Origin of the sequence: Burkholderia sp. SIMBA_051, assembly GCF_046534915.1 — a bacterium.
Classification (GTDB): domain Bacteria; phylum Pseudomonadota; class Gammaproteobacteria; order Burkholderiales; family Burkholderiaceae; genus Burkholderia; species Burkholderia ambifaria.
Genome location: NZ_JAWRXS010000015.1, coordinates 1 through 55,485, shown reverse-complemented (window position 1 = coordinate 55,485; position 55,485 = coordinate 1). Strand labels below are relative to the sequence as shown.

Annotated in this window: 55 protein-coding genes (1 of these 55 only partly in view); 26 read left to right on the top strand and 29 right to left on the bottom strand. The window is 66.7% G+C overall.

Annotation, left to right across the window (positions count from 1 at the left end; translation table 11 throughout):
• A protein-coding gene (locus tag SB771_RS29620; RefSeq protein ID WP_175661921.1) for a phage tail protein crosses the window boundary here: on the top strand, nt 1–280 show its end. The gene continues 692 nt to the left of window position 1, outside the view; the window shows 280 of its 972 coding nt (coding positions 693–972); its start codon lies beyond the left edge, outside the window; the stop codon is at nt 278–280.
• A 213-nt stretch (nt 281–493) separates the two neighbouring features.
• The gene (locus SB771_RS29615; RefSeq protein WP_011655835.1) at nt 494–1,522 is read left to right on the top strand and encodes a transporter; all 1,029 of its coding nucleotides are present in this window, start codon (nt 494–496) and stop codon (nt 1,520–1,522) included.
• A gap of 134 nt (nt 1,523–1,656) precedes the next feature.
• Here the strand turns inward: SB771_RS29615 and SB771_RS29610 are convergent, their stop codons facing one another.
• Nucleotides 1,657–3,825: a M1 family metallopeptidase gene (locus tag SB771_RS29610; RefSeq protein WP_175657406.1), complete on the bottom strand. Its 2,169-nt coding sequence runs from the start codon at nt 3,823–3,825 to the stop codon at nt 1,657–1,659.
• A 645-nt stretch (nt 3,826–4,470) separates the two neighbouring features.
• Between SB771_RS29610 and SB771_RS29605 the strand changes: the two genes are divergently transcribed.
• From SB771_RS29605 to SB771_RS29590, 4 genes are all read left to right on the top strand, one after another.
• Nucleotides 4,471–4,965: an LEA type 2 family protein gene (locus SB771_RS29605; RefSeq protein ID WP_175661922.1), complete on the top strand. Its 495-nt coding sequence runs from the start codon at nt 4,471–4,473 to the stop codon at nt 4,963–4,965.
• Nucleotides 4,966–5,114: 149 nt separating this feature from the next.
• Nucleotides 5,115–5,447, top strand: a complete 333-nt coding sequence (locus SB771_RS29600) for a YegP family protein (protein ID WP_011655839.1) — start codon at nt 5,115–5,117, stop codon at nt 5,445–5,447.
• A 139-nt stretch (nt 5,448–5,586) separates the two neighbouring features.
• Nucleotides 5,587–6,720: a methyltransferase gene (locus tag SB771_RS29595; RefSeq protein WP_175661923.1), complete on the top strand. Its 1,134-nt coding sequence runs from the start codon at nt 5,587–5,589 to the stop codon at nt 6,718–6,720.
• 89 nt (nt 6,721–6,809) lie between these two features.
• Nucleotides 6,810–7,700, top strand: a complete 891-nt coding sequence (locus SB771_RS29590; RefSeq protein WP_175661924.1) for a class I SAM-dependent methyltransferase — start codon at nt 6,810–6,812, stop codon at nt 7,698–7,700.
• Nucleotides 7,701–7,777: 77 nt separating this feature from the next.
• Here the strand turns inward: SB771_RS29590 and SB771_RS29585 are convergent, their stop codons facing one another.
• Nucleotides 7,778–8,350, bottom strand: coding sequence for a DUF1415 domain-containing protein (locus SB771_RS29585; protein ID WP_175661925.1), 573 nt, complete (start codon nt 8,348–8,350; stop codon nt 7,778–7,780).
• Nucleotides 8,351–8,432: 82 nt separating this feature from the next.
• Complete coding sequence (locus SB771_RS29580) at nt 8,433–9,056, bottom strand: TetR/AcrR family transcriptional regulator (RefSeq protein WP_175661952.1); 624 nt, start codon at nt 9,054–9,056, stop codon at nt 8,433–8,435.
• 218 nt (nt 9,057–9,274) lie between these two features.
• Between SB771_RS29580 and SB771_RS29575 the strand changes: the two genes are divergently transcribed.
• The 3 genes from SB771_RS29575 to SB771_RS29565 all read left to right on the top strand — a co-directional run bounded on the left by SB771_RS29575 (nt 9,275) and on the right by SB771_RS29565 (nt 12,861).
• Complete coding sequence (locus tag SB771_RS29575; RefSeq protein ID WP_175661926.1) at nt 9,275–10,558, top strand: MFS transporter; 1,284 nt, start codon at nt 9,275–9,277, stop codon at nt 10,556–10,558.
• A 246-nt stretch (nt 10,559–10,804) separates the two neighbouring features.
• Nucleotides 10,805–11,410, top strand: coding sequence for a nitroreductase family protein (locus SB771_RS29570; protein WP_175661927.1), 606 nt, complete (start codon nt 10,805–10,807; stop codon nt 11,408–11,410).
• Nucleotides 11,411–11,610: 200 nt separating this feature from the next.
• Nucleotides 11,611–12,861: an Hsp70 family protein gene (locus tag SB771_RS29565; protein WP_165750826.1), complete on the top strand. Its 1,251-nt coding sequence runs from the start codon at nt 11,611–11,613 to the stop codon at nt 12,859–12,861.
• A 102-nt stretch (nt 12,862–12,963) separates the two neighbouring features.
• On the opposite strand, the gene SB771_RS29560 is transcribed toward SB771_RS29565, so the two are convergent.
• Nucleotides 12,964–13,167, bottom strand: coding sequence for a cold-shock protein (locus SB771_RS29560; RefSeq protein WP_006477070.1), 204 nt, complete (start codon nt 13,165–13,167; stop codon nt 12,964–12,966).
• Between the two features lie 420 nt (nt 13,168–13,587).
• On the opposite strand from SB771_RS29560, the gene SB771_RS29555 reads away from it, so the two are divergent.
• Nucleotides 13,588–15,186, top strand: a complete 1,599-nt coding sequence (locus SB771_RS29555; RefSeq protein WP_011655847.1) for an APC family permease — start codon at nt 13,588–13,590, stop codon at nt 15,184–15,186.
• A gap of 114 nt (nt 15,187–15,300) precedes the next feature.
• Here SB771_RS29555 and SB771_RS29550 read toward each other — a convergent pair whose 3' ends face one another.
• From SB771_RS29550 to SB771_RS29520, 7 genes are all read right to left on the bottom strand, one after another.
• Nucleotides 15,301–16,092, bottom strand: a complete 792-nt coding sequence (locus SB771_RS29550) for a DODA-type extradiol aromatic ring-opening family dioxygenase (RefSeq protein ID WP_175661928.1) — start codon at nt 16,090–16,092, stop codon at nt 15,301–15,303.
• Between the two features lie 220 nt (nt 16,093–16,312).
• A complete protein-coding gene (locus SB771_RS29545; RefSeq protein WP_175661929.1) occupies nt 16,313–16,909 on the bottom strand; it encodes a UbiX family flavin prenyltransferase in 597 nt (198 codons plus the stop codon).
• Nucleotides 16,910–16,922: 13 nt separating this feature from the next.
• Nucleotides 16,923–17,234 carry a Grx4 family monothiol glutaredoxin gene (gene grxD, locus SB771_RS29540; RefSeq protein WP_006753626.1) on the bottom strand — a complete coding sequence of 104 codons (312 nt, stop codon included), beginning with the start codon at nt 17,232–17,234 and terminating at the stop codon, nt 16,923–16,925.
• A 67-nt stretch (nt 17,235–17,301) separates the two neighbouring features.
• The gene (gene prmC / locus SB771_RS29535) at nt 17,302–18,144 is read right to left on the bottom strand and encodes a peptide chain release factor N(5)-glutamine methyltransferase (RefSeq protein ID WP_175661930.1); all 843 of its coding nucleotides are present in this window, start codon (nt 18,142–18,144) and stop codon (nt 17,302–17,304) included.
• Nucleotides 18,145–18,151: 7 nt separating this feature from the next.
• Complete coding sequence (prfA, locus tag SB771_RS29530; RefSeq protein WP_006755622.1) at nt 18,152–19,234, bottom strand: peptide chain release factor 1; 1,083 nt, start codon at nt 19,232–19,234, stop codon at nt 18,152–18,154.
• An 84-nt stretch (nt 19,235–19,318) separates the two neighbouring features.
• Nucleotides 19,319–20,617, bottom strand: a complete 1,299-nt coding sequence (gene hemA, locus SB771_RS29525) for a glutamyl-tRNA reductase (protein ID WP_012362992.1) — start codon at nt 20,615–20,617, stop codon at nt 19,319–19,321.
• Between the two features lie 26 nt (nt 20,618–20,643).
• A complete protein-coding gene (locus tag SB771_RS29520; RefSeq protein WP_011655852.1) occupies nt 20,644–21,405 on the bottom strand; it encodes a response regulator transcription factor in 762 nt (253 codons plus the stop codon).
• Between the two features lie 171 nt (nt 21,406–21,576).
• On the opposite strand from SB771_RS29520, the gene SB771_RS29515 reads away from it, so the two are divergent.
• The 4 genes from SB771_RS29515 to SB771_RS29500 are packed head-to-tail and all read left to right on the top strand — an operon-like array spanning nt 21,577 to nt 24,890.
• The gene (locus tag SB771_RS29515) at nt 21,577–21,852 is read left to right on the top strand and encodes a hypothetical protein (protein WP_006755625.1); all 276 of its coding nucleotides are present in this window, start codon (nt 21,577–21,579) and stop codon (nt 21,850–21,852) included.
• Entirely contained in the window at nt 21,849–23,663 is a 1,815-nt protein-coding gene (locus SB771_RS29510; RefSeq protein WP_175661931.1) for an aminopeptidase P family protein, read from the top strand. Before SB771_RS29515 ends, SB771_RS29510 begins: the two co-directional genes overlap by 4 nt.
• 55 nt (nt 23,664–23,718) lie before the next feature.
• The gene (locus SB771_RS29505) at nt 23,719–24,270 is read left to right on the top strand and encodes a cysteine hydrolase family protein (RefSeq protein ID WP_175661932.1); all 552 of its coding nucleotides are present in this window, start codon (nt 23,719–23,721) and stop codon (nt 24,268–24,270) included.
• Nucleotides 24,267–24,890 (top strand): HAD family hydrolase, encoded by a 624-nt coding sequence (locus SB771_RS29500; RefSeq protein ID WP_175661933.1) that lies wholly within the window; start codon nt 24,267–24,269, stop codon nt 24,888–24,890. Before SB771_RS29505 ends, SB771_RS29500 begins: the two co-directional genes overlap by 4 nt.
• A gap of 130 nt (nt 24,891–25,020) precedes the next feature.
• Here the strand turns inward: SB771_RS29500 and ettA are convergent, their stop codons facing one another.
• From ettA to gcvA, 3 genes are all read right to left on the bottom strand, one after another.
• Complete coding sequence (ettA, locus tag SB771_RS29495) at nt 25,021–26,688, bottom strand: energy-dependent translational throttle protein EttA (RefSeq protein ID WP_006752677.1); 1,668 nt, start codon at nt 26,686–26,688, stop codon at nt 25,021–25,023.
• A 189-nt stretch (nt 26,689–26,877) separates the two neighbouring features.
• Complete coding sequence (locus tag SB771_RS29490) at nt 26,878–27,186, bottom strand: DUF3761 domain-containing protein (RefSeq protein WP_105834590.1); 309 nt, start codon at nt 27,184–27,186, stop codon at nt 26,878–26,880.
• A gap of 96 nt (nt 27,187–27,282) precedes the next feature.
• Complete coding sequence (gcvA, locus tag SB771_RS29485; protein WP_105834589.1) at nt 27,283–28,200, bottom strand: transcriptional regulator GcvA; 918 nt, start codon at nt 28,198–28,200, stop codon at nt 27,283–27,285.
• Between the two features lie 193 nt (nt 28,201–28,393).
• On the opposite strand from gcvA, the gene SB771_RS29480 reads away from it, so the two are divergent.
• The 5 genes from SB771_RS29480 to SB771_RS29460 all read left to right on the top strand — a co-directional run bounded on the left by SB771_RS29480 (nt 28,394) and on the right by SB771_RS29460 (nt 33,164).
• On the top strand, nt 28,394–29,656 hold the full coding sequence (locus SB771_RS29480; protein ID WP_105834588.1) for an MFS transporter: 1,263 nt from the start codon (nt 28,394–28,396) through the stop codon (nt 29,654–29,656).
• Between the two features lie 103 nt (nt 29,657–29,759).
• A complete protein-coding gene (locus SB771_RS29475) occupies nt 29,760–30,104 on the top strand; it encodes an MmcQ/YjbR family DNA-binding protein (protein ID WP_175661935.1) in 345 nt (114 codons plus the stop codon).
• Between the two features lie 438 nt (nt 30,105–30,542).
• Nucleotides 30,543–31,934: a GABA permease gene (gabP, locus tag SB771_RS29470; RefSeq protein WP_175661936.1), complete on the top strand. Its 1,392-nt coding sequence runs from the start codon at nt 30,543–30,545 to the stop codon at nt 31,932–31,934.
• Nucleotides 31,935–32,241: 307 nt separating this feature from the next.
• A complete protein-coding gene (locus SB771_RS29465) occupies nt 32,242–32,742 on the top strand; it encodes a glycoside hydrolase family protein (protein ID WP_410721837.1) in 501 nt (166 codons plus the stop codon).
• A gap of 8 nt (nt 32,743–32,750) precedes the next feature.
• A complete protein-coding gene (locus SB771_RS29460) occupies nt 32,751–33,164 on the top strand; it encodes a lysozyme inhibitor LprI family protein (protein WP_175661938.1) in 414 nt (137 codons plus the stop codon).
• A gap of 87 nt (nt 33,165–33,251) precedes the next feature.
• On the opposite strand, the gene ychF is transcribed toward SB771_RS29460, so the two are convergent.
• Nucleotides 33,252–34,346: a redox-regulated ATPase YchF gene (gene ychF / locus SB771_RS29455; RefSeq protein WP_011655864.1), complete on the bottom strand. Its 1,095-nt coding sequence runs from the start codon at nt 34,344–34,346 to the stop codon at nt 33,252–33,254.
• Between the two features lie 248 nt (nt 34,347–34,594).
• Here ychF and SB771_RS29450 point away from each other — a divergent pair, with 248 nt between their 5' ends.
• The 4 genes from SB771_RS29450 (at nt 34,595) to SB771_RS29435 (ending at nt 39,251) form a co-directional block, all read left to right on the top strand.
• Nucleotides 34,595–35,773, top strand: coding sequence for a UbiH/UbiF family hydroxylase (locus SB771_RS29450; RefSeq protein WP_011655865.1), 1,179 nt, complete (start codon nt 34,595–34,597; stop codon nt 35,771–35,773).
• A 90-nt stretch (nt 35,774–35,863) separates the two neighbouring features.
• Nucleotides 35,864–36,592, top strand: a complete 729-nt coding sequence (locus SB771_RS29445; protein ID WP_012363004.1) for a DsbC family protein — start codon at nt 35,864–35,866, stop codon at nt 36,590–36,592.
• 115 nt (nt 36,593–36,707) lie between these two features.
• Nucleotides 36,708–38,507: a M61 family metallopeptidase gene (locus tag SB771_RS29440; RefSeq protein ID WP_175661939.1), complete on the top strand. Its 1,800-nt coding sequence runs from the start codon at nt 36,708–36,710 to the stop codon at nt 38,505–38,507.
• A 147-nt stretch (nt 38,508–38,654) separates the two neighbouring features.
• Nucleotides 38,655–39,251: an FMN-dependent NADH-azoreductase gene (locus SB771_RS29435; protein WP_175661940.1), complete on the top strand. Its 597-nt coding sequence runs from the start codon at nt 38,655–38,657 to the stop codon at nt 39,249–39,251.
• Between the two features lie 99 nt (nt 39,252–39,350).
• On the opposite strand, the gene SB771_RS29430 is transcribed toward SB771_RS29435, so the two are convergent.
• From SB771_RS29430 to rpe, 8 genes are all read right to left on the bottom strand, one after another.
• Entirely contained in the window at nt 39,351–40,265 is a 915-nt protein-coding gene (locus SB771_RS29430; protein WP_175661941.1) for a uracil-DNA glycosylase, read from the bottom strand.
• 13 nt (nt 40,266–40,278) lie between these two features.
• Nucleotides 40,279–40,905 (bottom strand): CYTH domain-containing protein, encoded by a 627-nt coding sequence (locus tag SB771_RS29425; RefSeq protein ID WP_175661942.1) that lies wholly within the window; start codon nt 40,903–40,905, stop codon nt 40,279–40,281.
• The gene (gene trpC / locus SB771_RS29420) at nt 40,905–41,690 is read right to left on the bottom strand and encodes an indole-3-glycerol phosphate synthase TrpC (RefSeq protein WP_175661943.1); all 786 of its coding nucleotides are present in this window, start codon (nt 41,688–41,690) and stop codon (nt 40,905–40,907) included. The genes SB771_RS29425 and trpC overlap by 1 nt, the downstream gene beginning before the upstream one ends.
• A 29-nt stretch (nt 41,691–41,719) precedes the next feature.
• Nucleotides 41,720–42,751, bottom strand: coding sequence for an anthranilate phosphoribosyltransferase (gene trpD / locus SB771_RS29415; protein WP_012363010.1), 1,032 nt, complete (start codon nt 42,749–42,751; stop codon nt 41,720–41,722).
• A 13-nt stretch (nt 42,752–42,764) separates the two neighbouring features.
• On the bottom strand, nt 42,765–43,364 hold the full coding sequence (locus SB771_RS29410) for an aminodeoxychorismate/anthranilate synthase component II (RefSeq protein WP_011655872.1): 600 nt from the start codon (nt 43,362–43,364) through the stop codon (nt 42,765–42,767).
• Between the two features lie 13 nt (nt 43,365–43,377).
• Nucleotides 43,378–44,871 carry an anthranilate synthase component I gene (trpE, locus tag SB771_RS29405; RefSeq protein WP_175661944.1) on the bottom strand — a complete coding sequence of 498 codons (1,494 nt, stop codon included), beginning with the start codon at nt 44,869–44,871 and terminating at the stop codon, nt 43,378–43,380.
• Between the two features lie 358 nt (nt 44,872–45,229).
• Nucleotides 45,230–45,985: a phosphoglycolate phosphatase gene (locus SB771_RS29400; protein ID WP_175661945.1), complete on the bottom strand. Its 756-nt coding sequence runs from the start codon at nt 45,983–45,985 to the stop codon at nt 45,230–45,232.
• A 4-nt stretch (nt 45,986–45,989) separates the two neighbouring features.
• Complete coding sequence (rpe, locus tag SB771_RS29395; protein WP_105834578.1) at nt 45,990–46,676, bottom strand: ribulose-phosphate 3-epimerase; 687 nt, start codon at nt 46,674–46,676, stop codon at nt 45,990–45,992.
• Nucleotides 46,677–46,853: 177 nt separating this feature from the next.
• Between rpe and apaG the strand changes: the two genes are divergently transcribed.
• On the top strand, nt 46,854–47,228 hold the full coding sequence (apaG, locus tag SB771_RS29390; protein ID WP_011655875.1) for a Co2+/Mg2+ efflux protein ApaG: 375 nt from the start codon (nt 46,854–46,856) through the stop codon (nt 47,226–47,228).
• Between the two features lie 17 nt (nt 47,229–47,245).
• Here apaG and SB771_RS29385 read toward each other — a convergent pair whose 3' ends face one another.
• A complete protein-coding gene (locus SB771_RS29385) occupies nt 47,246–47,389 on the bottom strand; it encodes a hypothetical protein (RefSeq protein ID WP_006758475.1) in 144 nt (47 codons plus the stop codon).
• A 28-nt stretch (nt 47,390–47,417) separates the two neighbouring features.
• Between SB771_RS29385 and SB771_RS29380 the strand changes: the two genes are divergently transcribed.
• Complete coding sequence (locus tag SB771_RS29380) at nt 47,418–48,542, top strand: murein transglycosylase A (RefSeq protein WP_012363013.1); 1,125 nt, start codon at nt 47,418–47,420, stop codon at nt 48,540–48,542.
• Nucleotides 48,543–48,678: 136 nt separating this feature from the next.
• Here SB771_RS29380 and paaK read toward each other — a convergent pair whose 3' ends face one another.
• The 5 genes from paaK to paaN all read right to left on the bottom strand — a co-directional run bounded on the left by paaK (nt 48,679) and on the right by paaN (nt 54,303).
• A complete protein-coding gene (paaK, locus tag SB771_RS29375; protein ID WP_105834577.1) occupies nt 48,679–49,977 on the bottom strand; it encodes a phenylacetate--CoA ligase PaaK in 1,299 nt (432 codons plus the stop codon).
• 38 nt (nt 49,978–50,015) lie between these two features.
• A complete protein-coding gene (gene paaI, locus SB771_RS29370; protein ID WP_175657425.1) occupies nt 50,016–50,468 on the bottom strand; it encodes a hydroxyphenylacetyl-CoA thioesterase PaaI in 453 nt (150 codons plus the stop codon).
• Between the two features lies 1 nt (nt 50,469).
• Nucleotides 50,470–51,261 carry a 2-(1,2-epoxy-1,2-dihydrophenyl)acetyl-CoA isomerase PaaG gene (gene paaG / locus SB771_RS29365; protein ID WP_175661946.1) on the bottom strand — a complete coding sequence of 264 codons (792 nt, stop codon included), beginning with the start codon at nt 51,259–51,261 and terminating at the stop codon, nt 50,470–50,472.
• Nucleotides 51,262–51,306: 45 nt separating this feature from the next.
• Entirely contained in the window at nt 51,307–52,509 is a 1,203-nt protein-coding gene (pcaF, locus tag SB771_RS29360; RefSeq protein WP_175661947.1) for a 3-oxoadipyl-CoA thiolase, read from the bottom strand.
• 87 nt (nt 52,510–52,596) lie between these two features.
• The gene (gene paaN, locus SB771_RS29355) at nt 52,597–54,303 is read right to left on the bottom strand and encodes a phenylacetic acid degradation protein PaaN (protein WP_175661948.1); all 1,707 of its coding nucleotides are present in this window, start codon (nt 54,301–54,303) and stop codon (nt 52,597–52,599) included.
• A gap of 129 nt (nt 54,304–54,432) precedes the next feature.
• Between paaN and SB771_RS29350 the strand changes: the two genes are divergently transcribed.
• Nucleotides 54,433–55,209: an enoyl-CoA hydratase gene (locus SB771_RS29350; RefSeq protein ID WP_121859163.1), complete on the top strand. Its 777-nt coding sequence runs from the start codon at nt 54,433–54,435 to the stop codon at nt 55,207–55,209.
• Nucleotides 55,210–55,485 lie beyond the last annotated feature (276 nt).

Genomic DNA, 55,485 nt, shown 5'->3' with positions numbered 1-55,485 from the left:
GAGCGCGAAGGCGTCCGGCAAGGACGATCCGGATGCGGATCTGCTCGCCGCGCTCGTCGCACGCACGAAGCCGGCCGACAAGAAGGCCGCCGCACAGAAGGGGCAGGCCGTGCCGACCAAGACGGCCGCCACGACGGGCGGTTCGCTCGCATCGCGCGTGAAGGATTGCTCGGAGCGCGGTTTCTTCGAGGATCAGCTGTGCCGCTGGCGCGTCTGCGACGGCCACTGGGGCAAGGATCCGGCCTGCCCGACCGCCGCGCAGTCGGAGCCGCGGCAGTAATCTTCGGCTTCGCGCCGGCTCGCTTATCGCACATGCGCCGCCCAATGGGCGGCGCATTGCTTTTTGGGATAGGCTGACGAGGCCGGGACGGGGCGTATGTGACAGTGTCACGAGAACGTCACATCCGTCGGGCATACGTTTCGTTTCTTTTCCCGGCGTGGCGCCGCGATGCGCGATGCGCGGCGCGGCGCGCGCCGCACGACCTTCGACACGATGGACCTGATCGTACAGACTTACGGTGCCGATACGTCCGGCATGGTATGCGGATTCCGCTTCGTCCCGGGCGGAGCGGGCGTGATGCTCGACGCCGAAGCGGCCGCTGCATGGCTGCGCACGTGCCGCGCGCGCGATGCGAGCGCATCGGACGATTTCGTCTGGCTGCACTTCAATCTCGCGCACGGCGCGAGCGAGCGCTGGATGCGCACGCACCTCGGATTGCCCGACAGCTTCTTCGAATTCCTGCACGAAGGGTCGCGCTCGACGCGCATCGAGCAGGAGGACGGCGCATTGCGTGCGATCGTCAACGACGTGATGTTCAACCTCGAACTGACGCCGTCGGAAATCGCGACGCTGTTCGTCCACGTCGAACGGCGCATCATGGTCACCGCGCGGCTCAAGCCGCTGCGCTCGGTCGACACGTTGCGCGCGGGTGTGCGCGACGGCGAGCGGTTCCGGTCGCCGGTCGAACTGCTCGTGCACCTGCTGCACGACCAGGCCGACCTGCTGATCCAGATCATGCGGCGCACGAGCGTCGACGTCGATCGCATCGAGGATCGCTTCCTGTCGCAACGGCTCACGTCGAATCGCGTCGAACTCGGCGCAATGCGCCGCACGTTGACGCGCCTGCAGCGCATGCTGGCACCCGAGCCGGGCTCGATCTTCCGGCTGCTCGCGAAACCTCCCGCGTGGCTGCATCCCGAAGACGTGCAGGAGCTGCGCGAGTCGACCGAGGAGTTCTCGCTCGTGCTCGCCGATCTGTCCGGGCTCAACGAGCGGATCAAGCTGTTGCAGGAAGAGATCGGCTCACGCCTCGACGAGCAGAACAACCGGACGCTGTTCACGCTGACGCTCGTCACCGTGATCGCGCTGCCGATCAACATCGTCGCGGGCTTCTTCGGGATGAACGTCGGCGGCGTGCCGTTCTCCGAGAACAAGCACGGCTTCTGGCTGATGGTGCTGCTCGTCGCGGGCTTTACCGCGCTCGCCGCGTGGTGGGCGTTTCGTCGGCGCGACGATCGCTAGTTAGCCCTTGCCGGTGCGGCGCGAACGATACCGATAAAAAAACAGGCCCCGCATTGCGGGGCCTGCCGAAGGACGTGAGGACTTGAACGCCGGCCGGCGCCGCGAACCGCGCGGCACCGGCCGGCCGGACAACGTTACTGAACCAGCGTCTTGCGCGGCTTGAACATGCCTTGATAGCGCAGCGACGGACGTTCCTTCGCCGTCGGCGCGATGCCGCCGAAGCTCGGCGTCTGGCGCAGCTTCATCGCGGCCGGCGAAGCGACCGAGCCGATCGACGTCGAACGCGAAGCCGGCGCGAGGTTGTTCGCGACGAGCAGCGCGGCCTCGCTCTTCAGGTTCGCGAGCAGCACCGGATCGGTCGAGCCGTTGACCTGCGTGAGCAGGCCGCTCCACGCGGCGTCGCTGTAGTTCACGACGTAGTAGTCGAGACCGCTCGGATCCGCGACCACGCCCGTGCAGCCGTCGATCCGCGTCTGCGCCTGCGTATCCTTCAGCGCGAGCGTCGTGTGTTTCGCGAGACCCTGGCCGTACGCGAGCGTGATCGGCACCGTCCATTGCAGGCCCGGATACGCGTTCTTGTTCGGGAACGGCTGCTGTTTCAGCGTGACGATCGTCTGGTTCTTCGTCATGTCGCACTGCGTGTCGAGCGAGATCAGCGGCACGCCCGTCTGGCGCACGTAGCTGTCGCCGATCGGGCCGACCGACTGGCCGCTCGCCTTCGACAGCGCATCCCACAGGCGCTTCGGCGTGCCGTTGCCGAACGAGTAGTCGACCAGATACTGCTGCAGGCCCTGGCGCAACGTCTGCTCGCCGAGATAGTTCTCGAGCGTCTTCAGCACGTGGCCGCCCTTGTCGTACGTGAACGCGCTCGCGCTCAGCACGAAGTCGTTCGATGCCCAGTCGTTGAAGTTCGGCGCGACCGGGAACGCGTTCGGGCCGATGTCGCGATTGATCACGCGGTACTTGTTCTTCACCTGGTCGAGCCAGCTGAACTCGTCGGGGAAGAACTGGATCGTGGTCTTCGTCTCGAAGAACGTCGCGAACGACTCGTTGAGCCAGACGTTGTCCCACCAATCGGTCGTGACGAGGTCGCCGAACCACTGGTGCGCGACTTCGTGCGTCAGCACCTCGTTACCGTAACGCGACATCGGCTGGCCCGGCTGCGGCAGGATGTCGTCGGCGAACTCGAGGATCGACCCCCAGTTCTCCATCCCGCCGAAGTTCAGGTCCTTCTGCTCCTTGAACGCGTCGTTCGCGGCGACCGTATCGAACTTCGTCAGCGGCAGCGGGATGCCCGTGTAGCGGTAGTAGTAGTCGAGCGCCTGCTTGGTGCGGTCCATCGCGGGCTTCGCCCAGTCGCTCATGCCCGGCGGCGTGAACACGCGCAGGTGCAGGCCGCCCTTGCCGCCCGGCAGCGGGCTCGAGAAATCGTCCTCGTAGGTGTCGAACATGCCGCCGCCGAAGAACAGCAGGTACGACGGCATCGGCGGGGTCTTCTCGAACTGCACGAGCTTGTAGCCGCCGCCGACGTTGGTCGCCGGCTTCTCGGCCGCGTTCGACACGACGCGCCAGCTTTGCGGCACTTCGGCCGTCACTTCATAGGTCGGACGGAACGCCGGCTCGTCCCAGCCCGGGAACCATTGGCGCGACAGGTTGGTTTCGCCTTGCGTGAGGATCGCGCCGCTCGTCTTGCCGTCGGTGCCCTTCAGGTCGACGCGGAACACGCCTTCGGCGGCCGAGCAGCCCGGATATGGATCGTCGCCGCAACTGCCGCCCGTCTGCGTGGCCGGATCGTCGTACGACTTGAAGTTGATGATGCCCGACCACTCCATGTGCAGCGAATAGTTGCCCGGCGCGATCGTGCCGGCGGCGGGGCGCAGCTGGTAGAAGTCGCCCTTGTCCTGCGGCGTCGCGATCAGCTGGATGTTGCCCGGCTGCAGCGTGATGCGGCCGTTCGTGAACTTGATCCGGTGGCCGGCGATCACAATGTTGTTGACCGGCTTCAGCACCTTGATTTCGACGTCGGCGCGCCCGTCGAACGCGTCCAGCGCGTCGTTCGGGCGGAACCACAGCCGGTAGTTGACCGGTACCACGGTGTCCGGCAGCTCGACAGGCGACACGCTCTTGTCGACATTGGACGCGCTCGGCGGCGTGTTGGCGGCGGGCGCCGAGCCCGAGTGCGGCGCGCCGGCCGAGCTGAGTGCGGAAGCCGAGCCCACGCCGCCGTCGTCGCCGCCGCAACCGGCGAGTACGAGTGCGGCGACCAGCGGTAGATAACGCATCTTGTGAATGTTGATCGACATGACTGAAACCTCGATTGTTGAAAGAATCGTTCAGTGCTGCGAAAACGCCGGCAAAGACAATCCCTCGCCGTTAATCAGCGGCGATGAGAAATGCCAATGACGGATTATTCGAAAAGACGGTCAGTCGACTACGTGAAGGTAATCATCGTTTACTGCCCCCTCTGTGTTTCCGGATGTCGGTTAACTTGCCGGTTCAAAATGGCCGTGCGCGTGTTGTACTGAATTGATTTCGCGCGCACGAGACGCGGCCGCCCGCCCTGCATGGGCGTGCATTCCCTTTGAACCAACGACCCACGGGGCCGGCCGTACCAGGCCGCCGGACGGAAGGACGGCGTGTCGCCGTTCCGTAAAATCGCCGTCATGCGGCATCAAGGTTTGTCGGCCTGCTCGAAGGATGCGTAAATATACTTGATGGTTTTGGGTTAGGGAAACGAAAAAATTAGAAAGTGACTCAATTGAATTTTCCATGTGCCATTGAATGCCGGCGGGCATTAATTCACTTTCCGTTTAGTCGCCGCTTTCCGTAGTTTTAATCTATTAACGATCGCGGCGCTACGCGAAAACTACGAAGTCCGGGGCGGCGGGGGCGCGCTCGGTACAATGCATCGACGACCTGTCGATCGATTGCCGCAAGGAGGCCAGCCGATGCCACGAGCCCTGTTCCTTACCGCGCCGCTGCGCGCCGTGCTGCTGCTGTTCGCCGCCGCGTTCGTGCTCGGCGGTTGCGCGGGCTTCACGCGCGAGCCCGTAAGCGTGTCCGTCGCCGGGCTCGACCCGCTGATCGGGCAGGGCCTCGAGATGCGCTTCAGCCTGAAGCTGCGCGTGCAGAACCCGAACGACGCGCCGATCGAGTACGACGGCATTTCGGTCGCGCTCGACCTGAACGGCACGCCGTTCGCGAGCGGCGTCAGCGATCGCTCGGGCGTCGTGCCGCGTTTCGGCGAGGCGGTGATCGATGTGCCGGTTTCGGTGTCGGCGTTCGCCGCCGCGCGGCAGGCGTGGAACCTGCCCGGCGCGGCGGCCAGCGGCGAGCTGCCCTACGCGCTGCGCGGGCGGCTCGCGGGCGGTGTGCTCGGCAGCGTGCATTTCCGGGACGCGGGCACGTTGCGCATGCCGACGACGCCGGGATGGGGCGGGTAGACGTGCCGGCAACGTCGGCCAAATGTCACGAAAAGTTGACGAATTGACAGTCTTCAACAGTCTGCTTGGCGGAAGTTGGATTGTGGTGGTTACGGCTCCTACACTGGTCAATGTCCGAGGGTCGGACGTTCTTTTAGGAGAGTAACCACATGGCTGCAAAGTTCGAGATCAAAAAGGCGACGAACGGTCAGTACTTCTTCCATTTGAAGTCGGCGAATGGCGAGATCATCCTCGCGAGCGAGCGGTACGAGGAGAAGCGCGGCGCGCAAACCGGCATCGCTTCCGTCCGCGAGAATGCGCCGCTGGACGAACGTTATGAGCGGAAGGTCGCGCACAACGGCGAGTACATGTTCAATCTGAAGGCCGCAAACCGCCAGGTTATCGGTACGAGTGAAACGTACAAGAGCACGCAAGGCCGCGACAACGGGATTGCTGCCGTCAAGCGCGACGCGCCTGTCGCAGAGACTTTCGATCTCGCCTGATAGACGATCGTGCCGCGGCAAACGCCTTCGGGCGGGCGCCGCGGCCCCTGTTTTTGCGAGGCCGGACAAAGCGCGGTATGGTGTCGTCCGCGCGGTGAATTCTCGCCGCCTGTCTGAAGCCAACCGTAGCCGAGCTCGCGTGACCGATTTCCCCGTTTTCCACTGGACCGACGCCGACGGCGCCGAACAGGCCGTGCGCTGGCGCTCCGAAGCCGGCGTGCAGCCGCCGAAGCGCGCCGTGCCGGCCGACGATCGCCTTACCGCCGATGCCGCGTACCGCCTCGCATGCGAGGGCACCGCGCTCGTCTGGCAGGGCGACTTCCAGAATGCGCGCCAGCTCGTGCAGGCGATGGCCCGCCGCGTCGAACGCAAGCCGAAGAAGGCGAAGGCCGCGGCCGGCGCCGACGCATTCAACCTGCACCGGCTCGCGCAATCGCAGCGCGCCCGCACGCTCGGGATGCTGCTGATCCCGCTCGATGCCGACTACACGATCCCGCTGCGCCGCGCGCCCGACGTGCGCGCCGCGTGCGAGGAAGCGTACGGGCCGGGCGGCGCGCCGTCGGTCGTGTCGCTGCGCGAACTGCTCGGTCTCGTCGGCGCGCACGAATGGCGCAAGAAGGGCGTGCCGATTCCGGCGCTCGGCGGCGCGCCGATCCATCCGCATTACGGCGTGTTCTCGCCGGTGCGCGGCGAATACGTCGAACTCGTCGCGCGCGCGCCGCTGCCGGCGACGTCGCTCGCGTTCGACATCGGCACCGGCACCGGCGTGCTCGCGGCCGTGCTCGCATCGCGCGGCGTCGAGCGTATCGTCGCGACCGACCAGGATCCGCGCGCGCTTGCGTGTGCACGCGAGAACATCGCGCGGCTCGGCCACGCCGATCGCGTCGAGGTCGTCGAAGCCGATCTCTTTCCGGTCGGCCGCGCGCCGCTCGTCGTGTGCAACCCGCCGTGGGTGCCGGCCCGCCCGAGCGCGCCGATCGAATATGCGGTCTACGATCCCGACAGCCGCATGCTGCGCGGTTTCCTCGCCGGGCTCGCCGAGCATCTCGAACCGGGCGGCGAAGGCTGGCTGATCCTGTCCGATTTCGCCGAGCATCTCGGCCTGCGGCCGCGTGAAACGTTGCTGCAATGGATAGACCAAGCCGGTCTCGTCGTGCTCGGCCGCGAAGACATCCGCCCCGCGCATCCGAAGTCGACCGACGCGGACGATCCGCTGCACGCGGCACGCCGCGCCGAGCTCACGTCGCTCTGGCGGCTCGGCGCGCGGGCCTGATCGCGCATTTTCGGTAAACTGTCGCCATTCCTCACGAATTCACGCCGCCGGGCCGTGGTCACCCGACCATGGCCCGGCGCCGCTTCACGATGTCGAACAAGACCCACGAAATCCGTCCGGAGCAGTCCGTCGAGCTGTTGAAGGAACTGCACATCCTGACCCGCGACGGCAAGCTGAACCAGGACAGCCGCCGCAAGCTGAAGCAGGTCTATCACCTGTTCCAGTTCATCGAGCCGTTGCTCGCGAGCGTGCAGGCCGACAAGGGCGCCGTCACGCTCGTCGATCACGGTGCTGGCAAGTCGTATCTCGGCTTCATCCTGTACGACCTGTTCTTCAAGCAGCAGCCGGGGCACGGCACGCCGGCGTTCGCGTCGCACGTGTACGGTATCGAGACGCGCGAAGAGCTCGTCACGCGTTCTGCGGAACTCGCCGCGCGACTCGGGTTCGGCGGGATGTCGTTCCTGAACCTGTCGGTCGCCGATTCGATCACGTCGCCGAAGCTGCCCGAAACGGTCGATGTCGTGACCGCGCTGCATGCATGCGACACGGCGACCGACGACGCGATCCGTTTCGCGCTCGCGAAGCGCGCGCGGCACATCGTGCTGGTGCCGTGCTGCCAGGCGGAGGTCGCGGGCGTGCTGCGCAGGCACAAGGGCAAGTCGCTCGCGAATGCGCTGACGGAAGTGTGGCGGCATCCGCTGCATACGCGCGAATTCGGCAGCCAGATCACCAACGTGCTGCGCTGTCTGCAGCTCGAGGCGCACGGCTACCAGGTCAGCGTGACCGAGCTGGTCGGCTGGGAGCATTCGATGAAGAACGAGCTGATCATCGCGCAGTACAAGAATCTGCCGCGCCGCAAGCCCGGCGAGCGGCTGAACGAGATCCTCGGCATGTTCGGGCTCGCCGAACTGAACGAGCGCTTCTTCGTGCCGGCGCCCGCGGCGGCGGAAGGCGAGGCCGTCGAGCCGGCCGCGGACTGAGGCCGACTGAGGCCGACTGCGGTCGACTGACGCGCGCGGCCCGTCGGCCGCGCGGTGGCCGGCCGTCGCGCGACGCGTCAGACGTCGTCGCCCGGCCGGCGCATCCATTCACGCCAGCCGTCGTGACCGAGGCGGCGCAATGTTTCCTGGTTTTTCTCGTAGATCGCGGACGCGTCCGGAAACGCGTCGACCGCGCGCGCGATGCTGTCCTCGCGCAGCAGGTGCAGGATCGGATACGGTGCGCGGTTCGTGTAGTTCTCGATGTCGTCGGCTTCGCTGCCTTCGAACCGGTACTCGGGATGGAAGCTCGCGATCTGCAGCACGCCGTCGAGCCGCAACTGCCGCACGAGCCGCTCGGCGAAGAACAGCGCATCGTTGTAGTCGACGAAATCCGCGAACGCGCGCGGATAGATCACGAGCGTCGTGTCGACCTGCTGCGGATCCGCCGCCTCGAGCGCGCGCAGCTCGGTTTCGAGGTCGGCGAGTGCGTCCTCGAGCGTCGTCGCTTCGCTGATCGCATAGCGCACCTGTTCCTTCACATAGACGCTCTTCGCGAACGGGCACAGATTGAGCCCGATTACCGCGCGCGCGAGCCAGTGCCGCGTGGCGGCGAGGATGTCGTCGTGCGAGTCGGGGCGGGCGTCTGTCATGGCGAAGGCAATCGGGCGAAGCGGCAGCGAGGGCCGCATTGTAGCTGGAGCGGACCGGAGGGGTTCGGGCGTGCGCCGCCCGTCACGCGCAGCCGGCTTCGATCAGCTGCGTGACCAGCGCGGGCGCGGTGCCGATCGGCGTTTCGCCGTGCCGATACGTCTGGCTGGCCGCGTAGATGCCTTCGACCACCAGCGCGAGCGCATCGGCGAGCGCTTGCGGCTGCCGTGCGCCGGCGCTTTCGCACAATGCGACGAGCCGCTTCATCAGCTGTTCCTTGTTCTGCGCGACCCGCTCGCGCGCCGGGTGCGACGCATCGGGGAATTCGGCCGCGACGTTGACGAACGGGCAGCCGCGATAGTCCTTCTGCGTCGCGCGCGCCGCGAGATCGACGAAATACTGGATCAACTGCGCCTTCGGCTGGCCCGGATGCTTCGCGATGCTCGAATCGAAGCGCTCGAAGAAGCACGCATCCATCCGCTCCAGATACGCGAGGATCAGCTCGTCCTTCGACGAGAACTGGCGGTACAGGCTCATCTTGTTGACGCCCGCGAGTTCCACGACCGCCTCGACACCGACCGCGCGCACCCCTTCCTTGTAAAACAGCTCCTCGGCGGCGCGCAGCAGATGTTCGTGCGCCGCGGCCGCGGCGATCGGCCGGCGCGTGCGGCGTGCCGGCGGCTTGTTGACGGCCTCGCTGCCCGACATGATGACCCTCGACTGCGTGATGGAATTGCTTGACATGTTACCGACTGGTACCTACGATCGCAACACACTTGTGACCGAGCGGTAACAATGCCGGTCGGATCAACAGACAAATGCCACGTATCGGCCCGGGTCAGCCGATGCAGCGTGCGGCGGAGGTGGCCTGGTGGTGAGGCGGGGCGGGCGCGCGGGCGCCGGGCCGGCAACTGGAGAGCGACAACATGAATTGGGTGGTGACACGAATCGGCGGGCGCTTCCACTACGGATGGCTCGCGGCGGCGGTGGTTTTCCTGATCCTGCTGGCGGCGGCCGGCACGCGCGCGACACCGAGCGTGCTGATGGTGCCGCTCGAGCGCGAACTCGGCTGGAGCCGCGCGACGATTTCGCTGGCGATTTCGGTGAACATCGCGCTGTACGGCCTGACGGGCCCGTTCGCGGCCGCGGCGATGCAGCGTTTCGGGCTGCGGCCGACGATCCTGACCGCGCTGGTGACGATGGGCGCGGGCGTCGCGCTGTCGTCGATGATGACGCAGAGCTGGCAGATGGTCGTGATCTGGGGGCTGATGGTCGGCTGCTCGACCGGCGTCGTCGCGTTGACGCTGTCCGCGACCTTCGTCACGCGCTGGTTCCATGCGCGGCGCGGCCTCGTGATGGGCATCCTGACCGCGAGCACGGCCACCGGCCAGCTCGTGTTCCTGCCGATGCTCGCGGCGATCGCGCAGCGCCACGGCTGGCGGCCGGTCGTACTCGTCGTCGCGGTCGCGGCCGCGATCGTGATTCCGCTGGTCGCGTTCCTGCTGCCCGAGCGGCCGGCCGACGTGCAGCTGCGCCCGTACGGCGAGCCGGCCGATGCGCCGGCCGCGCCCGACGCGACGAAGGAGAACCCGCTCGCGGTCGCGTTCCGCACGCTGCTGATGGCGAGCCGCTCGCGCGACTTCTGGCTGCTGTTCTTCAGCTTCTTCATCTGCGGCGCGAGCACCAACGGCTATGTCGGCACGCACCTGATCGCGATGTGCAGCGACTACGGGATGACCGAAGTGCAGGGCGCGTCGCTGCTCGCCGCGATGGGCGTGTTCGACCTGTTCGGCACGACGCTGTCGGGCTGGCTGTCCGACCGCTACGACAACCGCGTGCTGCTGTTCTGGTACTACGGGCTGCGCGGGCTGTCGCTGATCTACCTGCCGCATGCGTTCGGCATCGATTTCTTCGGGCTGCCGCTGTTCGCGATGTTCTACGGGCTCGACTGGATCGCGACCGTGCCGCCGACCGTGCGGCTCGCCACCGATGTGTTCGGCAAGGCCGCGGCGCCGGTCGTGTTCGGCTGGATCGTCGCCGGCCACCAGCTCGGCGCGGCATTCGCGGCGCTCGGCGCAGGGTTGCTGCGTGCGAGCCTCGGCACCTATACGATCGCGTCGATGATCTCGGGCGGGCTCTGCATCGTCGGCGCGCTGATCGTGCTGCGAATCAACCGCGGCCCGTCCCGCGCCGCCGCGCAGGCCGCCTGAGCGGCGCTCGGCCGGCCCGTGCGCGGCTGCGCGGCGGGAGGCGGCTGCGTCGAGGAAGCCGAGCCGTCGTTCCGAGGCGGGACGGCAGACGCGGCATCCTCCAGCCGAACGGAAGTTGGGCGGCCGGTCAATGCAGGATCGGTGATTTGCATTGCGCGGGACGATCGGGCGCGTGATGGCTCAAGCGGTTATGCTTGCGGTTCGGCGCGCGTTCGCGCCCCTTCATCGATGTCAGCGAGGAACCGCATGTCTGTCAAACCTGCTCCCACCACTGTTTCGATTCACGACCTGATCGCGGGCCGCTGGAGCCCGCGCGCGTATTCGGACGAGCCGATCAGCGCCGCCGATCTGCACGCGGTGCTCGAAGCCGCGCGCTGGGCGCCGTCCGCATACAACGCGCAGCCGTGGCGCTTCATCGTCTTCGATCGCACGCAGGACGAAGCAGCGTTCAAGCGCGCATTCGCGACGCTGGTGCCGTTCAACCAGGCGTGGAATGCGCCGGCGCCGGTGCTGATCGCCGTGACTTCGCACACGCTCACGCCGAAGGGCGAGCCGGCGTCGACCGCGCTGTACGACGCGGGCGCGGCCGCGATGTCGCTGGTGCTGCAGGCGCACGCGCTGGGCCTTGCCGCGCACCAGATGAGCGGCTTCGACGCGAAGGCGTTCCGCGACGCGTTCGAGATTCCGGCCGACGTCGCCATTCCGGCGCTCATCTCGCTCGGCCACTACGGCAACGTCGACAAGCTCGATCCGGTGCTGCGCGACCGCGAAAAGGCGCCCCGCACGCGTCACGCGCTCGGCGAGGTCGTCTATGCGGGCGCATGGAAGAAGGGTTTCGAAGCGGTAGCCTGATTCCCCGGGCAGGCGGCGGGATGCGTTTGGCCCCCGACCGCACCTGTCGCCCCTGACGCGCCTGCCGGCGCGCCCCATCTCCGCCCCTCGGGGCCGGTTGCGCCGTACCGCTGGCCGGCCTCGGTTGTGATCCGGCGGGCTTCATGTTAAAAAGCCCGTCCTTTCCGTTTTCCGCGCCGGCCATGCTGCGGCACCTTCCGATGACTTACTGCGCGATCGATTTCGGCACGTCCAATTCCGCCGTGGCGTTGCCCGACGGCGATGGGATGCGCCTCGCGCCCGTCGAGGGCGACCATCTGACGCTGCCCACCGCGATCTTCTTCAACAACGACGAGCAGACGGTCGAATACGGCCGCGCGGCGCTCGCGTCGTATATCGACGGTTTCGACGGCCGGCTGATGCGCTCGATGAAGAGCATCCTCGGCTCGCCGCTCGCGGAAACCACGACCGATCTCGGCGACGGCAGCGCGATGGCGTACACGGAGATCATCGCGCGCTTCCTGACGCACCTGAAGCGCAAGGCCGAGGCACGCGCGGGCGCGCCGATCGGCCGTGCGGTGCTCGGCCGCCCGGTGTTCTTCGTCGACGAGGATCCGCGTGCCGACCGCCTCGCGCAGGACCAGCTAGAAGCGGCCGCGCGGTCGGTCGGTTTCACCGACGTGCATTTCCAGTACGAACCGATCGCGGCCGCGTTCGACTACGAGTCGCGCCAGCAGGCCGAACGGCTCGTGCTGGTTGCCGACATCGGCGGCGGTACGTCGGACTTCTCGCTCGTGCGCGTCGGGCCGGAGCGGATGGCGCGCCTCGAGCGCAAGGACGACGTGCTCGCGCACCACGGCGTGCACGTCGCGGGCACCGATTACGACCGCCGCGTCGAGCTGGCGGCGATCCTGCCGGCGTTCGGCTATCGCGCGCTCGATCCCGAGGGGCGCGAGCTGCCGAACCGAATCTACTTCGACCTGGCGACCTGGCACCTGATCAACACGGTCTACACGCCGAAGCGGCTGGGCGAGCTGAAGCTGATGAAGCATCTGTACCAGGACGGGCGGCAGTACGACCGGCTCACGCGTGTGGTCGAACAGCGGCTCGGGCATGCGCTGATGGCACGCGCGGAAGAGGCGAAGATCGGCGTGGCGGCGGGCGGGGAGACGATGATCGACCTGAACGACGTGGAAGAGGATCTGCAGATCGCGTTCGACGCCGAACGCCTCGTCCATGCGAGCGTCGACGACACCGCGCGCATCGTCGACGCCGCGCGCGAAACGGTGCGGCTGGCGGGCGTGGCGCCGCGCGACCTCGGCGCGCTGTATTTCACCGGCGGCTCGACCGGGCTCGCGTTTCTGTCGGGTGCGCTCGCCGGCGCATTTCCGGACGCGCAGCCGGTGTTCGGCGATCGCCTCGCCAGCGTCGCGACGGGGCTCGGCATTCACGCGCAGCGGCTGTTCGGCTGAACGAAGATAAGCCGGACGGGCAGCGGCAGCATCACTGCCGCGCCATAAAACAAAAAGCCCCGCCGAAGCGGGGCTTTTTTACACGAATTAATCGCGCCGAACTTAGACCGGACGGATGTTCGCAGCTTGCAGACCCTTCGGGCCCGTCTTCACTTCGAATTCAACCTTCTGGTTTTCTTGCAGCGTCTTGAAGCCTTCGACGCGGATTTCCGAGAAGTGCGCGAACAGATCGTCGCCGCCGCCTTCCGGGGTAATGAAGCCGAAGCCCTTTGCGTCATTGAACCACTTGACGGTACCGGTTGCCATGTTACTTATTCCTAAAAAGATAAAACGGGGCCGAGGCCCATGGGGTGCGGAAAATCAAGGAAGGGGGTAATAGGACCAACCGGAGTACCGTTGATGGGCGAACTACGAAAGAACCAATTCACTCGCCGCTTGAAATCCTGCAACGTTGTTTATACGGCTAATCGCTCACGCGGTCAACCGGATTTCCATACACTCAGGGTTATTGCGGAGTTCAGGTTTACAAACCTTGCAAGCGACGCGAATTTTTTGTAGGGGACGAACGATTTTGGCGCCATCTTGCAGGTGCAACCGTTAAACTACGCGCCGCTGGAGGGGTTGCCCTGATCGGGTAATCCCTCCCCCCAAAATGACGCGCGCGGCGCTGTCCGAGCCGATCCCGGACAGCTGGCCGACCACGCTTTTTGAGACACAGGAGAGGATGTGAAGAGTTCTATTCAACGGAACATCGGCCCGTTTGCACTGATGCTGACGGGACTGGGTTCGATTATCGGCTCGGGCTGGCTGTTCGGCGCCTGGAAGGCCGCGAAGATCGCCGGTCCGGCGGCGATCTGCGCATGGATCATCGGCGCGGTCGTGATTCTCGCGATTGCGCTGACGTACGCTGAACTGGGCGCGATGTTCCCCGAGTCCGGCGGCATGGTGCGCTATGCGCGCTATTCGCACGGTTCGCTGGTGGGCTTCATCAGCGCATGGGCGAACTGGATCGCGATCGTCTCGGTGATCCCGATCGAGGCGGAAGCGTCGATCCAGTACATGAGCACGTGGCCGTATCCATGGGCGCACGCGTTGTTCGTGAACGGCGAGTTGACGACACCAGGCCTGCTGCTGTCGGCCGTGCTGGTCGTGATCTATTTCATGCTGAACTACTGGGGCGTCAAGGCGTTCGCGCGGGCGAACACCGCGATCACGATCTTCAAGTTCCTGATCCCCGGCCTCACGATCCTCGGCCTGATGCTGGCGAGCTTCCACTCGGAGAACCTCGGCACCGCATCGAACGCGAGCTTCGCGCCGTACGGCTGGTCGGCCGTGCTGACCGCGGTCTCGACGAGCGGCATCGTGTTCGCGTTCAACGGCTTCCAGAGCCCGGTGAACCTGGCCGGCGAAGCGCGCGATCCGTCGCGCAGCGTGCCGTTCGCGGTGATCACGTCGATCCTGCTCGCACTCGTGATCTATGTGCTGCTGCAGATGGCGTACATCGGCTCGGTGAATCCGGTCGACGTCGCGAAGGGCTGGGAGCACTTCAACTTCTCGTCGCCGTTCGCGGAACTCGCGATCGCGCTGAACCTGAACTGGCTCGCGATCCTGCTGTATGTCGACGCGTTCGTCAGCCCGAGCGGTACCGGCACGACCTACATGGCGACGACCACCCGGATGATCTACGCGATGGAGCGCAACAACACGATGCCGAAGATGTTCGGCAACGTGCACCCGATCTACGGCGTGCCGCGCCAGGCGATGTGGTTCAACCTGCTCGTGTCGTTCGTCTTCCTGTTCTTCTTCCGCGGCTGGAGCTCGCTCGCGGCGGTGATCTCGGTGGCGACGGTGATTTCGTACCTGACCGGCCCGATCAGCCTGATGGCGCTGCGCCGCGCGGCGACCGACATCGAGCGTCCGCTGTCGATTCCGCTGATGAAGCTGATCGCACCGTTCGCGTTCGTCTGCGCGTCGCTGATCCTGTACTGGGCGAAGTGGCCGCTGACCGGCGAAATCATCCTGCTGATGATCGTCGCGCTGCCGGTGTACTTCTTCTTCCAGGCCAAGTCCGGGTGGAGCGGCTGGGGCGCCGACCTGAAGGCCGCATGGTGGCTGGTCGCGTACCTGCCGACGATGGCCGTGCTGTCGCTGATCGGCAGCAAGGAATTCGGCGGCCATGGTCTGATGCCGTACGGCTGGGACATGGTGATCGTCGCGGCGATCTCGCTGGTGTTCTACTTCTGGGGCGTGAACACGGGCTACCGGACCCAATATCTCGACGAGCGCGAAGCGCATGACGAGATCCTCGAAGGGGTCGGTGTCTGACGCCTGACCTGCCACCGGAATCGGCGGTGGCGGAAAGCGCATAAAAGCCCGTCCGAGCGATGCTCGGGCGGGCTTTTTGTTTGGGGCGCGCCGGTTGTGCCGGTTCCGTTGGACTCAGGCGGCCGCGCTCGAGAACACGTAGTTCGTCATCGCGAGCACGCGTTGATACGTGCCGAGCGACTGGATGCCGAGCCGGTAGTTGTCGTCGGCCGCACCCAGCGCGGTGAAAACCGGCAGCAGGTGCTCGTCGGTCGGATGCATGAGCACCGCGTGCGGCGCCTGGCGGCGATAGTCGAGCAGCGCGTCGACATCGCGCGCGGCGAGCTTCGCCTCGAACCAGTCGGTGAACTCCGCGACGCGCGGGTCCGCATCCTCGGGCGCCGCGCCGAAATCCGCGGCGCGCAGGTTGTGCGTGATCTGGCCCGAGCCGATCACCATCACGCCTTCGTCGCGTAGCGGCCGCAGCGCGCGACCGAGCGCGAAGTGATGGGCGGCGTCCGCGCGCGGCTGGATCGACAGTTGCGCGACGGGCACGTCGGCCTCCGGGAACATCAGCAGCATCGGCACCCACGCGCCGTGGTCGAGGCCGTGCTCGGTCGTCGCGGTCGCGATGCCGGCCGCGTTCAGCAGCGCGGCCGCCCGTTCGGCGACCTCGGGCGCGCCCGGTGCCGGATAGCGGATTTCGTACAGGGCACGCGGGAAGCCATGGAAGTCGTGGATCGTTTCCGGATGCGCGGCCACGCTCGCGACCGGCTGCTGCGTGCCCCAGTGTGCGGACAGCATCAGTACCGCGCGCGGGCGCGGCAATTCGGCGCCGAGCTGCGTGAACGCGCCGGACGGCAGTGTCGGGTCGATCGGCAGCGTCGGCGCGCCGTGGGACAGGTAAAGCGAAGGCAAGCGGTTCATGGTGGGGAGCCTGCAAAAGGGTTTGCCTGTGACTATAGGCGCGCACCACGCATTGATAAATCGGCCGCGAGGAATTTAATTGAATCTTGCTGGTTGTTAATGCGGGTGCTTCCGCGTGCGCGAGGGTAGGCGGGAGCTTGGAATGACCGGATCGAGCTGGAAGCCGGCTGAATCGGCGAAGATGCGTGAGGAACGGCGCAGAAGCGCCAAGTCGAGCAGCTCACTGTGCGGGCCGGATCCCGGCCCATGGCGTCGTCATCGGCGTACTGAGCGCGAACAGGTCGAGGACGCGCGTGACGGTCTGGTCGACGAGTTCCTCGATCGTCTTCGGCATCGCGTAGAACGCGGGCAGCGGCGGGAACACGATGCCGCCCATTTCGGTCACGGCGGTCATGTTGCGCAGATGCGCGAGGTTGAACGGCGTTTCACGCACCATCAGCACGAGACGGCGGCGTTCCTTCAGCGTGACGTCGGCCGCGCGCGTGATCAGGTTGTCCGACAGCCCGTGCGCGACGCTTGCAAGCGTCTTCATCGAGCAGGGTGCGATCACCATTCCGTCGGTCGCGAACGAGCCCGACGCGATCGTCGCGCCGACATCGCGCACCGAATGCACGACATCCGCACGGCTTTCGACCTCGGCCTTCGTCAGCTTCAGTTCATGCTGGATATTGAGCCAGCCGGCGTTCGAAACGAGCAGATGCGTTTCGACGCCGCCGGCGGCGCGCAGCAATTCGAGCAGCCGCACGCCGTAGACCGCGCCGGTGGCGCCGGTGATCGCGACGATCAGCCGGCGTGGCGGCGCGCTGGGAGATGCCATCGGGAAGGGGACGTTACGCGGCGGCGAACAGTTGCTGCAGTTCGCCCGACTGGTACATCTCCATCATGATGTCCGAGCCGCCGACGAATTCACCCTTCACGTACAGCTGCGGGATGGTCGGCCAGTTCGAGAATTCCTTGATGCCCTGGCGGATTTCGTCGTCTTCCAGCACGTTGACCGTCTTGAACTGGTCGACGCCGCAGGCTTTCAGCACCTGCACGGCGCGGCCCGAGAAGCCGCACATCGGGAATTGCGCGTTGCCCTTCATGAAGAGCACGACCTGGTTTTCGTCGACGATTTGCTTGATACGTTGTTGGGTGTCCATGACTGACCTTGCGTTTGCGGGGCGTTAGATCGAAATGATAGCGGATTTCAACCGGGCGAGCCGGGCATCAGCCGGGCCGGCGGCCGCCGGTCGTGCGTTCGATCGCGGCCAGATCGGCGAGCGATTCGACTGCGACGAAGCCGCGCGACACGAGTAGCGCGCGCACGGCTTCGGCCTGGTCGTAGCCATGCTCGATCCAGAGCGTGCCGCCCGGTTTCAGGAAAGCGCCGGCGCCTGCGACGATCGTGCGGATCGCGTTCAGGCCGTCGGCGTCGTCGGTGAGCGCGCCGCGCGGCTCGAAACGCAGGTCGCCCTGCGCGAGGTGCGGATCGTGCTGCGCGATGTACGGCGGGTTGCTGACGATCGTGTCGAACGCGAGCGCCGGGTCGAGCGCGGCGTACCAGTCGCTCTGCAGCCAGTGCGGCGGGCCGCCGGGACGGCGCGCGTCGAGCAGCTTGTCCGCGTTGCGCCGTGCGACGTCGAGCGCGGCCGGCGACCGGTCGAGCGCCCATACGCGTGCGTCGGGCCGTTCCGCGGCGATCGACACGGCGATCGCGCCGCTGCCAGTGCCGAGATCGAGCACGGCCGGATGCGGCCGACCGTCGATCGCGTCGAGCGCGGCTTCGACGAGCAGTTCGGTTTCCGGGCGCGGAATCAGCACGTCGGGCGTCACATCGAACGGCCGTCCGAAGAATTCGCGCATCCCGACGAGCTGCGCGACCGGCTCGCCGGCCACGCGGCGCGCTTCGAGCGCGTGGTAGCGCTCGATCGACGCGGGCTCGAGCGGGGTGTCGCCGCGCGTGATCAGCTGCGTGCGGGTCCAGCCGAGCGCGTACGCGAGCAGCACGCGCGCATCGACCGCGTCGAGCGGCGACGCGCGCAGCAGATCGTCGGCGGTGGTGTCGGGCATCGCGGCCTCAGTCGGTGTCGCCGAGCGACGCGAGCAGTTCGGCCTGGTGCTCGGTCACGAGCGCGCCGATCAGTTCGTCGAGATCGCCATCCATCAGCGCCTCGAGCCGGTACAGCGTCAGGTTGATCCGGTGGTCGGTCATCCGGCCTTGCGGAAAGTTGTACGTGCGGATCCGTTCCGAGCGGTCGCCCGAGCCGATCAGGCTCTTGCGCGTCGCCGCTTCCTTTGCGTGCTGCTCGTGATACTGCTTGTCCTTGATGCGCGCGGCGAGCACCTTCAGCGCGCGGTCCTTGTTCTTGTGCTGCGAACGGTCGTCCTGGCACTCGACGACGATCCCGGTCGGGATGTGCGTGACGCGCACCGCCGAATCGGTCTTGTTGATGTGCTGGCCGCCAGCGCCGGACGCGCGGAACGTGTCGATCCGCAGGTCGGCCGGATTGATCTCGACCTCGCCGATCTCGTCGGCTTCCGGCATCACCGCGACCGTGCAGGCGGACGTGTGGATGCGCCCCTGCGTTTCGGTGGCCGGCACGCGTTGCACGCGATGGCCGCCCGACTCGAACTTCAGGCGCGAGTACGCGCCCTGGCCGGCGATTCGCACGATCACTTCCTTGTAGCCGCCGAGATCCGATGCGCTTTCCGACATCATCTCGACCTGCCAGCGCTGGCGTTCCGCGAAGCGCAGGTACATGCGCAGCAGATCGCCCGCGAACAGTGCCGATTCGTCGCCGCCGGCGCCCGCGCGGATTTCGAGGAAGATGTTGCGATCGTCGTTGGGGTCCTTCGGCAGCAGCATCTTCTGCAATTCGGCTTCGAGACGGACCATGCGCTCACGTGCGCTGCGGATTTCGTCTTCGGCGAAATCGCGCATCGATGCATCGGCGAGCAATTCCTGTGCGGCCGTCTCGTCGTTGCGCGACTGGCGCCACAGCGCGTACTGCTCGACGACCGGGCCGAGTTCCGCGTGTTCGCGCGTGAGCCTGCGGTACTGGTCGAGGTCGGCCGTGACGTTTTCACGGCTCAACAGGTCGTTCAGTTCGGCCAGCCGCGTAGACAGCTGGTCGAGCTTGCGTTGCATGCTCGTCTTCATGGTGTGGAGCGGCGCTCCCGGGCAAAAGGGGTATTCGGAAAGGATAGGCCGGCTCGCGGCCGGCGGCAGGGCAACCGGGCGGCGCTAGTGGCCGGACTGGTCGTTCGAGCGCGGCGCGTGCTGGTAGAAGCCGCGCATCAGGTCGATGAGCGAATCGCGATCGGCGCCGTTGACGCGGTTGAGCGCGCTCGTCGGGCCGTGGATCAGCTTGTTGGTGAGCGCCTGCGACAGCGCTTCGAGGACAGCGGCCGGATCGTCGCCGCGTGCGAGCAGCTTCTGCGCTTTCTCGACTTCCGCCCGGCGCAGCGCGTCGGCCTGCGTATGCATGTGACGAATCACCGGCACGACGCTGCGCGTGTCGAGCCATTGCATGAAATTCTGGACCCGCGTCTCGATGATCGTCTCGGCCTGCGCGACCGCGGCCTGGCGCGATGCGTTGCCTTCGCGCACGATCGCGCCGAGATCGTCGACGGTGTAGAGGAATACGTCCTTCAGCTTGCCGACTTCGGGCTCGATGTCGCGCGGCACCGCGAGGTCGACCATGAAGATCGGCCGGTGGCGGCGCGCTTTCACCGCGCGCTCGACCGCGCCGAGGCCGATGATCGGCAGCGTCGACGCGGTGCACGACACGATGATGTCGAACTCGTGCATCCGCGTGGGCAGGTCCGACAGCGGCATCGCGCGGCCGTTGAAGCGTTCGGCGAGCCGCTGGCCGCGTTCGGCCGTACGGTTCGCGATCACGAGCTCGCGCGGGCTCTGCGCGGCGAAGTGCGTCGCGCACAGCTCGATCATCTCGCCGGCGCCGATGAACAGCACGCGCTGATCCGACACCGTTTCGAAGATGCGCTGCGCGAGACGGACCGCGGCGGCGGCCATCGACACCGATTGCGCGCCGATCTCGGTCGTGCCGCGCACTTCCTTCGCGACGGCGAACGTGCGCTGGAACAACTGGTTCAGATAGGTGCCGAGTGCGCCGGCTTCCGTCGCGGTGCGTACCGCGTCCTTCATCTGGCCCAGAATCTGCGTTTCGCCGAGCACCATCGAATCGAGGCCCGACGCGACGCGGAATGCGTGCCGGACGGCTTCCGACTGCGGCAACGCGTAGACGTGCGGTGCGAGTTCGTCGACCGGAATCCGGTGGTACTCCGACAACCAGCGAATCGCCCCCTCGCGTGCGGCCCGATCGTCGGTCGCGCAATAGAGTTCGGTGCGGTTGCAGGTGGAGAGGATCGCCGCTTCCGGCGCATTGGGCGCGTGCGGGCCGAGGAACACGTTCTTGAACGTGACGAGAGCCGGCTTGATTTGCTCGAGCGGAAACGCCACGCGTTCGCGCAGAGCGACAGGCGCAGTGTGGTGGTTGATTCCGATCGTGAGGAGTTGCATATCGCGGGCTATCGTTTAGCCCCATATTATAGCGTTTCGGCGATTTCCTCACTCGCGGCATACCGGGCATCAGCGTGGCGTGGCCTCGAATTTGGGGGCTCGATCGGCACGCGGTCGAGCTGATAGCCGTAGCCGTAGAGCGGCAGAAGCCGGTAGCCGTGCTCCGGAAGCAGCTGCAGCTTGCTGCGCAGCCGGGACGCGTGGGTGTCGAGCGTGCGCGACTTCATGTCGCGCCGGCGCGCCCAGACGGTTTCGAGGATATGGGCGCGCGACACGGGCCGCGACAGATTCGCGAACAGCAGCTGCGCGAAGCGGAACTCCTTCGGCGTGAGTGCGACGACCGCGTCGCCGAAGCGCACGAGGCTGTGGGTCGCGTCGAATGCGTATTCTCCGAACATTTCTCGGGAGCGATTCGGCGGTCGCCGGACGCCGGCGCGCCGGCTCAGCGCATTGACCCGTGCAAGCAGCTCGGGCCCGCTCACCGGGCGCACGAGGCAGTCGTCGGCGCCCGCGTGCAGGCACGACACGACCTCGCTTTCGCGCGGCAACTGCATGACGGCGATGGCCGGCAGCCCGGGCAGGATCGCCTGCGCGCGCGGAATGACTTCCTCCGCGGGCTGATCGCCGGCCCAGTTGCCGGTGATCAGCATGTCGCAGGTATCGGTGGCGAGCCACTCGAAGAATGCCGCGCTGGACGGAAACGCGTGGCACACATGACCGCCGGCGAAGAGCAGGCGGTTCAGGAGCGCAGCATGACGTGCCTCCGGCTCGATCAGGGCGATTCGCATGAGGATTTCTTCAATACGGCTGCCGGTGCGCGCTTGCCATAACGTCGGGTCGGCCCCTACACTCGAATGTTCGCGGCGCCCGGCTGATCTCGGGTTCGATGGATGAATCGATGCTAGCCGCTGGCAACGTTCACGCCTATGGGACGAATCTGAATTTATAGAAGGCGTCGAATGAACTGGTTTGGAATCCTTGTCCTGGGAGCGGCCGTCGGGCTGTTCGGCCGGTGGCTGCATCCGATGCGGCGCACGGGCCGGCCGGCATGGTGGATCGTGGTGCTGGTCGGCATCGCGGGGGCCGCCGCCGCGCGCATGGCCGGCAACCTCTCTGGACTGTTTTACGATGGCGAAACGCTCGAATGGCCGGTCTGCACCGGCGTCGCGTTCCTCGCCGTAGCCGTGACGGTCGCCCTGTCGGCCCGTCGCGAAAGCGCTCAGGTGAAATCATGAATGCCCGTCTCCCCGAAGTCTCGCCGGTGCCGGCCCGCCTCGCGCTGCTGCGCGGCGCGATGGTCCGCGAGGATCTGGCCGCCTATCTCGTGCCGTCCGCCGATCCGCACCTGTCCGAGTACCTGCCCGAGCGCTGGCAGGCGCGCCGCTGGCTGTCCGGTTTCACGGGCTCGGTCGGCACGCTGGTCGTGACCGCGGATTTCGCGGGCTTGTGGGTCGACAGCCGTTACTGGGTCCAGGCCGAGGCCGAACTCGCCGGCACGGGCGTCCAGCTGATGAAGATGACGGGCGGGCAGCAGAGCGCGCCCCACGTCGACTGGCTCGCGCAGAACGTGCCGGCCGGGGCGACGGTCGGCGTCGACGGCGCCGTGCTCGGCGTCACGGCGGCGCGCGCGCTGACGGCCGCGCTGAGCGCGCGCGGCATCGCGCTGCGCACCGATCTCGACCTGCTCGACGCGATCTGGCCGGAGCGCCCGGGGCTGCCGGGCGACGCGGTGTTCGAGCACCTGGCGCCGCAGGCCGACACGACGCGCGCGAGCAAGCTCGCCGAAGTGCGCCGCGCGATGCACGCGCAGGGCGCGCAATGGCATTTCGTGTCGACGCTCGACGATCTCGCGTGGCTGTTCAACCTGCGCGGCGCCGACGTCAACTTCAATCCCGTGTTCGTCGCGCACGCGCTGATCGGTGCCGATCGCGCGACGCTGTTCGTCGCCGACGGCAAGGTGTCGCCGGCGCTGGCCGCGTCGCTCGCGCGGGACGGCGTCGAGGTCCGTGCGTACGACGCCGTGCGCGCGTCGCTCGCGGCGCTGCCCGACGGCGCGACGCTGCTGATCGATCCGCGCCGCGTGACGTTCGGCACGCTCGAGGCCGTGCCGGCCGGCGTGAACCTGATCGAGGCGGTGAACCCGTCGACGTTCGCGAAGTCGCGCAAGACATCCGCCGAGATCGAGCACGTGCGCGTGACGATGGAGCACGACGGCGCCGCGCTTGCCGAATTCTTCGCGTGGTTCGAGCAGGCGGTGAACCGCGAGACCATCACCGAGCTGACGATCGACGAGCAACTCACGGCCGCGCGCGCACGGCGCCCCGGCTACGTGTCGCCGAGCTTCGCCACCATCGCAGGCTTCAATGCGAATGGCGCGATGCCGCACTATCGCGCAACGCCCGAGTCGCACGCGACGATCGCCGGCGACGGCCTGCTGCTCGTCGATTCGGGCGGCCAGTACACCACCGGCACCACCGACATCACGCGCGTCGTGCCGGTCGGCACGCTCAGCGACCTGCAGCGACGCGATTTCACGATCGTGCTCAGGTCGATGATGGCGCTGTCGCGCGCACGCTTTCCGCGCGGCATCCGCTCGCCGATGCTCGATGCGATCGCGCGCGCGCCGATGTGGGCGGCCGGGCTCGACTACGGCCACGGCACCGGCCACGGCGTCGGCTACTTCCTGAACGTGCACGAGGGCCCGCAGGTCATCTCGCACTACGCGCCGGCCGAGCCGTACACGGCGATGGAAGAGGGAATGATCACGTCGATCGAGCCGGGCGTATACCGGCCCGGCAAGTGGGGCATCCGGATCGAGAACCTGGTCGTGAACCGCGCGGGCGGGCAGACCGAGTTCGGCGACTTCCTCGCGTTCGAGACGCTCACGTTGTGCCCGATCGACACGCGCTGCGTGCTCGTCGAGATGCTGCATGAAGAAGAGCGCGCGTGGCTGAACGCGTATCACGCGACCGTCCGCGAGCGTGTCGGCCGGCACGTGAGCGGCGACGCGAAGGCGTGGCTCGACGCGCGCACGCAGCCGATCTGACGCAACACGCGAAACCGGCCGCACGACGGCCGGACCATGACCGAGAGGGCAACCGATGGCAGACACCGCAGTGATCGTGATCGACATGCAGCGCGGGCTGGTGCAGCGGGCGCGGCCCGCGTACCGGCTCGACGACGTCGTATCGGGCATCAACCGGCTGACGGCAGCGGCGCGCGCGGCCAACGCGCCCGTGTGCTTCGTGCAGCACGACGGCGATGCGGACGACGACATCGTGCCCGGCACGCCCGGCTGGGAACTGCACGAGTCGTTGATCGTCGGAGGCGCCGACTGGCGCATCCGCAAGCAGGTGAGCGATTCGTTCCACGACACGCCGCTCGCCGCACAGCTCGACGGCCACGGTGTCCGTTCGGTGCTGATCTGCGGCTATGCGACCGAGTTCTGCGTCGATTCGGCCGCCCGCCGCGCGGCACTGCTCGGCTACCGGACGACCGTCGTCTCCGATCTGCACACGACGAACGAGCGCACGCACCTGTCGGCCGCGCAGATCGTCGCGCATCATCACTTCGTGTGGGAAAACAATACGCTGTCGGGCAACGCGGTGCGCCCGCGCCCGCTCGCGGACGTGCTTGCAACGGAGTTCGCATGACGATCAAGGCCGTGGTGTTCGATTTCGGCGGCGTGCTGATCGACTGGAGCCCCGACTATCTGTACCGGCAACTGATTCCGGACGAAACCGAGCGCCGCTGGTTCCTCACGCACGTGTGCGCGATGGACTGGGTGATCCGCCAGGACGGCGGGCAGACGATCGATGAGGGAACGAGCGAGCTCGTCACGAAGTTTCCGGAGCACGAGGCGCTGATCCGCGCGTTCTACGCACGCTGGCACGAGATGATCGGCGGCGTGCTCGACGAAGGCGCCGCGCTCGTCGACCGCCTCGACGCGCAGGGGATGCCGCTCTTCGGGTTGACCAACTGGTCCGCGCAGACCTTTCCGTATGCATGGGACAACTTCCCGGTGCTGCGGCGCTTCAAGGACATCGTCGTGTCGGGCCGTGTGAAGCTCGTGAAACCCGATCCGGCGATCTATCGCGAAATGCACGCGCGGATCGATCCGCATCTGCCGGGCATCGCGCCGCACGAGCTCGTGTTCATCGACGACAACGCGAACAACGCGGCGGCCGCGACGGCGCTCGGCTGGCATGGCATTCATCACACGAGCGCGGCCGCGACCGAGGCGCGCCTGCGTGAACTGGGCGCGCTCGCGTAGGGCGGCCGAACGGCAGCCGGATAAAAAAAGCGGGCCAGCGGCCCGCTTTTTCGTTTTGCCGATCCGGCGGCGGCCGCTTTCGGCATCCGGCCCCGCGTCGCCGCAGTGCCGGATGCCCGGGCCGCGCCGTTCAGCGGCTGATCGGCTTGTAGCGCAGGCGCTTCGGCTTCGCGGCTTCCTCGCCGAGGCGTGCACGCTTGTCGGCTTCGTATTCCTGGTAGTTGCCGTCGAAGAACGTGACCTGCGAATCGCCTTCGAACGCGAGGATGTGCGTCGCGATCCGGTCGAGGAACCAGCGATCGTGCGAGATCACCATCACCGAGCCCGCGAACTCGAGCAGCGCGTCTTCCAGCGCGCGCAGCGTTTCGACGTCGAGGTCGTTCGACGGTTCGTCGAGCAGCAGCACGTTGCCGCCGGAGATCAGGGTCTTCGCGAGGTGCAGGCGGCCGCGTTCGCCGCCGGACAGGTTGCCGACGATCTTCTGCTGGTCGCCGCCCTTGAAGTTGAAGCGGCCGATGTACGCACGCGACGGCGTTTCGTACTTGCCGACCGTCAGCACGTCGGCGCCGCCCGAGATTTCCTCGAACACCGTCTTCGAGCCATCGAGCGCGTCGCGGCTCTGGTCGACGTATGCGAGCTTCACGGTCGGGCCCATCACGACTTCGCCCGAATCCGGCTGTTCCTTGCCGGTCAGCATCCGGAACAGCGTCGACTTGCCGGCGCCGTTCGGGCCGATGATGCCGACGATCGCACCGGCGGGGATCTTCAGGTTCAGGTTGTCGATCAGCAGGCGATCGCCGAACGCCTTGCTGACGTTCTTGAACTCGATCACTTCATTGCCGAGGCGGTCGCCGACCGGAATGAAGATTTCCTGCGTTTCGTTGCGCTTCTGGTATTCCTGGCTGTTCAGCTCCTCGAAGCGCGCGATACGCGCCTTCGACTTCGCCTGGCGGCCCTTCGGGTTCTGGCGCACCCACTCCAGTTCCTTCTTGATCGCCTTCTGGCGCGCCGATTCCGATGCTTCTTCCTGCTTCAGGCGCTCTTCCTTCTGGTCGAGCCAGCTGCTGTAGTTGCCCTTCCACGGAATGCCGTGGCCGCGGTCGAGTTCGAGAATCCACTCGGCTGCGTTGTCGAGGAAGTAGCGATCGTGCGTGACGGCGACGACGGTGCCCGGGAAGCGCACCAGGAACTGCTCGAGCCAGTCGACCGATTCGGCGTCGAGGTGGTTGGTCGGCTCGTCGAGCAGCAGCATGTCCGGCTTCTCGAGCAGCAGCTTGCACAGCGCGACGCGGCGCTTTTCGCCGCCCGACAGGTGCTCGATCTTCGCGTCCCACGCCGGCAGGCGCAGCGCGTCGGCGGCCACTTCGAGCTGCTGCTCCGGGCTGCCGCCGTCGCTCGACGCGAGGATCGCTTCGTATTTCGCCTGCTCGGCCGCGAGCGCGTCGAAGTCGGCGTCCGGCTCCGCGTACGCGGCGTAGATTTCCTCGAGCTTCTTGTTCGCCTGGAAGAGGTCGCCGAGGCCTTCCTCGACGGCTTCGCGCACCGTCTTCGTCGGGTCGAGCTGCGGTTCCTGCGGCAGGTAGCCGATGTTCAGGTTCGGCATCGGCGTCGCTTCGCCTTCGATGTCCTTGTCGACGCCCGCCATGATGCGGATCAGCGTCGATTTGCCCGAGCCGTTCAGGCCGAGCACGCCGATCTTCGCGCCGGGAAAGAACGACAGCGAGATGTCCTTCAGGATCTGGCGCTTGGGCGGCACGATCTTGCCGACCCGGTTCATCGTGAAAACGTATTGGGCCATTTGGGTGTGAAAGTCAGAATGGGTTGAGACTGCCTCGCGGCGCATGGGCCTGCGGTGCGTCGGGTGATTCGGTACGGAGCGTGCCGCGCGGGGCGCGGCGGTGTCGCCGCGGGTTGGCGGCGCGAGCGCGTATTGTACTTCGCCGCCGGCTGCCGCTGGCACCGCGCCGGCCATTCGGCCGACCCGCGTTCACAGCCACGCGGCCACGCCGCCGTGCCCCGAACAGGTGCCGCGCCGATGGCGGCTGAAGCTGTACGTGCCGTCGCGGCAGCGCGCGCTCGCGCCCTCGGGCACGCGGCCCGATTTCGAATGGGCCGGCGCATGGACGGTGTCGCCGTCGCGATTGCGGTACGTGTCGTGCCGGTCGAGGTCGGCTTCGTTGCTGTAGCCGGGCGACGCGCGATACGCGTGCGCCGCAGGTGGCACGGCAGCGCACGCGGCGAACAGTGCGGCGGACAGGGTCGCGATGCGCATCGCGCGGCGGAGCTGGGCAGGCATGGTCTCTCTCCGGATGTTGTTATCTGCTGTCGATCCCGGGCCGCATGTTAGCCGATCGGCCGAAGATCGGTGCCGCTGCGCCGAGGTGCGGCGACGCTACGCGGCGCCGGTCATCGAGGCCGCGCCGTCGGCTTGCGCGGCCTCGAGAATCCAGCGGCGGAACGCCGCGACTTTCGTACGTTCCGCATGATGCGGCGGGTAGACGAGGTAGTACGCGAAGTCGTCGAGCCACGCGATGTCGGCAAGCTGCACGAGCCGGCCGCTCGCGAGCTCGTTGCGCACCATCGCCGCCGGCAGTAGGCCCGCGCCCTGGCCGGCGAGAATCGCCTGCAGCAACAGGCCGGAATCGTCGAACGCGGGGCCGCGCGGCGGACCGAAATCGTCGATCCGCTGCGCGTCGAACCAGATGTGCCAGCCCTTGCGCTCGGCGTCGTGCAGATGCGGCCATCCGGCCAGGTCGGCGGGCGTGGCCGGCATGCCCAGCCGCGCGACGAGTGCCGGTGCCGCCAGCGCGACGATCTCCACCGTCAGCAGCCGTTCGCTGCACAAGCCGATGTAACGGCCGAGACCGTGGCGGATCGCGACGTCGACGCCGTCGCGCGAGAAATCGGCGAGTGCATGGCTCGTGACGATCTGCAGGTCGATGTCCGGGCACGCGTCGCGGAACTGCGCGAGGCGCGGCACGAGCCACGCGGACGCGAAAAACGGCGTGACGCTCACCGTCAGCACGCCGCTGTCGGCGGCCCCCGACACGCGCTGCGACGCGTCGGCGATTTGCCGGAACGCGTTGCGCACGGGGGGCAGGTAGTCGCGGCCCGCGGCGGTCAGCAGAATGCCGCGATTCACGCGCTCGAACAGCTGCACGCCGAGGTGGTGCTCGAGCGTGCGGATCATCTGGCTCACCGCGCCGGGTGTGACCGACAGCTCTTGCGCCGCGGATTTCACCGACAGGTGGCGGGCCGCCGCCTCGAACGCACGCAGCGCGTTGAGGGGCGGCAGGCGGGAACGGTTCATTCAGTTTTTCTAAAGCGAAAGGCCGATGAAATATCGTTTGAGGCAATGGATGCGCGCGAGTACCGTTGTCGCATCGGATCGCATTCGTCGCGACTGACTTGCGGCGACCGATGCGATCAACATAGTTCAACTATATCCATCAGGCAATTCGGGTGCCGCGCGGCGTCCGGCGGAACCCGGGAGGAGTATCGTCATGAGCGGCCCGCGCGCATCGCGCGTCTTCTACGGCTGGTATGTGGTGGCGGCCGCGTTCGCCGTCACGTTCGTCGGCTTCGGCAGTGCGTACACGTTCAGCGCGTTCGTCGAATCGCTGCAGCGGGATTTCGCTGCGTCGCGCGGGCAGATCTCGCTCGTGTTCTCGCTGGCCGGCTTCCTGTATTTCGGCTTCGGCATCGTCAGCGGCCCGCTTGCCGATCGCTTCGGCTCCCGACGGCTCGCCGTCGCCGGCATGTTGCTGACGGCCGCCGGTCTCGCCGCAGCCGGTGCCGCGCATACGCTGTTGCAGGTCTATGTCGCGTACGGGCTCGGTGTCGGCTTCGGCGTCGGCTGCGCGTATGTGCCGGCCGTCGGTGCCGTGCAACGCTGGTTCGTGCGGCGGCGCGGCTTCGCGTCGGGGCTCGCGGTCGCAGGGATCGGCGTCGGCACGCTGGTGATGCCGCCGCTCGCGTCCGCGCTGATCGCGCACGTCGGCTGGCGAGGCGCGTATGTCACGTTGGCGGCGATCGCGGTGGTGGTGGGCGCGGGCATGTCGCTGCTGATCGAGAACGACCCGCGCGGGCGCGGCTTGCTGCCCGACGGCGATGTGGCGCGTACGCAACCGGGCGATGCGCTGCCCGGTGCCGCGTCATCGGTTCCGGCCGGCGCGACCGTGCGCGAGGCCGTCGCGTCGCGGCCGTTCGCGAGCCTCTACGCGGCGTGTCTCGTGTGCTCGTTCGGCGTCTTCGTGCCGTTCGTGCACCTCGTGCCGTACGCGCTCGATCATGGCGTCGCGCCGTCGACGGCCGTGCTGCTGCTCGGCGCGATCGGCGTCGGCAGCACGGCAGGGCGCTTCTTCCTCGGCGGCCTTGCCGATCGCTTCGGCCGCCGCGCGTCGCTGCTCGCGATGTTCGCGGGCATGGCCGTCGCGCTCGTTGCGTGGGCCGGTGCCGGAAGCGTCGCGACGCTCGCCGCGTTCGCACTCGTGTTCGGCGTGTTCTACGGCGGCTGGGTCGCCGTGCTGCCCGCCGTCGTGATGGACTACTTCGGCGGCCGCAACGTGAGCGCGATCATCGGCGTGCTGTACACGAGCGTTGCGTTCGGCACGCTGATCGGGCCCGCCGCGGCCGGTTTCATCTACGACGCGGGCGGCGGCTATCTCGTGCCGATCCTGGCCAGCGCGGCCGCCAATGCGATCGCGTTCGCGATCGTCGCCACCACCGGGCGCGCGCCGCTGACGGTGCGCGCGGCCGGCCGCTAGGCACGCGTCGCCGGCCGCGCGGCCACGCGCTTGCGGCTAGGCGTCATCCACGATTTCCGCTACGGTGTGCGGGGCGTCGATCATCGACGGAAGGAGGCGCATCGTGACATTCGACGAAGTGCGACGGATCGCGCTGGCATGGCGCGGTGTCGAGGAGGGCACGTCGTACGGCACGCCCGCGCTCAAGGTGAAGGGCAAGATGCTCGCGCGCTTGCGCGACGACGGTGACACGCTCGTCGTGAAGGGCGTCGGCCCCGACGAGCGCGCGTGGCTGATCGAATCGGAGCCCGACGTCTATTACGTGACGGACCACTACGCGGGCTGGCCCATCGTCCTGGTGCGCCTGTCGGCCGCGCATCCCGACGCCGTGAAAAATCTCCTTTTGCGAGAATGGCAGGCGATCGCGCCGGCCAAATGGCGGGACGAAGAGTCACGCGGCGAGAACTGAGCATCCGGCGCGGCGCCAGTGCGGCGAACGAACCTCTTCGACGGAACGGGTCCGCGGCCCGATTTGCCGGCGCGCCAAACGGACGCCCAACCGGACCAACCGTTGCATCGATTCACATCGATGCAACAAGTGGTTCCATCGAAATTCTTCAATTGGTTCTTAGTGAAGAACCGTTTGATGCTTACACTCGTTCGCTTCGAAGGCGGCTGACCGACAGCCGACGGAAAGGGCGCACGCGATGCGCCGGCATCCCCGAGTGCCGCATCGCACCTGCAGCTTCGCAGACTGCGTCGCGCACCGACCGAACCAGGCTCGATCCGGCTTTCTGCCCGCATGCCGCGCACGCGCGGCGGGCTGCCCGGTTCAACAACGACAACTCCCCGCGCCGCCTTCACGAGACCCCCGGTCGTACCGGAACCGTTTTTTGGAGAGAGACATATGAGTGGAAGCAACACAGGCCTCGGCACGGGCCTGAAGCAGCGTCACGTGACGATGATGTCGATTGCCGGCGTCATCGGCGCGGGCTTGTTCGTCGGCTCCGGCCACGCGATCGCCGAGGCCGGCCCGGCTTCGATCCTCGCGTATGCGATCGCGGGCGTGCTGGTCGTGCTGGTGATGCGTATGCTTGGCGAGATGGCCGTCGCGCATCCGGACAGCGGTTCGTTCTCGACCTATGCCGATCGCGCGATCGGCCACTGGGCAGGCTTCACCATCGGCTGGCTGTACTGGTGGTTCTGGGTGCTCGTGATCCCGATCGAGGCGACGGCCGCCGCGACCATTCTCAATGCGTGGTTCCCCGGCGTCGCGACCTGGATCTTCGCGCTCGGCATCACGCTGCTGCTGACGATCACCAATCTCTTCTCGGTCAAGAACTACGGCGAATTCGAATTCTGGTTCGCGCTGATCAAGGTCGTCGCGATCGTCGTGTTCCTGTGCATCGGCGGTGCGGCGATCGTCGGCATCGTTCCTGCGCCGGCCGTGTCGGGCGTGTCGAACCTGTTCGCGCATGACGGCTTCATGCCGCACGGCGCCGGCGCGGTGCTCGCGGCGATGCTGACGACGATGTTCTCGTTCCTCGGCACCGAGATCGTGACGATCGCGGCCGCCGAATCGGATAACCCGCAACGCCAGATCGTGCGTGCGACGAACTCGGTGATCTGGCGCATCACGCTGTTCTATCTCGGCTCGATCCTCGTCGTCGCGGCCATCGTGCCGTGGAACGATCCGCTGCTGCCGAAGCACGGTTCGTATCAGCGCGCGATGGAGCTGATCGGCGTGCCGAACGCGAAGGCGATCATCGACGTGATCGTGCTCGTGTCGGTCGCGAGCTGCCTGAATTCCGCGCTGTACACCGCGTCGCGGATGCTGTTCTCGCTGTCCAGGCGCAAGGACGCGCCCGCATTCCTGCACCGCACCGATTCGACCGGCACGCCGCGTGCGGCCGTGCTCGCATCGACGGCGTTCGGTTTCCTGACCGTGATCGCCAACTACCTGATGCCGGAACAGGTGTTCGGCTTCCTGCTGGCGACGTCGGGTGCGATCGCGCTGCTCGTGTATCTCGTGATCGCGATCTCGCAGCTGCGGATGCGCAAGACGCTCGAATCGGGCGGCGCCGACCTGCCGCTGCGGATGTGGCTGTTCCCGTGGCTCACGTGGGCGGTGATCCTGTTCATTTGCGGTACGCTGACCGTGATGTTCGTCAGCGAGGAACACCGGATGGAAGTGGGGGCGACGGCCGTGCTGGCGCTGATCGTGCTGTTTGCTGCATGGCTGAACAAGCGGGGGCGTGATGCGCGGGTCAGTGAAGGGCGGCGCGTGTCGGCGATGTAATGACGACGTGATCGAGCGGCGGCTGCGCTGAGCATCTGCTGCCTTCCGGCGCGGGAATTCCCGTCGTGAAAATGGCCCGATCGGCGTGTGCCGCTCGGGCCATTTGTCTTTCACGAGTAAGCAAATGCGCTTGCCCCTGGCGATGCAAGGCGTTCCGCAACATGGCGCGTCATCGACATCTCGACTCACAAAAATCGAACTCGTCTGATTTCATCGACAACGGCAACTTCATACATTGTTCGCTTCGACAACCGAAGTGAACGATGAAGTCGACTCGCGATTAGCGGTCATGCCGGGAGGGTGACAGATGGCGAATGAGAGCATGCGATTGAGTGAAACGGGCTGGGCCGAGCTGCGTCGCCGGGAAAGCGCGGTGATGGCTTACTACAACGATCAGGCGAACAACTGCACTTATGGTGTCGGGACGCTTGCTCATACCGGGCCCTGCACCCCGGAAGAATTGCGCAGGCCGGTTACGACGACGCAGGTGAATGCGCAACTTGCAGCCCGTGTTAGACGGGCAGAGGCCGCCGTGCGACGACATGTTTCAACTCGGCAATTGACGCAGGCGCAATTCGATGAGCTCGTCAGCTATACATACAATGCCGGTAATACAGGCGCGCTGGCTGCGCTGCGTTCGGCGAATCAGAGCGATGATGCGGGCGTGGTGTCACACATGAGTCAGCTCGTCTGGATTCTTCCGCGAGACGAGAACGGGCGTCGCCTGGCGCCCGTCCGTTCGAACGGCCTTGTCAATCGGCGTCGGCTCAAAGCGGCGCCGTTTCAGCCACAACAGAGGGCACAGTGAGACGGGCCATGATCGCTTTTTTCGTGCTGGTGTCGACGAATGTATTTGCCGGTCCGACGCCAGCCGACGAGATAGCAGCGCGCAGTGGTTTGCCGGCAAGCGAGGTCAATGCGTTGCTCAGCGACTGCGATTCGAATCAGACGAGCATGAATTTCTGTGCATGGCGCGATCAACTCGTCGCCGAGCGGGAATTGCAGCGCGTCGTCGATAAACAGGCGGGCGAGCAACCGCGGCGCAAGAAGGCGCTCGACGCGCAGATTGCGAAGTGGAAGAGGGCGCGCGACGCATCATGCGAAAAATCGACGCGTCACGCATGGGGTGACGGGTCAATGCGTCCTGCAGCACGGGCGATCTGTGCAACGGAGGCGACGAAGAAAATGACGAAAAGATTGTCCGCGAGCGCCTCCCGCAAACCTTCGTAAACCAATGCGGAATAAAAAAAGGCCCGCTACTTCTGCGGGCCTTTCCGGGGTGCCGTGACACTGCGAGAAGCAGTGTTTGTCGATGTATCAGACGTTGAACAGGAAGTTCATCACATCCCCGTCGTGCACAACATATTCCTTCCCTTCCGCGCGCATCTTGCCGGCTTCCTTCGCACCCTGTTCGCCCTTGTAGGAAACGAAGTCGTCGAACGCGATCGTCTGCGCGCGAATGAAGCCGCGCTCGAAGTCGGTGTGGATCACGCCGGCCGCTTGCGGCGCCGTGTCGCCGATGTGGATCGTCCACGCGCGCACTTCCTTCACGCCCGCGGTGAAGTAGGTCTGCAGGCCAAGCAGCTTGAAGCCCGCACGAATCACGCGGTCGAGGCCCGGCTCTTCCATGCCCATGTCGGCGAGGAACGCTTCCTTGTCCGCATCGTCGAGATCGGCGATTTCCGCCTCGATCGCCGCGCACACCGCGACCACCGGCGAATTCTCGCTTTCCGCGTACTTGCGCACCGCGTCGAGGTGCGGGTTGTTCTCGAAGCCGTCGTCCTTCACGTTCGCGACGTACATCGCCGGCTTCGCGGTGATCAGGCAGAACGGCTTGAGCAGCGCCTGCTCTTCGTCCGACAGATCGAGGCCGCGCACGGCCTTGCCCTGGTCGAGGTGCGCGCGCACCTTCTCGAGCACCGCGGCGAGCTTCACCGCTTCCTTGTCGTTGCCCGACTTCGCGGCCTTCGAGTAGCGCGTGAGCGCCTTCTCGACGGTGGCGAGGTCGGCGAGCGCGAGCTCGGTGTTGATCACTTCGATGTCGTCGATCGGGCTGACCTTGCCGGCGACGTGGATGACGTTGTCGTCCTCGAAGCAGCGCACGACGTGCGTGATCGCATCGGTTTCGCGGATGTTCGCGAGGAACTGGTTGCCGAGGCCTTCACCCTTGCTCGCGCCCGCGACGAGGCCGGCGATGTCGACGAATTCGACGACGGCCGGCACGACGCGCTCGGGCTTCACGATTTCGGACAGCGCCTTCAGGCGCGTGTCGGGCACTTCGACGATGCCGACGTTCGGCTCGATCGTGCAGAACGGGTAGTTCTCGGCGGCGATGCCGGCCTTGGTCAGCGCATTGAACAGGGTGGACTTGCCGACGTTGGGCAAGCCGACGATGCCGCATTTGAGGCTCATGGAATCCTTCGGACCGGTGAGGCGGCGCGGCCGGACAAAGCGCGGCGGCGCGGGAAAAATAGGGACGGCCGGCGCCTGGGGCGCGGCGGGCCGATGTTCGAAGCCGCTATTGTACCGTGCCGACGCCCCGGTTTCCGGCCTTCCCCCGAACGCCCGATGCGTCGGGCCGCCGCGCCGCCGGGCCAGGCCGCGATTCTGCTGATTTCCCGCAAAGTCCGGCCGCGTAAGGGATTGGCCCCGCGGCTATAATGCCCGCCATGACTGCCCACCACACCTTCGACGTCGCCGTGGTCGGCGGCGGGCTCGTCGGCAAGACGGCCGCGCTCGCGCTGACCCAGTCCGGCTACAAGACCGCCTTGCTCGCCCAGCCGGCGGCGCCGCGCCCCGCCGATCTCGCGTTCGACACGCGCATCTACGCGCTGTCGTCCAGCTCGCAGGCATTGCTGGAGCGGCTGCGGGTCTGGCAGGCGCTCGACCATGGCCGGCTCGCGCCGGTCTACGACATGCGGGTGTACGGCGACGCGCATGCGGAACTGCATTTCTCCGCCTACCAGGCGTCCGTACCGCAGCTTGCGTGGATCGCCGAATCGTCGCTGATCGAGACGTCGCTCGACGCCGCGCTGCGGTTCCAGCCGAACCTCACGTGGTTCGATGCGCGCGCACAAGGTTTCGACGTGCGCGACGACGCGGCCGTGCTCACGCTGTCGTCGGGGCAAGTGCTCGAAGCGGATCTCGTGGTCGGCGCGGACGGCGCGCATTCCTGGGTGCGCTCCCAGATGGGGGCGAGGATCGAGCGGCGCGATTACCGGCAGACGGGCGTCGTCGCGAACTTCAAGGCATCGCTCCCGCACCGCGAGACCGCCACCCAATGGTTCCGCGATGGCGAAATCATCGCGCTGCTGCCGCTGCCGGATGGTCACGTGTCGCTCGTGTGGTCCGCGCACACCGCGCACGCGGACGAACTGCTCGCGCTCGATCCCGCGCAACTCGCGGCCGAAGTCGAGCGCGTGTCGCACGGGCAGCTCGGCACGCTCGAATGCGTGACGCCGGCCGCCGGTTTCCCGCTCGCGCTGCAGACCGTCGACAAGCTGATCGCCCCGCGCGTCGCGCTCGTCGGCGATGCCGCACACCTGATCCACCCGCTCGCGGGGCAGGGGATGAATCTCGGCTTGCGCGACGTCGCGGCGCTCGCCGATGCGATCGCGAACAAGGAATCCTTCCGCAACCTCGGCGATACGGTGCTGCTGCGCCGCTACGAGCGTTCGCGCCGCGAGGACATCCGCGCGCTGATGGTCGCGACCGACGGGCTGCAGCGGCTGTTCGCGGTGCCCGGCTCGTTCGCGAAGGCGGTGCGCAATGCGGGCATGGCGTTCGTCGGCGCGCAGCCGCTCGTGAAGCGCTGGCTCGTGTCGGCCGCGCTCGGCTGATCGAACCTTCGCGCGCCCGGCCTGTCGGACAGGGCTCCGTTACGGCGTACACTGTGACGTGCACTCCGATTGAGCTGAAGGAACAACAGGATGAAAAAAACGATCCGCATCGCGTCGCTGGCGCTGGCCGTCACGATGGCGACGCTCGGCTGCACCGCGCAGGCCGACCAGACCACCGACAAGTTGAAAGCCACGCTGCAAGCGCGTCTGGGCAGCGACGCGCCGATCAAGAGCGTGTCGAAATCGCCGGTCGCGGGCCTGTATGAAGTCAACCTCGGCACGCAGATCATCTATAGCGATGCAGCCGGCGACTACGTGCTGCTCGGCGATCTCGTCGATACCAAGACGCACAAGAACCTGACCGACGCGCGCCTGTCCGACCTGAACAAGATCGACTTCGCGAGCCTGCCGCTCGCGAACGCGATCAAGGTGGTCAAGGGGAACGGCGCACGCAAGATCGCGGTGTTCTCCGATCCGAACTGCCCGTACTGCAAGCGGCTCGAGACGACGCTTCAGTCGGTCGACAACGTGACCGTCTACACGTTCCTCTACCCGGTGCTGTCGCCCGATTCGACCACGAAGTCGAAGGCGATCTGGTGCGCGACCGACCGCGCGAAAAGCTGGGAAGGCTGGATGCTCGAGCATCGCGCGCCGTCCGGCGCCGGCAACTGCGATACGAGCGCGCTCGACAAGAACCTCGCGCTCGGCCGCGGGATGAACGTGACGGGCACGCCGACGATCTTCCTGCCCGACGGCCGTCGCCTGCCGGGCGCGGTGTCGGCCGATCAGTTGAACCAGGCGCTCGCGTCGAGCAAGTAACCGACCGGCACGCCGGGCCGCATGGCCCGGCCAGCGAGGGGCGCCCGTGGTATCTGCCGGCGCCTCTCTTCGTTTCCGCCGCCATATTCCGTCCGATTTCCGACCGATTGCCACGATGACCCAGCCGATCCGTTATTCGATTGCCCCGAAAGATCTTGCCGCGCACCTGTTCGAAGTGTCGGTGACGGTCACCGATCCCGATCCCGAAGGCCAGCGCTTCTCGCTGCCGGTCTGGATTCCCGGCAGCTACCTCGTGCGCGAGTTCGCGCGCAACATCGTGACGCTCGCCGCGTTCAACGACGCGGGCCGCAAGGTGCGGATCGCAAAAACCGACAAGAACACGTGGCAGGCCGCGCCGGTGAACGGCACGCTGACGCTGCGCTACGACGTGTACGCGTGGGATCTGTCGGTCCGCTCCGCGTATCTCGACGAATCGGGCGGCTTCTTCAACGCGACGGCCGTGTTCCTGAGCGTCGCCGGTCGCGAGGATGTACCGTGCGAAGTCGACATCGCGAAACCGGCGGGCGCGGCGTTCCGCACGTGGCGCGTCGGCACGTCGCTGCCCGAGGCGCGCGGCACCAGGCGCTACGGGTTCGGCGCATATCGAGCCGCGAACTATGACGAACTCACCGACCATCCGGTGACGATCGGCGAATTCGCGCTGGCGACGTTCGACGCGCACGGCGTGCCGCACGACATCGTGATCGCCGGGCGCGTGACGCAGCTCGACATGGAGCGGCTGCGCGCCGACCTGAAGCGCGTGTGCGAAGCGCAGATCGCGCTGTTCGAGCCGAAATCGAAGAAGGCGCCGATGGACCGCTACGTGTTCATGACACTCGCGGTCAGCGACGGCTACGGCGGCCTCGAGCACCGTGCGTCGACCGCGCTGATCTGCAACCGCACCGACCTGCCGGTGAAGGGCCGGCCGGAAACGACGGAAGGCTATCGCACGTATCTCGGCCTGTGCAGCCACGAGTATTTCCACACGTGGAACGTGAAGCGCATCAAGCCGGCCGCGTTCGTGCCGTATGACCTCGCGCGGGAGAACTACACGTCGCTGCTGTGGCTGTTCGAGGGCTTCACGTCGTATTACGACGACCTGATGCTCGTGCGCAGCGGGCTGATGTCGCAGGACGAGTATTTCGCGGCGCTCGGCCGTACCGTCGGCGGCGTGCTGCGCGGTACGGGGCGCCTGAAGCAAAGCGTCGCGGACAGCTCGTTCGACGCGTGGATCAAGTATTACCGCCAGGACGAGAACGCGACCAACGCGATCGTCAGCTATTACACGAAGGGTTCGCTCGTCGCGCTCGCGTTCGATCTCGCGATCCGCGCGCAGACGCGCGACCGCAAGTCGCTGGACGACGTGATGCGTCTGCTATGGCAGCGCTACGGGCGTGAGTTCTATCGCGGCAAGCAGGCGGGCGTCGAGGAAAATGAGGTCGAGGCGCTGATCGAGGAAGCGACGGGCGTGGCGCTCGGCCGACTGTTCGCCGACGCCGTGCACGGCACGCGCGACCTGCCGCTCGCCGAACTGCTCGCGCCGTTCGGCGTGACGCTCGCGCCCGAGGTCGCGGCTGGCGCGGCCGCGAAACCGACGATCGGCGCGCGTCTGCGCGGCGGGGCGGACTGCACGCTGGCGGCGGTGTACGAGGGCGGCGGCGCGCATCGCGCGGGGCTGTCGGCCGGCGACACGCTGATCGCGCTCGACGGGCTGCGCGTCACCGGCACGAATCTCGACGCGCTGCTCGCGCGCTACCGGCCGGGCGACAAGGTCGAGGTGCACGCATTCCGCCGCGACGAGCTGCGGACCGCGAAACTGAAGCTGGACGGGCCTGAGATCATGCGCTACCGGCTTACAGCGGACGCGAAACCGGCCGCCGCGCGCAAGTCGCGGGAGTTGTGGCTCAAGGGCTGATCCTGCACGAGCGGCTTTAGGGGCGCGACCATCGATTGTTCTGCTGGTGCAACAATCCGTCGCCCGTGAGCCGCTTTTTCGCGACGATGCGGCCACGCACAATGGCGTCACTCGCGCTACCGAAGCGCAGCCCAACTGGAGCCTGACATGACGACCATTCTGCAAATCAATTCCGCGGCGCGCTCGCAAGGTGCGCAATCCACGCTGCTGGCCAACGAACTGACGGCAAAGCTGCAACAATCGAACGCCGGCGCGAAGGTCGTGGTTCGCGACCTGCTGGCCGACGGTCTGCCGCACCTCGACGAATCGGTGCTCGGCGCATTCTTCACGCCGGCCGACCAGCGCAGCGCGGAACAGAATGCGATCGTTGCGAAGAGCGATGCGCTGATCGCCGAACTGCAAGCCGCCGACATCATCGTGATCGGTGCGCCGATGTACAACTTTGGCGTCTCGTCGCAACTCAAGGCGTATTTCGACTGGATCGCCCGCGCAGGCGTCACGTTCCGCTACACCGAGAACGGTCCGGAAGGGCTGATCAAGGGCAAGAAGGTTTACGTGGTGACGGCGCGCGGCGGCAAGTACCTCGGTACCCCGAATGACAGCCATACGCCGTACCTGCGCACGTTCCTCGGCTTCATCGGCTTGACCGACGTGAGCTTCATCCACGCGGAAGGCCTGAACCTCGGGCCGGATTCGCAGAGCGCGGCACTCGCCAGCGCACGCGAAGCGATCGCTGCCGCGTAACGCCGGCGCATCGCGCCCGCGTTGCGTCGCCGGATGAAAGAACGCCGCGTCCCGAAAGGGCGCGGCGTTTTGCGTGGTGCGGGTAAAAGCGGAACGCGATTATGCGAGCGTTTCGGCCACTTCAGGCAGGCGCCAGTCGACCGGTTCGCGGCCCGCTTCGACGAGATAGTCGTTCGCAAGTGCGAAGTGGCGGCAACCGAGGAAGCCGCGGTGTGCGGACAGCGGTGACGGATGCGGCGCCTCGAGCACACAGTGGGCGCTCGCATCGAACAGCGCGCGCTTTGCCTGCGCGTGCGCGCCCCACAGCATGAACACGAGCCCGCGATGGCGGTTGGCCAGTTCGTGGATCAGCGTGTCCGTGCATTGCTCCCAGCCGCGCTTCGCGTGGCTCGCGGCCGCGCCGCGCTCGACCGTCAGGACGGTGTTGAGCAGCAGCACGCCCTGGCGCGCCCAGGTGTCGAGGCAGCCGTGACGCGGCGTGTCGTGGCCGAAATTCGCGGCGATTTCCTTGAAGATGTTGCGCAGCGACGGCGGCGTGCGGACGGCCGGCGGCACCGAGAACGCGAGGCCGTGCGCCTGCGGTGTGCCGCGATCGTCACCGTGGTAGGGATCCTGGCCGAGGATCACGATCTTCACGTCGTCCGGGCTCGTCAGGCGCAGCGCGCGAAACACGTCGGTCGGGTAGACCGTCTTGCCGGCCGCGCGCTCGTCGTCGACGAAGCGGCACAGCGGCGCATACGCGTCGCTGTCGGTGAACGGTTTCAACACGTCGCGCCAGACGGCCGGCAGCGCGTCGAACTGTGCGGCGAGGTGTGGGACGTTCGCGACAACGGGGCGCGCGGGCTGCGGCGCGGCGGAAACCGGGGCGGCCGCTGCGGCCTTCCTTGCGGGTTTGCGCCCGGCAGCGGCCGGCGCGGGCGCCGTGGCGGAAACATCGTCCTGCGCCGTTTCCGGCACGGGATCGTCGAACAGCGACGCCTGCTGCGGCGTGCGGAGAGTCTTGCGGGTTGCCATGCGTGATGCGTGTTTATTGCGCGCGCAGCCGGTAGCCGCGCTGCGCCTTGCTGATGTTTTCGGGGGCGAGGCCCGGCAGCGCCTGCTGCAGTTCGGCGGCGAGCGTCGCGAGCGCCGCTTCCGGGCCGTCGATCAGTTCGAGTTCGATTTCGCTGATCGGTTCGCGGCGCGTATCGTTTTCCGTCTGGACGACGATCTCGCCGACGTCGACCGCGGCCTCGACGGTTGCACCGCCGATTGCGATGCGCCACAGCGTACGCGAAAAATCCGTCCGGAACAGCGCGTGCAGCGCCGGCGCCGCGTCGCGCAGTGCGGCGGCAGCGTCCGGCACGTCGCACGCGGCGACGAGCGCATCGATTTCGAGCGCATCGCCGGCAACGGGCAACTCCCATTCGTGGCGACTATGCAGGCCGTCTCGCGCGCTGCCGACCGTCTTGAAGGTCTGCAGCCAGCCATGCGGCGTGCGGCGCACGCGCACCGCGCTCTTCGAACGGGCCAGCGCGAGATCGGGCGTGTCGTAGTAGACGTTCGCGAGCGTGATGACGTCGCCGTCTTCGCCGGTCAGCGTCGCTAAAAAGCGCCGCGCGGCATCGGCCTGACCGGCCGGCAGCGCCAGCTTGATTTCCGTTTCGATCGCCATCAGAAGAACATCCGCGCGAGTTCCTCGCCCGGCTGCTCGGCGCGCATGAACGCTTCGCCGACGAGGAACGCGTTCACGTTCGCCGCGCGCATTGTGTCGACGTCGGCGCGCGACAGGATGCCCGATTCGGTCACGACGATGCGTTCCGGCGGAATCATGTCGAGCATATCGAGCGTGGTCTGGATCGTCGTCTCGAACGTGCGCAGGTTGCGGTTGTTGATGCCGAGCAGCGGTGTCTTCAGCGTCAGCGCCTGTTCCATCTCGTCGCGGTCGTGGACTTCGACCAGCACCGCGAGGCCGAGCGAGTGCGCATACGCCTCGAGGTCCTGCATCAGCGGCGTGTCGAGCGCGGCCGCGATCAGCAGGATCGCGTCGGCGCCCATCGCGCGTGCTTCGAGGATCTGGTACGCGTCGACGATGAAGTCCTTGCGTAGCACCGGCAGTGTGCAGGCCGCGCGCGCTTCCTCGAGATAGCGGACGCTGCCCTGGAAGAACTGCTCGTCGGTCAGCACGGACAGGCACGCGGCGCCGTGGGCCGCATACGAGCGCGCGATGTCGGCCGGCACGAAATGCTCGCGCAGCACGCCCTTCGACGGGCTCGCCTTCTTCACTTCGGCAATCACCGCCGCATGGCCGGCCGCCTGCTTCGCGCGCAGTGCGCCGACGAAGTCGCGCAGGTCGCGCGCCGATGCTTCCAGTTTCAGTGCCTCGAGCGGCGCGCTGCGCATGGCCGCCGCGATTTCTTCGCGCTTGACGGCGATGATTCGGTCGAGAATGTCGCTCATGTGGGTTCCTGCTTGATTCGTAAGGGGAGTCAGCGCTTGAACTGCTGCGTGAAGCGCACGAGTTCGTCGACCTTCGCGCGCGCCTTGCCGCTCGCGATCGCTTCGCGCGCGAGCTGGATGCCGTCCGCGATCGATTCGGCGATATTGGCCGCGTAGAGCGCGGTGCCCGCGTTCAGTGTAACGATTTCGCGTGCGACGCCCGGCTGGTTGTCCAGCGCGCCGAGCAGCATCGTGCGCGATTCCTCGGCATTTTCCACCTTCAGCGTGCGGTTCGACACCATCTGCAAGCCGAAGTCCTCCGGATGGATCTCGTATTCGTGCACCTGGCCGTCGCGCAATTCGCCGACGAGCGTCGCGGCGCCGAGCGACACTTCATCCATCCCGTCCTTGCCGTACACGACCAGCACGTGCTGCGCGCCGAGACGCTGCATCACGCGCACCTGGATGCCGACGAGGTCGGGGTGGAACACGCCCATCAATTGGTTCGGCGCGCCGGCCGGATTGGTCAGCGGGCCGAGAATGTTGAAGATCGTCCGCACGCCGAGCTCGCGGCGCACGGCCGCGATGTTCTTCATCGCCGGGTGGTGGTTCGGCGCGAACATGAAGCCCATGCCGGTTTCGGCGATCGACGCGGCAACCTGGTCGGGCTGCAGGTCGATGTTCACGCCGAGCGCGTCGAGCACGTCGGCGCTGCCGGACTTGCTCGACACGCCGCGGTTGCCGTGCTTCGCGACCTTCGCGCCGGCCGCTGCCGCGATGAACATCGACGCGGTCGAGATGTTGAACGTGTGCGAGCCGTCGCCGCCCGTGCCGACGATGTCGACGAAGTTCGAGTTGTCCTGCACCTCGACGTGATTCGCGAATTCGCGCATCACGGTCGCGGCGGCGGCGATCTCGCCGATCGTCTCCTTCTTCACGCGCAGCCCGGTGATGATCGCGGCCGCCATCACGGGCGACATGTCGCCGCGCATGATGAGCCGCATCAGGTGCAGCATCTCGTCGTGGAAGATTTCGCGGTGCTCGATCGTGCGCTGCAGCGCTTCCTGCGGGGTAATCGTCATCGTGCGTCTCCCGTCAGGCGGCCGGCGCGGCCGCGTGGGCCGCTGCGCGATTCTGCTTCAGGAAATTCTCGAGCAGCGCATGGCCGTGCTCGGAGAGGATCGATTCCGGGTGGAACTGCACGCCTTCGATCGGCAGCGTCTTGTGGCGCACGCCCATGATCTCGCCGTCGTCGGTCCACGCGGACACCTCGAGGCAGTCGGGCAGCGACTCGCGTTCGATCGCGAGCGAGTGGTAGCGCGTGACGTCGAAATGCTTCGGCAGGTCGGCGAACACGCCGCGGCAGTCGGTTTCGATCCGGCTCACCTTGCCGTGCATGATGGTCTTCGCGCGCACAACGCGGCCGCCGAACGCTTCGCCGATCGCCTGGTGGCCGAGGCAGACGCCGAGAATCGGCTTCTTGCCCGCGAATTCGCGCAGCACGTCGAGCGTGATGCCCGCGTGCTGCGGGTTGCTCGGGCCGGGCGACAGGCAGATGGCGTCGGGGTTCAGGCGCGCGATGTCGTCGAGCGTGATTTCGTCGTTGCGGTACGTATGCACGTCCTCGCCCAGTTCGCCGAAGTACTGGACCAGGTTGTAGGTGAACGAGTCGTAGTTGTCGATCATGAGCAGCATGGTCAGTCTCCGGTCAGAAGTCGCTATCGAGGCCGTCCTGGACCTGTTCGGCCGCACGCAGCACCGCGCGCGCCTTGTTTTCGGTCTCTTGCCATTCGGATTCGGGCACCGAGTCGGCGACGACGCCGGCCGCCGCCTGCACATACAGGTTGCCGTTGTGGATCAGGCCGGTGCGGATCGCGATCGCGAGATCCATCTCGCCCGAGAACGACAGGTAGCCGACGGCACCGCCGTACAGCCCGCGCTTGACCGGCTCGAGCTCGTCGATCAGTTCCATCGCGCGCACCTTCGGCGCGCCGGACAGCGTGCCGGCCGGGAACGTCGCGCGCAGCACGTCGTAGTTCGTCATGCCGGGCTTGAGCTTGCCTTCGACCGAGCTGACGATGTGCTGCACGTGCGAGTACTTCTCGATCACCATCTTGTCGGTGACCTGCACCGAGCCGATCTGCGCGATGCGGCCGACGTCGTTGCGCGCGAGGTCGATCAGCATCACGTGCTCGGCGATTTCCTTCGGATCGTTCAGCAGTTCGGTCGCGAGTTCCGCGTCGCGTTCGGGCGTGTTGCCGCGCGGGCGCGTGCCGGCGAGCGGACGGATCGTGACGATCTGGTCTTCGCCGCGCTTTTCCTGGCGCACCAGGATTTCCGGCGACGCGCCGACCACGTGGAAATCGCCGAAGTTGTAGTAATACATGTACGGCGACGGATTCAGCGAGCGCAGCGCGCGATACAGCGACAGCGGATTGTCGCGGTACGGCTTCGTCAGCCGCTGGCCGACCTGGATCTGCATCAGTTCGCCGGCCGCGATGTATTCCTTCGCCTGGCGCACGGCGGCCAGATAGTCGTCCTTCTTGAATTCGCGGAACGTCTCGGTGCGCACGCTCGCCGACGTGACGGGCGGCTGCACGGTCGTGCGCAGGCGCTGCTTCAGCTCGCGCAGGCGCTGCTTCGCCTTCGTATAGGCCTCCGGCTGGGCCGGATCCGCATAGATGATCAGGTAGAGCTTGCCGGCGAGGTTGTCGATCACCGCGACTTCTTCGGTGAGCAGCAGCTGGATGTCGGGCAGGCTGAGATCGTCGCGCGGCGCGGTGTTCGCGAGCTTCTTCTCGATGTAGCGCACCGCGTCGTAGCCGAAATAGCCGGCGAGGCCGCCGCAGAAGCGCGGCAGGCCCGGGCGCTGCGCGACCTTGAAGCGCGCCTGGAACGACTCGATGAATTCGAACGGGTCGCCGTCGTGCGTCTCGACGACCTCGCCGTCGCGCACCACTTCGGACACGCCGTTGCGGGTGCGCACCAGCGTGCGCGCAGGCAGGCCGATGAACGAATAGCGGCCGAAGCGTTCGCCGCCGACCACCGACTCGAGCAGGAACGAGTTGGCGCCCGCACGTTCAGGCTGGGCCAGCTTCAGGTAGAGGGACAGCGGTGTTTCGAGGTCGGCGAGCGCTTCCGCGATCAGCGGGATACGGTTGTAGCCTTCGTTCGCGAGCGATTGGAATTCGAGTTCGGTCATGTTCCGGTCCTGTTCGGGACGAGCGGCGGTGTGCGCCAGGGATCACTTGACGCTGCGCGGGCTGCCGTCGGCGAAAGGGCGGTCGATCGAGAAGTGCCTGTTGCCGGCCGGCATTCCGGGCGTGAGCGTCGCGAGCCTGCGGCCGATCCTGAACGCAAGCGTTCGGGCGCGGTGGAACTCGAGGTGGTGCGACGATCGGCGCGCGGATGCGCAGCGAGATAAAAAACGGCGCTGAAGACGTGCCTCAGCGTACCTCATCGAAGAGGTTAGCGCGACCAGCGACGCCAGGGCCAGGCTCCCCGGTCGATGCTGCTCAGACTCCGTTTTTTATTCAGAAACATGCGGATGGAAGAAATAATCAGATGGTTGGCCGGCCGGCGTTGTGCGCGGTGATCGCGCGTGCTGCGACCAGCAACGAATCGACTATACCATCCGAATTTATCGTTTGTATAGCCTTGCCGTGGTTGTACCCGTACGGCACCGTCAGCGTCGCCATGCCGGCCGCACGGCCCGCCAGCGCGTCGTTTTCCGAGTCGCCGATCGCGACCGCCGCGTCCGGCGCGACGCCGAGCGCGTCGCAGGCCGCCAGCATCGGCAGGGGATCAGGCTTCTTGCGCGCGACGCTGTCGCCGCCGAGCACGATGCCGAAGCGATCGATCAACCCGTATTGCTCGAGCAGCTCGACCGCGAAGCGGTGCGGCTTGTTCGTCACGCACGCGAGCCGGATGCCGGCCGCGCGCAACGCGTCGAGACCGGCCGCGACCTCGGGATAGAGGCGCGTGTGACGGCCGTTGATCTTTGCGTATTCGGTCTGGTAGATCGCGAGTGCGTCGTCGAAGCGCGCGTGCGCTTCGTCGGGCGTGAAGCGTGGCTTCAGCACGCTCTGGATCAGATGCTCGGAGCCCTTGCCGACATAGCCGATCACCTCGTCGCGCGACGTGGCCGGCGCGCCGAGCTGCGCGAGCATGCCGTTCAGCCCGGCCGTGAAATCGTCGGCCGTATCGACCATCGTGCCGTCGAGATCGATCAGCGCCGCGTCGATGCGCGGCGCCGCGAAACGGATCGGGCCGTCGGCTTCGGCCGGTGCCCGAGCCGCCAGCGAGGAATCGGCCACGGCGTCAGCTCCGCTCGACGGTGGCGAGCGCGGCGCGCATCTCGTCGATCACCGCGCGGTAGTCGGGCTTGCCGAAGATCGCCGAACCCGCGACGAAGGTGTCCGCGCCGGCTGCCGCGATTTCCGCGATGTTGTCGGCCTTCACGCCGCCGTCCACCTCGAGCAGGATCTCGCGGCCGGTGCGCTCGGTGTACGCGTCGATGCGGGCACGCGCCTCGCGCAGCTTGTTCAGCGTTTCCGGAATGAACGACTGGCCGCCGAAGCCGGGGTTCACCGACATCAGCAGCACGAAGTCGAGGCGGTCCATCACGTGGTCGAGGTAGTTCAGCGGCGTGGCGGGATTGAACACGAGGCCGGCCTTGCAGCCGTGATCGCGGATCAGCGACAGCGTACGATCGATGTGGTCCGAGCCTTCCGGGTGGAAGCTGATCAGGTTCGCGCCGGCTTTCGCGAAATCGGGCACGATCCGGTCGACCGGGCGCACCATCAGGTGCACGTCGATCGGCACCTGCACGTGCGGGCGGATCGCCTCGCAGACGAGCGGGCCGATCGTCAGGTTCGGCACATAATGGTTGTCCATCACGTCGAAGTGAATCCAGTCGGCGCCGGCGGCGACCACGTTGCGGACTTCTTCGCCGAGCCGGGCAAAGTCGGCCGACAGGATGCTGGGAGCGATGCGGAATTGAGTCATGACAGGGGAGCGGGGACGCTGCGGCGCAAAACCGTCATTCTACCGTCCGGCGACCCGCTGCGCGGCGACGGGCCGTGCGGTTGCCGCCCGATTCCGCATAGAATGCCGAACCAATGCGGCGCGCCCGCGGCCTGGCCGCTCGAATCGGCGCGGGCGCTTACCTACAGCGGAAACATCATGAGTCAGTATCAGTTCACCGTTTCGGTGAAAACCAGCTACCTGCCGGAACAATCCGACCCCGATCGACGTCAATACGCATTCGCGTACACGCTGACCATCCGCAATACCGGGCAGGTCGCGGCGCAGCTGATCGCGCGTCACTGGATCATCACGGACAGCGAGAACCACGTGCAGGAAGTGAAGGGGCTCGGCGTCGTCGGGCACCAGCCGCTGCTGCAGCCGGGCGAACACTTCGAATACACGAGCTGGGCCGTGATCGCGACGCCGGTCGGCACGATGCGCGGCGCGTACTTCTGCGTGGCGGAGGACGGCGAGCGGTTCGAGGCGCCGGTCGAGGAATTTGCGCTGCACATGCCGCGCACGCTGCATTGAGCGTGCGGGCGGGGCGATCAGCGCGGCTGGCGGTCGTTGCCGCGGGCATGCTTCTTCCTGCCCGACGACGTCCACACGACGATGAAGATCAGCAGGGCGAGCGCTACGAAAGCTTCGAGCGCGAAGATGAGCATCGGATATTGGTCGAGAAAATCTGACATGGCGGTTTCCATCAAGAACGGACATTGTATGTGGTTTGGGCCCCGGCTGGCCGGCTGGGTTGCGGCGGCCGCGACGGCCGCACTGCTTGCCGCGTGCGGCGGCGCGCCGACGCGGACGTCGACGCTCAAGCCGCCGACCGGCACGGCGATCGTGCCGGGCCAGATCGCCGCGAAGCGGCTGACGCCGGTCGCCTGGCAGCAGGTGCCGGGCTGGCAGGACGATTCGCTGATCGGCGCGGCGGCCGCACTGCGGCAGAACTGCGTGCGGCTCGCGCGCCAGCCGGCGTGGCAGCGCGCCTGCGCGGCGGCCGATCGCCTCGACGAACTCGATGTCAGCGGCGCGCGTGCATTCTTCGAAACGTATTTCACGCCGTTTCAGCTGGCGAACACCGACGGCACGCTCGACGGGCTCGTGACTGGCTATTACGAGCCGCTGCTGCACGGCTCGCGCGTGCGTCGCGGCCCTTATCAGTACGCGCTGTACCGCTGGCCGGCAGGCTATCGCGCCGGCGCCGCGCTGCCCGCTCGCGCGCAGCTCGAGCGCGCCGGCATCCTGAACGGCAACGAACTCGTGTGGGTCGACGATCCGATCGAGGCGTTCTTCCTGCAGGTGCAGGGTTCCGGACGCGTGCTGCTCGACGACGGCTCGGTGATGCGGGTCGGTTTTGGCGGGACCAACAACCAGCCGTACCGCTCGATCGGCAAGTGGCTGCTCGATCGCGGCGAGTTGACGCCCGCCCAGGCGACGATGCAGGGCATCAAGGCGTGGGCGAAGGCGAACCCGACTCGCGTCGACGCGTTGCTCGACACGAATCCGCGCTTCGTGTTCTTCCGCGACATGCCGACCAAGGAAGATGCGCCGCACGGCGGCGCGGACGGCCCGATCGGCGCGCTCGGCGTGCCGCTCACGCCCGAGCGTTCGATCGCGGTCGATCCGTCGTCGATCCCGCTCGGCACGCCCGTGTTCCTGCAGACCACGCGTCCGTTGACGAATACGCCGATGAACCGGCTCGTGTTCGCGCAGGATACGGGCTCGGCGATCCGGGGCGGCGTGCGGGCCGACTATTTCTGGGGGCTCGGCGACGACGCCGGCGATCAGGCCGGGCGGATGAAGCAGACCGGCCGGATGTGGCTGCTGTTCCCGAATTCGTGATGTTCGTGATGCGCGGCGGTGCCGGCGTGCACGTGTAGCCGGGCATCGCAACGAAACAGCCCGATCGGTTTATTGGCCGGTCCGGGCTGTTTTTTTGTGCACGCGATTGCTGCTTCGCATGGCGACGGGGCGGGTGTCAGCCCTTGCGCTTGTCGATCACGCGGCGCGCCTTGCCGACCGAGCGCTCGATCCCGTTCACGGGCAGCACGTTGATCACGGCCGTCACGCCGATCAGCGACTTGATGTCGTGCGCGAGCGCTTGCCTGGCCGCATGAATCGCCGCGGTGTCGGGGGCCGTTTCGGGACACGGCTCGACGTTGAGCGTCAGCACGTCGAGCGGCCCTTCCTTCGTCAGCACGATCTGATAGTGCGGCGCGAGCGCGCGCTGCTTCAGCAGTTGTTCCTCGATTTGCGTCGGAAAGACGTTGACGCCCCGCACGATCATCATGTCGTCCGAACGCCCGGTGATTTTTTCCATCCTGCGCATCGTGCGCGCGGTGCCGGGCAGCAGACGCGTCAGGTCGCGCGTCCGGTAGCGGACGATCGGCAGCGCTTCCTTCGTCAGCGACGTGAACACCAGCTCGCCGAGTTGGCCGTCCGGCAGCACTTCGCCGGTCTCGGGATCGATGATTTCGGGATAGAAGTAGTCCTCCCAGATGGTCGGGCCGTCCTTGGTCTCGACGCATTCCGACGCGACGCCCGGCCCCATCACTTCGGACAGCCCGTAGATGTCGACCGCGTCGATGCCCATGCGCTGCTCGATGGCCACGCGCATGTCGTTGGTCCATGGTTCCGCGCCGAAGATGCCGATGCGCAACGAGCTTTGCGCGGGATCGAGGCCCTGGCGCTCGATCTCGTCGGCGATCGACAGCATGTAGCTCGGCGTCACCATGATGATGTCGGGCCGGAAATCCTGGATCAGCTGCACCTGCTTCTCGGTCTGGCCGCCGCCGAACGGGATCACCGTCAGCCCCGCGCGTTCGGCGCCGTAGTGCGCGCCGAGCCCGCCCGTGAATAGCCCGTAGCCGTAGCTGACGTGAACCTTGTCGCCGCGACGCGCGCCGGCCGCGCGGATCGAGCGCGCGACGAGATTCGCCCACGTGTCGATGTCGCGCGCCGTATAGCCGACGACGGTCGGCTTGCCGGTCGTGCCCGACGACGCGTGAATGCGCGAGATCTGGTCCTGCGGCACCGCGAACATCCCGAACGGATAGCTGTCGCGCAGGTCGCTCTTGGTCGTGAACGGGAAGCGCGACAGATCCGCGAGCGTTTTCAGGTCGTCGGGATGCACGCCCGCTTCGTCGAATTTGCGGCGATAGACGGGGGAGTGCTCATACGCATGCCGGAGCGACCATTTCAGGCGTTCGAGTTGCAGCGCGGTCAACTCGTCGCGTGAGGCGGTCTCGATCGGCTCGAGCGGTAGCGGGGTGGTCATGCGTGTCTCCAGTGATTGTTATGAGCGAGCCGTGCGCGTCAGCGGTCTTCCGGGAGGACCGTGCCCTTGATTTGGGCCGATTTGCCGCGAAACATGGCGACCGTTTCGCCTGTCTGGTTCGTGACGCGGATGTCGTAGATGCCGTACCGGCCGTTGCGCGTCTGTTCGATCGCCTCGGCTGTCAGCAGATCATTGCCGTATACGGGACGCAGGTATTCGATCGAGCAGCCCGCCGCGACGGTATTCAGGTTGTACGAGTTGCACGCGAACGCGAACGTCGAATCGGCGAGGGTGAAGATGATGCCGCCGTGGCAGGTCTGGTGTCCGTTCAGGAATTCCGGCCGTACGCGCATCTGCAGGCGAGCGTAGCCGGCGCGCACTTCGGCGATTTCCATGCCGAACGCGCGGCTGCAGGCGTCCGCATCGTACATGGCCTGCGCCGTCGCACGGGCGAGCGCATCGGGGGCGAGCGTGTCGGTGGACGTGGTCATGTCAACGCCCCTCGAAGCGCGGCGCGCGCTTCTCGATGAACGCCTGTACGCCTTCCGCGTAGTCGGCCGACTGGCCGAGCTTGCGCTGCAGGTCGCGCTCGAGGTCGAGCTGCTGGTCGAGCGTATTCGTCATGCTGTCGCGCATCGCCTGCTTGATCGATGCGATCGCGAGCGTCGGCTGCTGCGCGAGCTGGTTGGCGACCTGTCGGGCCGACGCGGCGAGCGCGTCGTCGTCGACCGCGCGCCAGATCAAGCCCCATTGTTCGGCCTGTTCGGCGCCGAGCTTGTCGCCGGTCAGGGCGAGCCCGAGCGCGCGGGCCATGCCGACGCGTTGCGGCAGGAACCAGGTGCCGCCCGAATCGGGTACGAGCCCGATCTTGACGAAGGCCTGGATGAAACTGCTCGAGCGCGCGGCAAATACGATGTCGCATGCGAGCGCGAGATTCGCGCCGGCGCCGGCCGCCGTACCGTTGACGGCGGCGATCACCGGAATCGGCATGCGTTGCAGGCGGCGGATCAGCGGATTGAAGTGCTCGTCGATCAGCGTGCCGAGGTCGGTGGACGCGCCTGGCGTGAAGTCGAGGTCGGCCAGATCCTGGCCCGCGCAGAAGCCGCGCCCCGCACCCGTCAGGATCAGCGCACGCGCGCCGCTCGCGTCGACTTCATCGAGTGCCGACTGCAGTTCGAGGTGCATCGCCCGCGTGAAGCTGTTCAGCTTGTCCGGACGGTTGAGGGTGATCGTGGCCACGCGGGCCGCCTGATCGATATCCAGCTGGATCGCCTGATATGACATGCAGAGTCTCCTTCATGACTTCGTTATAGGCGCGCGGCGCGTCGGTTACACGCGTTCGATCGCGATCGCGATGCCCTGGCCGACGCCGATGCACATCGTACAGAGCGCAAAGCGGCCGCCCGTACGCTCGAGTTGGTGAAGCGCCGTGGTCACGAGCCGCGCACCCGATGCGCCGAGCGGATGGCCGAGCGCGATCGCACCGCCGTTCGGGTTCACGCGAGGATCGTCGTCGGCGACACCGAGCATGCGCAGCACCGCGAGACCCTGCGACGCGAACGCTTCGTTCAGCTCGATCACGTCGAACTGGTCGATCGTCATGCCGAGCTGGCGCAACAGTTTCTGCGTGGCCGGCGCCGGGCCGATACCCATCACGCGCGGCTCGACGCCGGCGCTCGCCATGCCGACGACACGCGCGCGGCGGCGCAGCCCATATTGATCGGCGGCTTGCGCGTTGGCGAGCAGCAGTGCGCATGCGCCGTCGTTGACGCCAGACGCGTTGCCGGCCGTGACCGAGCCGTCGGGACGCACGACGCCCTTCAGCTTCGCGAGCGCTTCGAGCGATGTTTCGCGCGGATGCTCGTCGAGCGATACGACGAGCGCGTCGCCTTTTTTCTGCGCAATCGTGACCGGGACGATTTCAGCGGCGAGCGTGCCGTCCTGCTGCGCACGCGCGGCCTTCTGCTGGCTGCGCAGCGCGAACAGATCCTGGTCGGCGCGGCTGATGTTGTAGTCGACCGCGACGTTCTCGGCCGTCTCGGGCATCGAATCGACGCCATATTGCTGTTTCATCAGCGGATTGATGAAACGCCAGCCGATCGTCGTGTCGAAAATGGCGGCCTGGCGCGCGAATGCGCTGGTGGCCTTGCCCATCACGAACGGCGCACGCGTCATGCTTTCCACACCGCCCGCGATCATCAAGCGTGCCTCGCCAGCCTTGATCGCGCGCGCGGCCGTGCCGACGGCGTCCATGCCCGAGCCGCACAACCGGTTCAGCGTCGTGCCCGGCACGGCGGTCGGCAGGCCCGCGAGCAGCGCGGACATGCGCGCGACGTTGCGGTTGTCTTCGCCGGCCTGATTCGCGCAGCCATAGATCACGTCGTCGATCGCCGACCAGTCGACGTTCTGGTTGCGTTCGATCAGCGCCTTGAGCGGTACCGCGCCGAGATCGTCGGCACGAACGTCTTTCAGGGCGCCGCCGTAGCGGCCGATGGGGGTGCGAATCGCGTCGCAGATGTAGGCGTCGGTCATGGGTGTGTCGATGTGCAACGAACCCGCCGGGTGGCGGATTCGTTCATGGTAGGGAATGTGGCGGCGTTTGCACGTCGGCCATTCGGGTTATGCAGTCTGGCCGACTTCCGCGGGCACTGCCTTCGGCGCAACATGGACGCGGCTTTGCACCACGCGAAACCGGTTGGCGACGAACGCCGGGTCGGCCAGCGCGGCGTTGGCGGCCGGGTTCGCACCGGTGCCGTGGAAGTCGGAGAACGCGGCCGACTGGTTGACGAACACACCACCCGTCAGGTTGATCGACAGTGCGACGCCGCCACGCACCGCCGCATCGTGCGCGGCGTCGAGGGTCTTCTCGTCGGTGCTGTAGACGGAGAGCGTCAGCGCGCCATGCTCCGCGGCGATTTCGCCGGCGAGATCGAGCGACTGGGCGGTCGAGTCGGTCGCGATCACGAACGAGATCGGGCCGAACCACTCCTGCGTGAATTTCGCGCGGTCGGCCACGTCGAGCTGCAGCACCAGCGGCGTGCGCACGCGCGCGTCGGCGAACGCCGGGTGCTGGAGCGTCTGGCTGTCGGCGAGCACGCGGCCGAGCTTGCGGGCATCGTCGATGCGCGCGGTCACGCCGTCGTTCTGGATCGCGCCGATCAGTTCGACCGAGCGAGCCGGGTCGCCGGTCAGCTTCTGTACGGACACGGCGATCGCCTGCGCGACTTCGTCGAAGCTTGCGTGGCCGTCCGCCGTCCGGATGCCGTCGCGCGGCACGTAGATGTTCTGCGGTGCGGTGCACATCTGGCCGGAGTACAGCGCCAGCGAGAACGCGATGTTCTTGGCCGCGGCCTTCAGGTCGTCGGTCGAGTCGATCACGATCTGGTTGACGCCGGCCTTCTCCGTATACACCTGGGCCTGATGGGCATGGCGTTCGAGCCACGTGCCGTTTTGCGTGCTGCCCGTGAAGTCGATCAGCTTGATTTCAGGACGCAGCGCGAGGTCCTGGACGAGGGCGCCGTCGTTCGGCTCGGTTGCGAGAAGCGTGACGACGTTCGGATCGAAGCCGGCCTCGCGCAGCACGTCGCGGGCGATGCGAACCGTGATCGCGAGCGGCAGGATCGCACCCGGGTGTGGTTTGACGATCACCGTGTTGCCGGTCGCCAGGTCGGCGAACAGGCCGGGGTAGCCGTTCCAGGTCGGGAACGTGCAGCAGCCGAGCACGAGGCCGGTGCCGCGCGGGACGATCGTATAGCGCTTGTGCATCGCGAGCGGCGGGTTCTTGCCTTGCGGCTTTTCCCAGTGCGCATCGGCGGGGATGCGACGCAGTTCGTCCCACGCATAGGCGACCGCTTCGAGTGCACGATCCTGCGCATGCGGGCCGCCGGCCTGGAACGCCATCATGAACGCCTGGCCCGTGGTGTGCATCACGCTGTAGGCAATCTCGAAGCTTGCGCGGTTCAGCCGCGCGAGGATTTCGAGGCTGACGCCGATCCACGCGCTCGGGCCGGCTTCACGCCATGCCCGCTGCGCAGCGGCGGCGGCTGCAATCAGCTCGTCGGGCGTCGATTTCGGATAGCGGATGCCGAGGGCGATCCCGTACGGCGACTGCTCCGCGCCCACGGTTCCGTCGGACGCCGGCTGGTCGAGCACGAACGTGTTGCCGAGGTGTGCTTTGAACGCCGCTTCGCCATCGGCGTTGGCGCTTTCCCCGTACACTTTGGGACTCGGCATCTCCGCGAACGGGCTCCAGTACCCGCGGCTCTCGATGGCGGCGAGGGCGTGTTTCAGCGTGTCTTCGTGCTTCGTGAACAGTGCATGGGTCATGACGGCAGCCTGATGGACGTTGAGAGGAATTGGATCGATTAATTAACCGACCGGTTGGTCGGAGAATGGTAGCATCAAACTATTCGCGTGTGCGAGGCGTTTCTCATTTCATTGATCGAGGAGAAATAGATGTCTTACGAGAACATCCTGGTGGAGACCCGCGGGCGTGTCGGGCTGGTCACGCTCAACCGCCCGAAGGCGCTCAATGCGCTGAACGATGCGTTGATGGATGAGTTGGGCGCTGCGCTGAAAGCGTTCGACGCGGACGACGAGATCGGCGCGATCGTCGTGACGGGGAGCGAGAAGGCATTCGCGGCCGGGGCCGACATCGGCATGATGGCCACCTATTCCTATATGGATGTGTACCGCGGCGACTACATCACGCGTAACTGGGAGACGGTCCGCGAGATCCGCAAGCCGATCATTGCTGCCGTGGCGGGGTTCGCGCTCGGCGGCGGCTGCGAGCTCGCGATGATGTGCGACATCATCTTCGCGGCGGATACAGCCAAGTTCGGCCAGCCCGAAATCAAGCTGGGCGTGATGCCGGGTGCGGGCGGCACGCAGCGCCTGCCGCGCGCGGTGTCGAAGGCGAAGGCGATGGACATGTGCCTGACCGCGCGCTTCATGGATGCGGCCGAGGCGGAGCGGGCAGGGCTCGTTTCGCGCGTGCTGCCGGCCGACAAGTTGCTCGACGAAGCGATTGCCGCGGCGACGACGATCGCCGAGTTTTCGCTGCCGGCGGTCATGATGGTCAAGGAGTCGGTGAACCGTGCGTATGAGACGACGCTGGCCGAGGGCGTTCATTTCGAGCGTCGGCTGTTCCATTCGCTGTTCGCGACCGAAGATCAGAAGGAAGGGATGGCGGCATTCGTCGAGAAGCGGAAGCCGGTATTCAAGCACCGCTGATTCGGTGGCGACTGGTGTCGGTCGCCGGCAGGATCTTCTGGTGCAACGAACCCCAAGCCCCCGTGCGCGGCAGCGCACCGGGGCTTTTTCAAAATATTTTCACAAAGGGGTTGCGTGGACAGGGGCGGGTGCTTAGAATCACGCCTCTTTCGCGCTAACGGAAACGGAGCGCGGGAGGGAAGGGAAGCGGTGCTGACGAGGAAGGTTGTAGAAGCCCCGGCGCACACGAAGTTGAACCCCTCGCCGTCGCAACGAAGCAGTTCAGAAAGTTGTTGA

What these genes read in the sequence shown, in the direction of transcription:
- SB771_RS29615 (WP_011655835.1), top strand. Translation starts at nt 494, where the DNA reads ATGGACCTGATCGTACAGACTTACGGTGCCGATACGTCCGGCATGGTA.
- SB771_RS29610 (WP_175657406.1), bottom strand. Translation starts at nt 3,825, where the DNA reads ATGTCGATCAACATTCACAAGATGCGTTATCTACCGCTGGTCGCCGCA.
- SB771_RS29605 (WP_175661922.1), top strand. Translation starts at nt 4,471, where the DNA reads ATGCCACGAGCCCTGTTCCTTACCGCGCCGCTGCGCGCCGTGCTGCTG.
- SB771_RS29600 (WP_011655839.1), top strand. Translation starts at nt 5,115, where the DNA reads ATGGCTGCAAAGTTCGAGATCAAAAAGGCGACGAACGGTCAGTACTTC.
- SB771_RS29590 (WP_175661924.1), top strand. Translation starts at nt 6,810, where the DNA reads ATGTCGAACAAGACCCACGAAATCCGTCCGGAGCAGTCCGTCGAGCTG.
- SB771_RS29585 (WP_175661925.1), bottom strand. Translation starts at nt 8,350, where the DNA reads ATGACAGACGCCCGCCCCGACTCGCACGACGACATCCTCGCCGCCACG.
- SB771_RS29580 (WP_175661952.1), bottom strand. Translation starts at nt 9,056, where the DNA reads ATGTCGGGCAGCGAGGCCGTCAACAAGCCGCCGGCACGCCGCACGCGC.
- SB771_RS29575 (WP_175661926.1), top strand. Translation starts at nt 9,275, where the DNA reads ATGAATTGGGTGGTGACACGAATCGGCGGGCGCTTCCACTACGGATGG.
- SB771_RS29570 (WP_175661927.1), top strand. Translation starts at nt 10,805, where the DNA reads ATGTCTGTCAAACCTGCTCCCACCACTGTTTCGATTCACGACCTGATC.
- SB771_RS29565 (WP_165750826.1), top strand. Translation starts at nt 11,611, where the DNA reads ATGACTTACTGCGCGATCGATTTCGGCACGTCCAATTCCGCCGTGGCG.
- SB771_RS29560 (WP_006477070.1), bottom strand. Translation starts at nt 13,167, where the DNA reads ATGGCAACCGGTACCGTCAAGTGGTTCAATGACGCAAAGGGCTTCGGC.
- SB771_RS29550 (WP_175661928.1), bottom strand. Translation starts at nt 16,092, where the DNA reads ATGAACCGCTTGCCTTCGCTTTACCTGTCCCACGGCGCGCCGACGCTG.
- SB771_RS29545 (WP_175661929.1), bottom strand. Translation starts at nt 16,909, where the DNA reads ATGGCATCTCCCAGCGCGCCGCCACGCCGGCTGATCGTCGCGATCACC.
- grxD (WP_006753626.1), bottom strand. Translation starts at nt 17,234, where the DNA reads ATGGACACCCAACAACGTATCAAGCAAATCGTCGACGAAAACCAGGTC.
- prmC (WP_175661930.1), bottom strand. Translation starts at nt 18,144, where the DNA reads ATGCCCGACACCACCGCCGACGATCTGCTGCGCGCGTCGCCGCTCGAC.
- prfA (WP_006755622.1), bottom strand. Translation starts at nt 19,234, where the DNA reads ATGAAGACGAGCATGCAACGCAAGCTCGACCAGCTGTCTACGCGGCTG.
- hemA (WP_012362992.1), bottom strand. Translation starts at nt 20,617, where the DNA reads ATGCAACTCCTCACGATCGGAATCAACCACCACACTGCGCCTGTCGCT.
- SB771_RS29520 (WP_011655852.1), bottom strand. Translation starts at nt 21,405, where the DNA reads ATGCGAATCGCCCTGATCGAGCCGGAGGCACGTCATGCTGCGCTCCTG.
- SB771_RS29515 (WP_006755625.1), top strand. Translation starts at nt 21,577, where the DNA reads ATGAACTGGTTTGGAATCCTTGTCCTGGGAGCGGCCGTCGGGCTGTTC.
- SB771_RS29510 (WP_175661931.1), top strand. Translation starts at nt 21,849, where the DNA reads ATGAATGCCCGTCTCCCCGAAGTCTCGCCGGTGCCGGCCCGCCTCGCG.
- SB771_RS29505 (WP_175661932.1), top strand. Translation starts at nt 23,719, where the DNA reads ATGGCAGACACCGCAGTGATCGTGATCGACATGCAGCGCGGGCTGGTG.
- SB771_RS29500 (WP_175661933.1), top strand. Translation starts at nt 24,267, where the DNA reads ATGACGATCAAGGCCGTGGTGTTCGATTTCGGCGGCGTGCTGATCGAC.
- ettA (WP_006752677.1), bottom strand. Translation starts at nt 26,688, where the DNA reads ATGGCCCAATACGTTTTCACGATGAACCGGGTCGGCAAGATCGTGCCG.
- SB771_RS29490 (WP_105834590.1), bottom strand. Translation starts at nt 27,186, where the DNA reads ATGCCTGCCCAGCTCCGCCGCGCGATGCGCATCGCGACCCTGTCCGCC.
- gcvA (WP_105834589.1), bottom strand. Translation starts at nt 28,200, where the DNA reads ATGAACCGTTCCCGCCTGCCGCCCCTCAACGCGCTGCGTGCGTTCGAG.
- SB771_RS29480 (WP_105834588.1), top strand. Translation starts at nt 28,394, where the DNA reads ATGAGCGGCCCGCGCGCATCGCGCGTCTTCTACGGCTGGTATGTGGTG.
- gabP (WP_175661936.1), top strand. Translation starts at nt 30,543, where the DNA reads ATGAGTGGAAGCAACACAGGCCTCGGCACGGGCCTGAAGCAGCGTCAC.
- SB771_RS29465 (WP_410721837.1), top strand. Translation starts at nt 32,242, where the DNA reads ATGGCGAATGAGAGCATGCGATTGAGTGAAACGGGCTGGGCCGAGCTG.
- SB771_RS29460 (WP_175661938.1), top strand. Translation starts at nt 32,751, where the DNA reads ATGATCGCTTTTTTCGTGCTGGTGTCGACGAATGTATTTGCCGGTCCG.
- ychF (WP_011655864.1), bottom strand. Translation starts at nt 34,346, where the DNA reads ATGAGCCTCAAATGCGGCATCGTCGGCTTGCCCAACGTCGGCAAGTCC.
- SB771_RS29450 (WP_011655865.1), top strand. Translation starts at nt 34,595, where the DNA reads ATGCCCGCCATGACTGCCCACCACACCTTCGACGTCGCCGTGGTCGGC.
- SB771_RS29445 (WP_012363004.1), top strand. Translation starts at nt 35,864, where the DNA reads ATGAAAAAAACGATCCGCATCGCGTCGCTGGCGCTGGCCGTCACGATG.
- SB771_RS29440 (WP_175661939.1), top strand. Translation starts at nt 36,708, where the DNA reads ATGACCCAGCCGATCCGTTATTCGATTGCCCCGAAAGATCTTGCCGCG.
- SB771_RS29435 (WP_175661940.1), top strand. Translation starts at nt 38,655, where the DNA reads ATGACGACCATTCTGCAAATCAATTCCGCGGCGCGCTCGCAAGGTGCG.
- SB771_RS29430 (WP_175661941.1), bottom strand. Translation starts at nt 40,265, where the DNA reads ATGGCAACCCGCAAGACTCTCCGCACGCCGCAGCAGGCGTCGCTGTTC.
- SB771_RS29425 (WP_175661942.1), bottom strand. Translation starts at nt 40,905, where the DNA reads ATGGCGATCGAAACGGAAATCAAGCTGGCGCTGCCGGCCGGTCAGGCC.
- trpC (WP_175661943.1), bottom strand. Translation starts at nt 41,690, where the DNA reads ATGAGCGACATTCTCGACCGAATCATCGCCGTCAAGCGCGAAGAAATC.
- trpD (WP_012363010.1), bottom strand. Translation starts at nt 42,751, where the DNA reads ATGACGATTACCCCGCAGGAAGCGCTGCAGCGCACGATCGAGCACCGC.
- SB771_RS29410 (WP_011655872.1), bottom strand. Translation starts at nt 43,364, where the DNA reads ATGCTGCTCATGATCGACAACTACGACTCGTTCACCTACAACCTGGTC.
- trpE (WP_175661944.1), bottom strand. Translation starts at nt 44,871, where the DNA reads ATGACCGAACTCGAATTCCAATCGCTCGCGAACGAAGGCTACAACCGT.
- rpe (WP_105834578.1), bottom strand. Translation starts at nt 46,676, where the DNA reads ATGACTCAATTCCGCATCGCTCCCAGCATCCTGTCGGCCGACTTTGCC.
- apaG (WP_011655875.1), top strand. Translation starts at nt 46,854, where the DNA reads ATGAGTCAGTATCAGTTCACCGTTTCGGTGAAAACCAGCTACCTGCCG.
- SB771_RS29385 (WP_006758475.1), bottom strand. Translation starts at nt 47,389, where the DNA reads ATGTCAGATTTTCTCGACCAATATCCGATGCTCATCTTCGCGCTCGAA.
- SB771_RS29380 (WP_012363013.1), top strand. Translation starts at nt 47,418, where the DNA reads ATGTGGTTTGGGCCCCGGCTGGCCGGCTGGGTTGCGGCGGCCGCGACG.
- paaK (WP_105834577.1), bottom strand. Translation starts at nt 49,977, where the DNA reads ATGACCACCCCGCTACCGCTCGAGCCGATCGAGACCGCCTCACGCGAC.
- paaI (WP_175657425.1), bottom strand. Translation starts at nt 50,468, where the DNA reads ATGACCACGTCCACCGACACGCTCGCCCCCGATGCGCTCGCCCGTGCG.
- paaG (WP_175661946.1), bottom strand. Translation starts at nt 51,261, where the DNA reads ATGTCATATCAGGCGATCCAGCTGGATATCGATCAGGCGGCCCGCGTG.
- pcaF (WP_175661947.1), bottom strand. Translation starts at nt 52,509, where the DNA reads ATGACCGACGCCTACATCTGCGACGCGATTCGCACCCCCATCGGCCGC.
- paaN (WP_175661948.1), bottom strand. Translation starts at nt 54,303, where the DNA reads ATGACCCATGCACTGTTCACGAAGCACGAAGACACGCTGAAACACGCC.
- SB771_RS29350 (WP_121859163.1), top strand. Translation starts at nt 54,433, where the DNA reads ATGTCTTACGAGAACATCCTGGTGGAGACCCGCGGGCGTGTCGGGCTG.